Source organism: Rossellomorea aquimaris (genome assembly GCF_008180865.1).
GTDB classification, from domain to species: Bacteria; Bacillota; Bacilli; order Bacillales; family Bacillaceae_B; genus Rossellomorea; species Rossellomorea yichunensis.
Map to the genome: position 1 here is coordinate 57,672 of NZ_VTEX01000001.1, position 57,671 is coordinate 115,342.

The window sequence follows — 57,671 nt, forward strand, 5'->3', positions numbered from 1 at the left end:
AATGTAAAATGAGAAATCTTTATGAAGAAATATGATATTTTTTTAACGATTTATGCAAACGTTTGCAGAAAACGTTTTATTCTTTGAATTGACCTAACAGGAGGAATCACATATGACAAAACAATGGTGGAAAGAATCGGTCGTCTATCAAATTTACCCTCGCAGCTTCATGGATTCAAATGGTGATGGCGTTGGTGATATTAGAGGAATTATTTCAAAATTGGATTATCTGAAAGAACTGGGGATTGATGTGGTTTGGTTATCTCCTGTGTATGAATCTCCGAATGATGATAATGGTTATGATATAAGCAATTATAAAAAGATTATGGATGAGTTCGGCACGATGACTGATTGGGAAGAAATGCTAAACGAAATGCATAAACGTGGTATGAAGCTTGTGATGGACTTAGTGGTGAATCACTCTTCCGATGAGCACGGCTGGTTTGTGGAATCCAGGAAATCAAAGGACAATCCATATCGTGATTATTACATTTGGCGTGAAGGAAAAGGTGGTAAAGAACCGAACAACTGGGAGTCTGTTTTTAGCGGTTCTGCTTGGGAATATGATGAATCGTCAAAGGAATATTTCTTGCATCTCTTTTCTAAAAAGCAGCCGGATCTAAACTGGGAGAACCCGAAGCTACGTCAGGAAATCTACGACATGATGAAATTCTGGCTGGATAAAGGGACCGATGGTTTCCGTATGGATGTCATCAACTTCATTTCGAAAGTGCCAACACTGCCTGATGCGCCTAATCCTGAAGGGAAGATGTATGCTTCCGGTCATGAGTACTTTATGAATGGTCCGCGCATTCATGAATTCCTTAAGGAAATGAATCAAGAGGTCTTATCCCATTATGACGCGATGACAGTTGGTGAAATGCCGGGTGTGACACCGGATGAAGCCGTACTTTACACAGGTGAAGACCGCAATGAGGTGAATATGGTATTTCAGTTCGAACACATGGATGTGGACTCGGGACCAGGAGGGAAATGGGACGTCATTCCTTTCGACCTTGTAAAATTGAAAACCATTTTAACGAAGTGGCAGACAGAACTTCACGGGAAGGGCTGGAACAGTTTGTACTGGAACAACCACGATCAGCCAAGGATTGTGTCACGACTTGGTGACGATGGAGAGTACCGCGTGAAATCTGCCAAAATGCTGGCAACACTTCTTCATCTGATGCAGGGGACGCCTTACATTTATCAAGGCGAAGAATTCGGAATGACGAATGTCCGATTCTCTTCCATTGAAGAGTATAAGGATATCGAAACCCTGAATATGTATCGTGAAAAAGTAGCGGAAGGCATGAATCCGGAAGATATCATGAAGTCCATTTATGTAAAGGGAAGAGACAACGCAAGAACCCCTATGCAGTGGAACAGTGAGGACCAGGGAGGGTTCACTGAAGGAGAACCTTGGATTGCCCTTAATCCGAACTACAAAGAAATCAATGCCGAACAAGCGTTAAAAGATCCGGAATCCATTTTTTACTACTATCAAAAATTGATTGCTCTTCGTAAAGAGCATGAAATTATCCCATACGGATCATTCGAACTTCACTATGCAGATCATCCTTCAATATATGCCTATACGAGAGCATATGAAAACGAGAAGATTCTTGTTCTTTGCAATGTATCCGGAGAAAAACAGGTCATTGATAACGTCGCTTCTTTTGATATCAATCAGGCTGAAATCCTCATAACAAACGAAGAAAAGCATGAAAAAGATGAATTTACTTTAAACCCCTGGGAAGCAACGGCTTACTATTTTAAAGGGTAATGGAAGGAAGCACCCATGAATGAGGGTGCTTCTTTTAGTTGAACATTTAACGCCAAATCAAATTTCTTCAAATCATCCACACCCCTTTGCTAAAATAAAAGGGATGGATTGTCATGAACTTTGTTTCAACAGTGCACTATAAGGGTATATAATTCAGGTATTTTATGAAGGAGTAGATCATAGATGGCAGAAAAACTAGACTTATCACAGTTTGAAAAGAAAATGATCATTCGTCCAATGGAACATAAGGACATTCAAGATATTATCAATATGCAGTCTGTTTGTTTCCCAGGGATGGATCCCTGGAAGGTGGAGCATCTGGAAAGTCATTTGGACGTGTTTCCGGAAGGTCAGCTTGTCGCCGAATTAGAAGGGGAAATTATTGCATCATGCTCGAGTCTGATCATTAACTTTGACGAGTATGACGACCGCCATACATGGGATGATGTAACGGATAATGGTTACATAACGAATCACAATCCCGATGGCTATAACCTGTACGGAATCGAAGTCATGGTGCACCCTGAATACCGACGCATGAAGGTAGGACACCGTTTATATGAAGCAAGGAAGGATCTTGCACGACAATGGAATTTAAAGAGTATCATCATCGGGGGACGCATCCCGAACTACCATAAACACTCAGAGGAGATGTCTCCAAGGGAGTACGTGGATTCAGTCGGGCGTCATAAGATCTATGACCCTGTACTATCCTTCCAGTTATTAAACGGCTTCACCTTGATGCGGATCAATCCGAACTATTTACCTGATGACAAACGATCACATAAATACGCCACGCTGATGGAATGGAATAACGTTGATTACCGTCCGTCAAGCAAGCGTCATTTTAAAACAAGTTATCCTGTCAGAATCTGTGTTGTTCAATACATGATGCGTAAAATCAATTCCTTCGAGGAGTTCGCGAACCAGGTTGAATACTTCACAGATGTAGCATCAGATGCAAAATCTGATTTCGTCGTGTTCCCTGAAATCTTCACGACTCAGCTTATGTCATTCTTGAATATCCAGTCACCGAGCTTAGCTGTGAGAAAGCTGACGGATTTTACTGAGGAATATATCGAATTATTCACGGATTTAGCTGTTCGTTACAACGTGAATATCATTGGGGGTTCTCACTTCGTTAAGGAAGAAGACGATGAAATCTACAATATCGCATACTTGTTCCGTCGTGATGGGACGATCGAGAAACAGTACAAGGTTCATATCACACCAAATGAACGAAAATGGTGGGGAATCAGCCCTGGAGATTCAGTAAGGGTATTCGACACGGATTGCGGGAAGATCGCGATTCAAATCTGCTATGATATCGAATTCCCCGAGCTTGCCCGTATCGCAACTGACAAAGGGGCGAAGATCATCTTTACTCCATTCTGTACAGAAGATCGCCAAGGGTATCTCCGTGTCAGATACTGTGCCCAAGCCCGTGCTGTCGAGAACCAGATTTATACGGTCATTTCCGGTACCGTGGGGAATCTTCCACAAACAGAAAACATGGACATTCAATACGCTCAATCAGGTATCTTTGCTCCATCTGACTTTGAATTTGCCCGTGATGGAATTGTCGGAGAGACGAATCCGAACATCGAAATGGTCATGATCGGAGACGTCGACCTCGAAGTCCTGCGCCGCCAGCGTCAATCGGGTACGGTGCGCCAGTTGAAAGATCGCCGCCATGATGTGTATGGGGTGACTTATAAAAAGTAATTCAGTATAAGCCTCGCTGATTTGTTCAGTGAGGCTTTTTTTGAGAAAAAAAGACAAATTCTTTTTAGAAAAATTATGCTAAAATAAGGTCGGAACGAATCTTGTCGACATGTGACGGATTGTTTTAGCAGGATTTCTACAATATGTGATAGAATTTATTATTATACAGCATTAGGAGGGGATCGTTTTGAGTTGGAAAACATCATGGGAAAAATGGAGCAACTACTTACATCTTGATGGAGAAGTGAATGAGCTGTTAGAAACAATGAAAGACGACGAGAAAAGCTTAGAAGATGCATTCTACAAAAACCTGGAATTCGGTACTGGTGGAATGAGGGGAGAAATCGGTCCTGGAACCAACCGAATGAACATTTATACAGTTAGAAAGGCCTCTGAAGGATTAGCACGATACATAGAAGAACTAGGGGAAGAGGCTAAAAAGCGCGGAGTTGTAATCGCTTACGATTCCCGTTATAAATCTCCTGAATTTGCCATGGAATCAGCTAAGACGTTTGCTACACATGGTATTCAAACATATGTGTTCGACGAACTGAAGCCAACTCCGGAGCTTTCATTTGCCCTTAGACAATTAAAGGCTTTCTCTGGAATCGTGGTCACGGCAAGCCATAATCCACCTGAATATAATGGTTACAAAGTATACGGTGAGGATGGAGCCCAGCTGCCTCCACACGTAGCCGATGCCGTTATCGATAAAGTGAATGAAGTGGAAAATGAGCTGGAAATTGAAGTTAAATCCGAAGAAGAATTGAAATCATCCGGCCTGATTAAAATGATTGGTGAAGAGATTGATCAATCTTACCTGGAGCATCTGATCTCGATTTCTGAAAAACCGCAAATCGCAAAGGAAGTCGATCTGAAAATCGTATTTTCCCCATTACATGGAACAGCTTTAAAGATGGCTGAAAAGGGTCTGAAAGCTTTAGGATATGAGTCTGTTCACATTGTAAAGGAGCAGGCGATTCCAGATCCTGAGTTTACGACTGTGAAATCCCCGAACCCGGAAGATAAAGCAGCGTTTGAATATGCCATCCGTGACGGGAAGGAAATCGACGCCGATATCCTGATTGCGACAGATCCCGATGCAGACCGATTGGGTGTAGCCGTTAAAGATGAATCAGGAGAGTATATCCTTCTCACTGGAAACCAAACAGGTGCTATTCTATTGAATTATATTCTGGCACGTAAACAAGAAAAAAATATGATTCCTGAAAATGGACGAGTATTCAAAACCATCGTTACATCCGAATTAGGCCGTAAAGTGGCAGAACATTACGGAGCTTCAGTGGAGGATGTACTGACAGGCTTCAAATTTATCGGTGAAAAAATCAAAAAGTATGAAGAATCAGGCGAATACTCCTTCTTATTTGGTTATGAAGAAAGCTATGGGTACTTAATCGGCGACTTCGCACGCGATAAAGATGCCATTCAAGCCGTGCTGATGGCAGCAGAAGCGGCAGCTTACTATAAGAAGCAAGGCAAAACCCTATATGATGTACTGAATGATTTATTTGATCAGCATGGTTTCTATCAAGAGGGATTAAAAAGTTTGACTCTTAAAGGAAAAGAAGGCGCTGAACAAATCCAGGGGATTCTGAAGGACTTCAGAAACGAGCCTTTGAACGAAGTCGCAGGTATGCAGGTCATTTCATCGGAAGATTATAAAGTAAGTAAGAAAGTCGATTTACAATCAGGTGAGGAATCAATCATTCATCTTCCATCTTCCAATGTTTTAAAATACTATCTTGAAGACGGATCATGGATTTGCTTACGCCCATCTGGAACCGAGCCGAAGATCAAGTTCTACTTCAGCGTGATTGGTGAGACACAAAGCGATAGCGATGATAAATTACATGCTCTGCAAGAAGCCATCATGGCGAAGGTGGAAACGATGGTAAGTTCATCTGTAGGAGAGGCGTAAAGCCTTTACAGCAGTATTGCATTGCGTAATACAAAACAAGAGATGTGCAGGTGCATCTCTTGTTTTTTTGGATAAAAAAAAGAACAGATGTTTTCAGTCAAAGGTCGTAGAACGTTTCATTCTTTTTGAGAATACCGGTTTTGTGTAAAATCTATATAATGGTAGTGAAGGATTGGAGAGGAAGATGAAGATGAATCAAGAATCCCTTTCAAATATCGGGCTTTTGAAAGAGATAGCCGAATTGCTGAACAATGAAACAGAGCTTTCTTCCATGCTTTCAGGTGCTGTCAAGAAGTTGATCAGAGGAACAAGCTTCACGACGGGATGGATTTTCTTTATTGATAAGGAAGGAAGTCACGAGCTTGTCTCCCATGAAAATCTCCCAAAGTCACTATCCGACCGGAATTGTGAGCTGATGAAAAAAGGCGGCTGCTGGTGTGTCAATCGCTTTCGAAATGGAAAGCTGACGAAAGCATCCAATATCATCGAATGTCAGCGGATTGAGCAGGCCATCGAAGAAAACAGAGGGGATACGGATGAAATAACGTATCATGCAACCGTCCCCCTTCAGTCCGGAAATGAATCCTTTGGGTTATTGAATGTCGCAGCTCCCAATAAGACCCACTTTTCTACTGATGAACTGGCTCTTCTGGAATCGGTTGCCTTTCAAATCGGTTCTGCCATTAAGCGTATTATGCTGACTAAGAAGGAGCAGGAAGTCGCTCTTATTGGTGAAAGGAACCGATTGGCAAGAGATCTTCATGACTCTGTGAACCAACTGTTGTTTTCCCTTACGTTAACGGCAAGAGGAGGAGCGGAGATGACCGGGGAAGCAGAAGTAAAGGACACCTTCAAGACCATTCAGAGCCTTGCCCAGGAAGCGCTATCGGAAATGCGTGCCCTCATCTGGCAATTAAGGCCCCATGGTTTGGAAAACGGAGTGGTCGAGGCTGCTAAAGGATACGCAGACATGCTCGGTTTAACCCTTGAATTGAAAGTAGAGGGAGTCCTAAGCCTAAGCTCTAAAATAGAGGAAGTATTGTGGCGTGTCAGTCAGGAAGCCCTGAATAATTGTAAAAAACATTCGGGTGAAAAGAACATATTCTATACATTAAAAAGTGAAGCACAATCAATTCGATTAACGATTGAAGATAGAGGATACGGATTTCAATATGACAGGAAACAGTCTTTGCCCTCAGTGGGAATTCAAGGTATGAGAGAACGTGTGAAAAGTATTGGCGGGGATTTAACGATAGATAGTGGACTTGGGAAAGGAACGACAATTATAGTTCAAATACCGTATTAGGAGGTGCCAAGCATGATCAGAGTGTTAATAGCCGATGACCATCACGTCGTACGAAGAGGTCTTGTCTTCTTTTTGAAAACACAAAAGGATCTGGATATCGTAGGGGAAGCAAAAAATGGGGCAGAAGCCGTCCGTTTAGCTGAAACACTTGAACCCGATATCATCTTGATGGATTTAATGATGCCGGTCATGGACGGAATTCAAGCAACAAAGGAAATAAAAAAGAATCACCCTGCCATTCAAATTTTGATGCTCACCAGCTTTTCTGATCAAAATCACGTGATTCCTGCCATTGAAGCAGGAGCAGCCGGGTACCAATTAAAGGATATTGAACCCGATGAATTAGTGAATAGCATCCGGAAGCTACTATCCGGGGAAAACTCTCTCCATCCTAAGGCAACCAACCATTTACTTACCCGTATCTCCAGAAAAGAACCACCCCACAAAATCCATGAGCTTACCAAACGGGAGAAGGATGTTTTGATTGAGCTTACGAGAGGGAAGAGTAATAAAGAGATTGCTTCCAGCCTTTTTATAACGGAAAAAACCGTCAAGACTCATATTTCAAACATTTTTTCCAAGCTGGAAGTAACTGATCGAACCCAAGCGGCATTGTATGCCGTTAAACATCAATTGACATCAAACTAAACAGGAAAGGATTTTTCTATATGAGTATTGTAATTATTAACGGAAGTCCAAGAAAACGCGGGCGTACTGGAATTGCATCTCGATTCATTGCCCGGACGTATGACTGTGACCTTATCGACTTAAGTGATGGGTCACTCCCCTTGTACAACGGAGAGCAGGATCAACCAGAGATTGAATCCGTTCGAGCACTTAAACAAAAAGTGAAGGGAGCAGAAGCCGTCATTCTAGCTTCCCCTGAATATCACAGCGGTATGAGCGGGACATTGAAAAATGCACTCGATTTCCTGAGCAGCGAGCAATTTGCCCACAAACCAGTGGCACTACTTGCATGTGCCGGTGGAGGAAAGGGCGGGATCAACTGCTTGAACAACCTTCGCATCGTCGGCCGTGGAGTGTATGCAAACGTCATTCCAAAGCAGCTCATCCTTGATCCACACTGTTTTGATTATGAAGGGGACGGACTCTTAGAAGAACCTGCTAAATTAGTCGATGACTTGATGAGGGAACTGAAGGTGTATGTGAAAGCGGCTGAACTGGTGAAAAGTGAAATATCGTCTTAATCGGGAAAATCGGCATTGTGCCGGTTTTTTTATTTGGTTCAATTTATACAATCCAAAATAATAAAAGCTGATCCATTAGCGCATACTAATTGGATCAGCCGTAGGTGGAATTCTCTTTTTGTTACATCTCTGCAAAGGTTTCCTCAAGTGGTTGCTCGACACTATAGGTGAAGTTTGCATGTTCAATATATCGTAAAAGCGTATATAGGTTACGCTCTACAACCGTGTAATCATTAGAAAAATGATACGCATGTAAGAAGTGTTCAATTCTTTTCGAAAGAAGGTCATCCTTCGTTCTCACCATGAGGATCAACAGGTTATCCCATTCTGATCGGTGAGTGTAATACAAGGCCCGATCGTAATCGACTTTGTTCACTTGGTTTCCCTCCTTTTGAAGGGGTAATCATATTGTATGGAGAAAACCGCTTTTATTTCTCTGTAAAAGTTGGTTATGTTGCAAATGCTGGCTTTCCTACTATTGGGTGAATAAATCAGTGAAATTAATTCATCCTATTAATGAAAAGTAAACAGAGGTGATGATAATGAAGAAAGTCATAGCGATTGCATCAACCGTGTTTTTTCTGTTATTTTCAAGTCATGCAAATGCTCAACCAACGGATTATCAAAAATTTGGCCGGATTGCCACAGCCGTCATTAAAGAAGATTATCCTGGTCAGGCTGTGAAGGATTATCAATACCAGGGTAGAAAGAAAATGACCGAAAACAAAGTGGCCGATTCATTTGAATTTACCGTTCAAGAGAACAATGCAGAGAAAAAGGTACTTGTAGTCGTCGTACACGATCTTGATAATGAAAAAATACTGAACATTACGGTGCAGGAATAGGTGCAACAGATAAAGTCTTCTAAATAGAAGGCTTTTTTTGTTCGGAGAGCATAAAATAAAGTATTCTCTGCAAAGATTGAAACCATTTGCTAAAATAAACCTATACATAATCTATTTTTGATTTTGAAAGGGGTTCTTTGGTCCAATGTGATGCCATCTTTTTCTCACCTAAATAAAAACTGAATAGAGGGAGGAAAAGATATGCATTCCACTGCATTTAGAAATCTTTGGTTCGGTCAAGCATTAGCAAATATGGGAGATGTTTTGTACATTGTAGGGTTAATCTCCCTTGTATACAATATAACGGGTTCTGCTGTTTATATGACGGCCGTTCCTTTGGTGATTACGTTTTCGAGATTCATAAGCAGCATGGCGGCACCTCTTCTGTTGAATCGCACGCAAATGAAGAATTTAATTGCCTACTCTCAAATGGGAAAAACATTCTTCTTATGTTTCTTCCTCTTATTAATAGTACTCAATATTGAAAATGTGTGGTTCTTTTTAGGGTGTGCGAGTATCATTTCTTTTTTAGATGGATGGGCATTGCCTGCCAGGAATTCGTATGTGCCTTTTCTTGTAAAACGGGAAGAGTTGATGGGAGCGAACGGGTTTTTATCCACCGTCGATCAGACGATACAATTTTCAAGCTGGGCATTAGGTGGAATCCTATTATCGCTCATAAATGAAACGAATCTTTTTATCGTGATCATAGTTTTGTTTCTTGCAAGTACCCTGTTTATGATGAAGCTGCCTGTTATCCCAAGTACCAGCTTAGAAGTGAGGAAAGTTTGGTGGCAACAGCTTGGAGAAGGGTGGTCAGAAGTTAGAAAGAGAAAGGGATTAGTTCCCGTGTTTTGGATCTACGGGTTAGAGTCGATTTCAGGCACCGTTTGGATTGCGGCTGTTTTGTATTTGTATGTTGATCTGCAATTGCAGCGAGGAGAAGAATGGTGGGGGTTCATCAACTCCAGCTTCTTTGTAGGCTTGGTTCTTGCTTCGTATTTGATTTTTAAGCTTCACGGCTTGTTTTCAAAGTACAGGCATAGATGGCTCCCGCTTTGCATGGTCTTTACCTCAAGTGTGACACTCGTCTTTGCCTGGAATAAGGTTGCTCTCCTTGCACTTGTTTTATCCTTTGTGTTCGGATTGTTTGATCAAATTAAAAATGTCGTTCTTCAGACGTATTTGCAGGAAAGTGCACCACCTGAAGAGCTCGGGAAAATCTATGCTGCTCAAGGAGCGTTAACCACATTGCTGTTTGGGTTATCCTCTGTTGGAGTAGGGCTGCTTCTTGAAGTACTAAGTATTTCAATGATTTTTTCACTATCAGCACTCTTACTGGTGGGTACTCTCATTCCAGTTATGCTGCTTCAAAAGAATTTCCGGACATAACATCGATAAAAAAAGCTGTTCCCAACTCGTGATAGGGAGCAGCTTTTTTTGTCGACTTCATCTTATGCTTCGCCCCAGTGCGAGCCTTTCGCTTTTCGAGATGTCCAGCTCCGGCGGCTAGAGGCTCGAGGTCATAAGTCAAATCCACAAAAAAGGCAAAGAGCGCCTTTTGTGCGGATTCGCCTTATGCTTGTCGCCTCTGACCAAGCCGCCTCCGCTTTTCTTCATGTCCAGCTCCGCCGGGTAGTCCCTCGAGGTCATAAGGCAAGGTCGCCAAAAAGGCAAAAAGCCGCCTTTTCAGCGACCTCGCCTTATGCTTGTCGGGCCTGACCAACCCGGCTCCGCTTTTCTTGTCCAGCTCCAGGGGCTTGGGGCTCGAGGTCATAAGTCAAATCCACAAAAAAGGCAAAGAGCGCCTTTTTTGCGGATTCGCCTTATGCTTGTCGCCCCAGTGCGAGCCCCTTCCGCTTTTCTTTTCATCAAATCCCTTTTCTCTTCATACATTTAGATAAGAGTATAAAGAGGGGGATGGCGATGAATTTAGAGGAACAAAGGCAGTTACAAAATGCGATAGGGGAAATTACTGAGATTGCAGCCGGGTTTGGTCTTGATTTTTATCCGATGCGTTATGAGATTTGTCCTGCTGAAATTATTTATACATTCGGTGCTTATGGAATGCCGACCCGATTTTCTCACTGGAGTTTTGGGAAACAGTTTCATAAGATGAAGCTTCAATATGATTTGGGTTTAAGTAAAATATACGAGCTCGTGATTAACTCGGATCCTTGCTATGCTTTTTTATTGGATTCGAATTCGCTTATTCAGAATAAGTTGATTGTTGCCCATGTGTTGGCCCATTGTGATTTCTTTAAGAATAATGTGCGATTCCAGAATACGAAGCGGGATATGGTGGAAAGTATGGCGGCTACTGCGGAACGGGTGCGAAGATATGAGATCGAGCATGGGAAGCAGGAGGTTGAAAACTTCCTCGATGCCGTGCTTGCCGTGGATGAGCATATTGATCCGTCATTGATGCGCCCGAAGTTGTCGTGGACGATGGATGACGTGGAGTGGGTTGAGGAAGAAGTGACTCATGCGACTCCTTATGACGATCTGTGGTCGTTGGATGAAAAACCGAAGAGCAGGGAAAAGAAGAAAGTGAAGAAGAAGTTCCCGCCACAGCCGGAAAAGGATATTCTCCTTTTTATTGAGCAGTATAGCAGGGAGTTGTCTGACTGGCAGCGGGACATACTGACGATGATGAGGGAAGAAATGCTATATTTCTGGCCGCAGCTTGAAACGAAAATCATGAATGAAGGCTGGGCTTCGTATTGGCATCAGCGCATCATCCGTGAAATGGATTTGACGAGTGGTGAGTCCATCGAGTTTGCAAAGCTGAATGCAGGTGTAGTACAGCCTTCCCGTACGCAGATCAATCCATATTATTTAGGATTGAAGATTTTTGAAGATATTGAAGATCGTTTCGACAACCCTACGGATGAAATGAAAAAGCGTGGGGTGAAACCAAATTCAGGGCGAGAAAAGATGTTTGAGGTTCGTGAGATTGAATCTGACATTTCCTTCTTACGGAACTATTTAACGAAGGATCTTGTTACGAGAGAAGATATGTATTTATTCCAGAAGCAAGGAAAGGACTACAAAATCGTCGATAAAGAATGGACTCATGTACGGGACCAGCTGGTAGGCATGAGGGTCAATGGCGGTTTCCCTTACATTACCGTAAATGATGGGGATTATATGAAGAGCGGGGAGCTATATCTTAAGCACTGGTTTGAAGACGTGGAGCTCGATATTAAGTATTTAGAAAAAGTTTTACCGTATCTGCATCAGCTGTGGGGAAGACCGGTCCATATCGAAACCCATGTGGAGAACCGTGATATGTTATTTACCTATGACGGAAGAAGCGTACAACGAAAATATTTGTAAATTGGCAGAGCAGTTCCAGGTGAAATCCTGGAACTGCTGTTTTCCTTTTTAGGTAAAGGTGTTCTAAATAGATGGACTGGCTTATACGATAAATAGAGAGCTTATATTAAACTTTAGGAGGAGACGGGAATGGCAGATGTTGAAGTCTTTATCGGTGATTTAACGGACCAGACATTTCATTATGAAGGAGGGGACTGGAATCATAATTACCCGAAAAGGATCAGTCCGTTTTTTCCGAAAGGGTATGAACTCTTTTTCTCCCTATTGGATGGCATTTACTATAAAAAAATAGAAGGCAGGCAAACAGACTGGGGAAGTCATACTTGTTTGATGTACCCGGATGAAATGCAGTCGGTATTGGAAGATTACTATAAGCGGGATATGGATAATGAACAGGTGCAGCAACTATTTCAATTTATAAAGCAATTAAATCCCCATCAACAATACGGCTTAGTGGCATGCGAGATGTCATAACGTAGAAAAGGACAAACTGCCTCAGGCATTTGTCCTTTTTACATACTTACATTATTTCGACTGGTGAATCGGGTATTGAGTCTATCGGTGAAAAATAAAAAGGATTTCTGAAAGATGGGACTTTGAATAAACGTATAAATAAAAGTAAAAACGAAGACTGGGCCGGAAAGAAGCAGTCCGATCAGTAATACAGCACACTCACACATGATCCGGACTCTGCTGATTGAAAGATTCGTTAAATCTGAAATGGTAAGCATAAACCCGTCCCGCGGACCCGTACCGAGGTGTGCCGCTGAATACAATCCCCCGCCAACCCCCATTAAAATAATCGCTGATAATAGAATCAGGATATCTGAGACTATGTTCGTTTGAGGAGGAAGCAGGTCGTAAAATAGAAAGAAGTCGACCAACATGCCAACCATCACACCGTTAAGGATCGTCCCGATACGAACATACTGCCCTTTCAAAACAAGGGTCCCTGCAATGAGGGTGGCACCGACAATGATATTCCACGTACCAATCGTTAAGCCGAACTTCTCAAATAAGGCAATGTTTAACACATCCCATGGATGGATTCCTAAGTACTGCACTTTGATGGACATACTGATCCCATAACTGAAAATAAGTAACCCTATTACAAAATAACTTATTTGCCAATAGATTTTCATAGTGTCTCCTTTGAAATGACAGTCATCACTCTATAACAATATTTTACAACGAAAAGGTTTATGAAGATATGGTTTGTTTTCAGTTTGGCAGAGAGAGGACGAAGGTCCTTCAAGAGATATACATCCTTTGAAGGAAAAAACAGTAGGAGACTAGGAGTAAAGGAGTGAATATTCAGATATTTCCTTTGTTTGAAGGGGTTGTATTTGACAGCGCTTTCGATGGTCGATAGAGTTTTAGTAAGACGAGTAATGGGGGAATGAGTAGATGCATACTGTGAAAAACGCATGGGAGACACTTTGGAAATGGCACGGAGATGTTATGGATACTTTGCAATTTTTCACTTCCGGAAGTACACCTGCTGCTTCTCGCGAGGTGGATACCAATCTTGTTCCGGAGCCTAATGCAAATCCAACACAGAAAATCGGGTTTTTTTTGGGACCACTCCTATTTATTCTTATCATGTTATTTTTCTCTCCTGAAGGTTTGGCGAAGGAGGCTGTTGCTGTCCTTGCAGGTACAACATGGATAGCGGTATGGTGGATAACAGAAGCAATACCTATTCCGGCAACTGCTTTGTTGCCGATCATTTTGTTTCCACTTACGGGAGCTCTCCAATCCGGAGATGTAACGTCTGCATATGGTGATAGTACGATTTTTCTTTTTATGGGTGGGTTTATCATTGCGATTGCCATGGAAAAGTGGAACTTACATAAGCGGATTGCCATGAACATCATTCTGTTGATTGGTACAGGCACCGAGAGAATCGTCCTTGGATTTATGCTCGCTACCGGTTTTTTATCTATGTGGATCTCGAATACGGCAACGGCTATGATGATGCTTCCGATTGGAACAGCCGTGATTTATCAAGTTAATGAAAGTCTAAAAAAGGAGGGGGCTAATAGAACGGGGCACTTCAGTAAAGTGATCATGCTGGGGATTGCCTATAGTGCATCGATTGGAGGCTTGGGAACGTTGATCGGAACGCCTCCAAACACGATATTTGCTGCAGTGGTGAAACAGTTGTATGGGATTGATTTCTCATTTGCGAAGTGGATGCTTTTTGGTGTTCCACTTGCTGCTATTCTTCTATTTGTTACTTGGTGGTATTTAATCAAGGTGGCTTTTCCATTAAAGATTAAAGAATTGCCGGGGGGAAGGGAGATTGTAGAGAAAGAGAACCGGTCTCTTGGTCGCATTTCATTTGAAGAAAAGCTTGTTCTTACGGTCTTTGTCGCTACAGCCCTATGCTGGATCACTCGATCGTTTCTATTGAACCAATGGATTCCGTCATTAGACGACACCATCATAGCAATTACAGGGGCACTCGTTTTATTTCTTCTTCCAGGAAGAAAGGAATCCCGATTGATCAATTGGGACGATGCGAAGAAGCTTCCATGGGGGATCCTGCTCTTATTCGGTGGAGGTCTTGCCATTGCCAAGGGTTTCAAAGAAACGGGGTTGGCAGAGTGGATCGGACAGCAACTAACGATTCTTGAAGGGATTTCCTTCATTATTATCCTGCTATCAGTGACGGCCTTTGTTATTTTCTTAACGGAAATTACGTCCAATACGGCGACAGCCACGATGATGTTTCCAATAATGGCTGCCCTTGCAGCTGCCTTGAATATTCACCCTTATAGTTTGATGGTGGCGGCGGGCTTAGCCGCGTCATGTGCTTTCATGCTGCCGGTGGCTACACCTCCGAATGCTGTCGTATTCGGATCAGGTTATATCAAAATGGGGGATATGGTCAAGGCGGGAGTATGGTTAAATCTAATTAGTATCGTATTTATTACACTTTTGATTTAATTTTTCATGCCACTCGTATGGGGAATCGATTTAAGTGTATTTCCTGCAAATATGAACTAAAGAAAAATCGGATCATTTCCTTGATCCGATTTTTTGGGTGCGTATTATTGCGCAGTATAGCCGCCATCTAAAACAACGGCCTGTCCAGTTACACCTTTTGCTTTGTCACTGGACAGGAAAATGGTGTAGTCTGCAATTTCTTCTACTGATAATAATCTCTTTTGTGGAACAAGAGGGTAAATGACATCCTCCAATACTTTTTCAAGCTTCACACCACGAGTCGTTGAAATATCCTTTAATTGGTTACGGACAAGGGGGGTATCCACGTATCCGGGGCATAGGGCATTGACGGTAATCCCGTGTTCGGCACCTTCTAAAGCCGATACCTTTGTAAGTCCGATAACACCATGCTTGGCGCTGTTGTATGCCGCTTTACCGGCAAAACCGATCAGTCCATTAATGGATGCCATATTGATGATACGACCGAATTTTTGCTTCTTCATATGAGGGAAAGCAAATTTTGTTGCGATAAAGGGAGCGGTCAGCATGATTTTGATCAGGAGCTCAAATTTTTCAATAGGGAATTCTTCAATTTGAGCTACGTGTTGAATACCTGCGTTATTGATTAATACGTCTATGCGGCCATAGTGTTCAACTGTTTTATCAATTCCCGCTTTCACTTCTTTTTCATTAGTAACATCGCATTTAATGCCGAGGCAATCGAATCCTCTGTCTTTCAGTTCTTCAACCGCTTCATCCAATCCTTCTTGATTGATGTCTGAGAGAACAACTTTCGCACCATTTTGAGCAAAGTGTTCCCCGATTTCAAAACCAATCCCCCTTGCAGCACCTGTAATGAATACAACTTTATCATTGACCATCTTCTTTTCCTCCTCTGATTAATAAATTCCCATATTGGCCAGGATGATTGAAACGATTTCTGCAATCGTAGGAATAAGCAACCCGACAACAGCTACATCCAAATACGAATCTTTATGGGTCAGCCCTGTTACGGCAAATAACGTCAGGAGTGCACCGTTATGAGGCAGAATCGATGCCCCTGATGAAATGGAAGCAATTCTATGGAATGCTTCTGCACTGATACCACTTGTTTGAGACAACTCATAATATTTATCTCCCAAAGCCTCCAGGGCAATCCCCATTCCTCCAGAAGCAGATCCAGTGATAGCTGCAAGAGTTTGAACAGCTATGGCTTCAGATATGACAGGGTTACCTTTAATGCCAAGAATAAGCTTCGTTAACGTCTTGAAACCTGGTGCCGCTGTGACAACCGCTCCGAAACCAACGGCAGCGCTTGTGTTAATGACTGCCATGACTGAGCCCTTTGCACCGGCATTGACAGCAGGGATGAATTTTTTATAATGCATGAAGTTAATTAATAATATCGAAAGTATTCCTACAAGCAGAGCGGTGAGGATGTTCCACTTAAAGACATTCAATGTAACGACAACAATGACAAGAGGAAGAAATGATAAGTAGAAATTAGGAAGCTCTGATTCTTTAATTTCCTTTACATCGTTCCCACCTTTAGGCTCGGTAAACGTATCTCCTTTACTTGTAAATTGCTTTTGACGCCATCTTAAATAAAAATACCCTCCAACCGCCATTATTAATCCGCCGACGATACCGATGATCGGGGCGGCAGTGGGGGATGTTTTAAAATAATCGATTGGAATCAAGTTTTGAATCTGTGGTGTACCCGGGATCGCTGTCATTGTAAAGGTGAAAGCCCCTAATACGAAAGTCGGCGGCAATAGTTTCCGTGTGATATCCGCTTCTCTGAACATGGCTATAGCCAGGGGATATATCGCAAATACAACAACGAATAAGCTCACACCGCCATATGTTAAAACGGCAGCTGCAATCAGCACTCCCAGTATGGCCCTGTCTTTACCGATGATGTTCGTAATTTTGTATGCGACGGATTGGGCTGCTCCCACGTCTTCCATCAATTTTCCGAAAATGGCTCCGAACAGGAATACAGGAAACCATTCTTTAGCAAAATCCACAAACCCGGTCATATATGTTTCCGTATAAGCAGGAAGCAGGTCGAGACCACTCATTAATGCTACTAAACCTGCAACCAGGGGAGCGATCCAAATGATAGACCAGCCTAAATACGCCAAGACCATAAGCAGGATTAAACCAACAATGATGCTAGTCATAACTCACCTCTCATAAAAGTTTGTAGTTATCTTTCCATTAATGAAAGGTTTTATTCTATGGAGGAATCTGTTCTAAACGATATATACGATATGAAAATAGAAAAAGACAGTCACCGTGAACAGGCGACTGCCACTTCTGAAATTCCACATCAAACGAACTTTTCCAACTTCCTCATTTCTTTGAATACCAAACCTCCCTTTGAAAGGGAAATGACAGTGTCCGATACTTGGGCAAGTCCTTGATCATGGGTAACAACAATGACACATTTGTTTTCTTTATGAGCAAGTTCCCTGAATAAATCAACTATTCCACTTGCGGTATCTTCGTCTAAGTTTCCTGTAGGTTCATCTGCCAGAATGAGTTCCGACTGACAAGAGAGCGCCCTGGCAATGGAAACCCTTTGTTGTTGTCCCCCACTGAGGGTCAATACTCTTTGACGGGATTGTTCCTCTGAAATGCCGACCTTCTGAAGCATCTCAAGCGCGAATGCTTTGTTATTTTTATTAGTTGATTTCGTGATCTCCATTGCAGTGATGACATTTTGCAGTGCTGTCATATATGGCAGGAGGTTATAGGATTGAAAGACAATGGAAACATGCCGATTTCGAAATGTTGATAATCCGATTTTCTTGATATCATTTCCTTCAAATAAGATTTGTCCGGAAGTGGGTGAATCAAGTGCACTTGCCAGGGAGAGGAAAGTGGTTTTACCCGAGCCGGATGGGCCGACACAAGTATAGAAAGTTCCCCTCTTAAATTCGGCCGTAACATTACTCAAAATAGGCTGTAACTTGGATTCCTGCTTATAGCTGTAACTCACATTTTCAAAGTGTAATAATGTACTCATTCTTTAGCCTCCTTTAATCCTGTTTTGTTAATATCGCTTTAGGATTTAATCTCAACACGGTTAATGATGGAATCAATGTGGATAGTAGAACCACCATCAGTCCGATGCCAAACAATTTCAACAAGTCTTCTCCTGTCGTATGGATGGATAACTCATTCACCGTTTCTACATCCTGTACGTTTGATGATTGAAATGGCATACGGCGTGAATTAAAGGAGGCTGGTGTATTTGCTGTTTCTTCTGATTGAGTGATTTCCTGCTGGAGAAGTTGTTCCCCCATTTTGTTTGCAACCAGATTGCCGGATAATGTTGATATACCCATTGCCAGAACAGCCACAATCAAAATCTCAACTAAAAATTGACTGACGAGCTTACCTTTTTTCTCTCCTATGGCAAGGAGTACGCCCATTTCATATTTTCTTTCCCGAATCGTCATCATAACAATCAGGGCCAAAATGATGGCTCCCGCTATTGCCACAAGAAATACTACATTATTAGAAAAAGAGGCCACATTCTCAATTGGTCCCATCATTTGCTGATACAATTGATCATTTGCATCCAGTTTAAATTGATCAAAATCAATGGATGAGCTACTTTCTGCATTTGAAATAAAGGTTTGGATATCTGCCGGGTCCTTCATATAATAGACAGCTCGATCAATCGTTTCAGAAGTTCCTTTTAATTCATTTGCAACAGTATATGGAACGAACAGCTGATTATAGGGATTCAGAAAAGCAAAATTTTGAGCTCTTTCATCCATATCTGCAGTCGATTCATAAATACCTACGATTTCAAGAGTCGATTCTGTATTCTCAGTATTTGCTATGGTTATCGAGTCTCCAACCTTTAAATCATTTTCTGCAGCAAGGTTTTTTTCAATAAGAGTAACTTCTTTGTTTATGTCTTCTTCCGTCAAATGACGTCCTTCCACTATGGACGCATCCCCATTCAAAAATGAGCTGGTTGAATCTGAGAATAAGATCCCTTCGACGGAAACATCACCGGCCATCATTCTACCACCGCCACCAAAGCCTTCCTGCTCTGTACCTTCTGCTGTTTCTTCACTTCCGACAGCAGTAAAGTTCTTGGCAAGGGCAGAGGTGGATGAATAGTAGTTGTAGCCCTTTACGTAAGAGGAATCGGTAAGTTCCTCAGCAGAATCAAAAGGGATGGGGACAGGCTGAAAACGGGCTCTTCCGCCACTTTCCTCGTTCTGCTGGCCAGAAATCAATTTTTCCCGGTCAACCGTTAAAGAAACTTCACCGCCTAATTTCTCACGAGCCAAAATACTGGATTGATCAGCGGCGGTTTGAATCGTCAATCCCGACAGAACGAGAACGGATATGACGGTCAAGACAAACAGTAATAGTATGCTTTTCCCCTTGCGAGCTTTTACACTCCAAAAAGCACGTTTCATAAAATTCATTTTCATTTCCTCTCCTCTTGATCAAAATAGTGGGAATTTAGTTTTTTAAATCCCTGACTTGCCCTCGGTAAAAGCTTATCCATCAGATATGTCCAAACTATGAACGAATAATGTCTGATTGATTAAAAGTAGTGAAAAAGAAATCGAGTCACACCGGCCTTGAACTAATCCGGTTAAACATCATAAAAGAAAAAGAACGAGCCATTAATCGGACTCGTTCTTTTCATCATGGCTGCTATGCCATTTTTGTAACCTCTAAATATTGAATATGATGGCCATCGATTTCTTTCACTCTAAAGCAATACCCTTGTTCTTCGATCTTATCATCAAGTTTCACTTCGTACTTCTGTGTCAGGAACCAGCCTCCGATCGTGTCGACCTCATCCTCTTCAATGGAGATGCCAAGAAGGTCATTCACATCTTCAATGAGCATGACGGCGTCAAAGATATAATGATCTTCTTTCACCTTCTGCACTTCAGGTATTTCATCGATATCAAACTCGTCCCTTATCTCTCCGACAATTTCTTCAATGATATCTTCAACCGTTACAAGACCGGCAGTTCCACCGTATTCATCAAGGAGTACGGCCATTGGCGACCGCTCTTTCTGAAGTTTGACGAGTAAGGCTTGAATAGGGATGGTTTCGATGACACGGATTACAGGCTTGATAAAGGAAGTTAAGTCTTCATGTTCCTTCTTGTGGTTCACGAGTGTTGTCAACAGTTCCTTCACGTTCACTATGCCGAGGATATTATCTTTATCACCTTCTACTACAGGATATCTCGTATAGCGTTCCTCTTTAATGATGGTGAGTACTTCATCAATGGTGGAATCTGAGGAGAGAGTCACGATATTCGTTCTTGGAACCATGATTTCTTTTGCGATTCGCTCGTCGAATTCGAAAATTTTGTTTACGTACTTGAATTCGGATGAATTGATTTCCCCACTTTTGTAGCTGTCGGAAAGAATAATCCTAAGCTCTTCCTCGGAATGGGCAATTTCATGTTCAGAAGCGGGTTTTAAACCGAAAAACCCGGTAAACACCCGGGCAGAGCCGTTTAATGCCCATATGAATGGATAAGCGAGTCGATAAAACCATATCAATGGTCGTGCAAATAAAAGAGTGACTTTCTCTGCTTTTTGAATGGCAAAGGTTTTCGGTGCCAATTCTCCAATCACCACATGTAAAAAGGTAATGACGGAAAATGCGAGTCCAAATGAAATGATACTTGTAATGGAAGCATTTAAATCAAGTTTCTCAAACACTGGATGAAGCAACGTTTCGATGGTCGGTTCACCTAACCAACCGAGTCCAAGGGCTGTGATGGTAATGCCTAATTGACAGGCAGAAAGGTATTCGTCTAAATGTGAGATGACCCTTTTAGCAGCAATGGCCGTTTGATTTCCTTCAGATACCAGCTGATCGATACGAGAGCTTCTTACCTTGACAATGGCAAACTCTGATGCAACGAAGAAAGCGGTCAGCGCAATTAATACAGCAACTAGAAATAAATTAAGTAAAATGTCCAATGAGCAGAAGCTGTAAAAGGGAGTGAATCGAAGGACCCTTCTAAAGCTTCAAACACCTCCTGAATTAAAAAGTCATGGTTCTTTAAAAAAATGAAGCAAGATAGCACTTGAAATCCGGTTGCAATGAGTATATCCTTTTAAAAGTATCACATTCTTAACCGTATCCAAAGTTCGTTGCAATGTGCAGGTCATTCGGTTATTGTTGAAATAACAATTTTCATCTAAAGAATAGAAATGGACAAAATCAGGATACGAATCAATGGATAGTTGGAAAGGAGAACGATTATGGCAGACGTGTTTAACCAAGGATTTGTTGTAGCCCTTATCATTGCCTTTTCGGTTTATGTCATCTTAAGAGGAATAGCTATTTTCTTTGGCAAAGCAGGGAAAGGCTATCTGGAAAATATTCAAACTCAAACAGGACGTTTATATCTGCAATTAATAGGTGGCTACTATATATTATCAGGCGTTCTTGGCCTGCTTATTCCACGATTAGACTGGAAAACAGAAGAGATTTACTTTGCAATTGCGATCTTTGCGATTTCATCAGTTGTTTTCTGGATTACATTGGATCTCTTTATGAAACGTGATCGAAAAAAACTACAACAGAATTAATATGTTTTTTCATTAGCTCTGGTTATATGCCAGGGCTTTTTTTGTACCCGGAATTCGTCTAATCGGTCGATAAACACCTAAAAATTTTTCTCATTCAAAAGAATGTTTGAACATTATCAGCCTTTCTTTTATACTATATTCAAAAGAGTATTTGAATGTTAGGGGAGTGACGAGATGAAAGAGGCGGACGTATGTGAAGTAGCGTGTGTGGAAGATGAGAAGGTCAATCGCTTAAAATCAATGATTTTATCACAAAATACCTCTAAGGTAGCTGAAATCTTTAAAGCACTTTCTGATCAAACAAGAGCGAAAATTGCGTATGCACTTACCATCGAAGAAGAACTATGTGTATGCGATGTGGCAAATATCGTGGATGCGTCAACAGCGACGGCATCCCATCATTTGCGTTTATTAAAAAAGCAGGGGTTAGCCAAATTCAGAAAAAAAGGCAAGCTCGTTTATTATTCCTTAGACGATCATCATGTGAAAGAGTTAATTGAAAATGCGTTGACTCATCAAATGGAGTTGGAGGAACGTGACCGGTAACCCAGTCGCGAAGTTATCGAAAATGTTCATTATTTGCTTATTAATGAACGATGGTCTCAGGTTATCAGAGAAGAAAGTGAGGGATGTCAAGTGGGGCACGACCACAGTCATGGACACAATCAGAATAAAAAAGCATTATTAATCAGTTTCCTATTTATTTTTACCTTTATGATCGTAGAAGTCATTGGTGGAATCGTCACAAATAGTCTTGCTCTTCTTTCCGATGCGGGACATATGCTTAGTGATGCAGCTGCTTTAGGTCTTAGTTTGGCAGCTTTTTATATAGGTGAGAAGGCGTCGGATAAAGGGAAGACGTATGGGTACAAGAGGTTCGAAATACTGGCGGCGTTTATTAATGGCATCACGTTGATTCTTGTTTCACTCTATATTTTCTGGGAAGCGTATCATCGTTTCATAGATACTCCTGTGGTTTCACCAGGTATGATGGTGATCGCCATCATAGGTCTGGTTGTAAACATTATCGTGGCATGGATTTTAATGAGAGGGGATACGGAACATAACTTGAATGTTCGAAGTGCCTTTCTTCATGTACTTGGTGATATGTTGGGTTCAGTAGGCGCCATCGCAGCCGGACTCTTGATTTATTTCTTTAATTGGAACTTGGCTGATCCTATTGCATCAGTCATGGTTGCCATCTTAATCGTTATTTCCGGATGGAGAGTAACGAAGGATTCTATTCATATCTTAATGGAAGGATCTCCAAAAGGTATTGATATGGAAGATGTGAAAAATAGCCTGGCAGCTGCCCCGGGAGTCATTGAAGTACATGATCTTCATGTATGGTGCATCACGTCGGGATTCACTGCCCTGAGCTGCCATGTGGTGGTGGGAAACGAAGTGAATCGAGATACGATTTTATTACGACTCTCAGCCTATCTTGAAGAGGAATTTGGCATTCATCACTCTACGATTCAAGTTGAGGGAAAAAATGTCACAGAGGGCCATCATCATATTTGTACGTAACAGCTCTCGTTTTCTCCTAATATTACCAATGTGTAAGAGGATGTTTAGTTCACTCCGGATTTGGGGTATATCCTCAACTGGAGGGATGAACATGTTACATCAAGAAAATAAATCAGAGAAGCAAAAGACACCTGAATTTAAAAAGGATTTCTATATTCAACAATTATTAAGGATAGGCGTATATAAATATTTCGGTAGGCAGCTTTATGAGCTCTCAATGAATGAACTACAAGATGTCTATCTGGAATATTACGTTGGTGGCGATATAGCGAATTAAAAAAGACGAACCTTTTAGAAAAAGGATCGTCTTTTTTGCTGTAGTAAGGCTAATTACGGCACATCATGTCCCATAGAAGTTTGCAGGATTTCAAACCATTGATCGTGGTTTAAAGAAATGGAAAGAGAGTCGATCGCATGTTGAATGCGTTCTTTTTTACCTGAACCGACGATAGGCATAATGTTTGCCGGGTGATTAAGAAGCCATGCATATAGAACTTCATCAATTCCCTTTGCACCTGTTTCTTCTTGTACCTTTTTCAATGTATGTTGAAGACGAATGGCTTTTTCATCCTCTCCTTTGAAAATCGCCCCGCCTGCGAGTGGAGACCAGGCCATTGGTGCGACACGCTTCTCCTGACAAAGATTTAATGTACCGTCTTCAAAGTTTTCTAAGTTATAGGCAGACAATTCAATTTGGTTTGTGATCAATGGGAATGGCAAATAAGATTGAAGCATATTCCATTGATGATCTTTAAAGTTTGATACTCCGAAATGACGCACCTTACCTTCTTCTTTTAATTGAGTGAAGGCTTCAGCCACTTCTTCTCCATTCATAAATGGATCTGGCCTGTGAATCAATAAAAGATCGATGTAGTCCGTTTTCAGATTCTGCAGGGAGTTTTCAACAGAAGTCAAAATGTGCTTTTTACTCGTGTTGTAATGATGTGTTTTATGTTCCGGACGGTTGTCAGAAGGCAGGACAATACCGCATTTCGTTACAATTTCCATTTTTTCTCGTATGGATGGCTGAAGGTTGAGAGCCTCTCCAAATAAGGCTTCACATGTATACGAGCCATAAATATCTGCGTGATCAAAAGTCGTGATTCCGTTTCCAATATTGTGCTGGATCAAAGAAAGAGTGTCTTCCTTTGATTGTTTCCAATCTGCAAGTCTCCACAACCCATGAATGATTCTTGAGAATGATAGGTCTTCCGTCATTTGTATCCTTTGCATCGATGCAACCTCTTTTCATATGGTATGTAGACATTCTTTCATAGTCATACTAAATGTATATTACTATGTTTGGAAAGGATTTAAAAATGATTGAACCTCTTCATGATATATTATTGAACTGGAAGGTTCATCCTTCCTCCATAGAGACTGTGGAAAGTCACCCGAATGTTTATAAGGTGAAGAGTCGGAAGAAGACATATTATTTAAAAAAGAGATTGAACTCTTCAGTGGAGAAGCGAATAGAAGAGCTGCTCTTAACTTCTTTTTTACTGGAAAAGGGACTTCCTGTTGAAAGGCCGCTGTTAACTGTCTCACAACAGCCATATGTACAACAACATCCAGTTTTCTACTCCCTGTACCAAGCTCTGGAAGGACTGACAGTACAAGTCTATTCCTTATCTTCTATGGAAGGGGTGGGAACGTATCTCTCTCAACTCCATAGCAGGCTAAAACAATACGTCTGTAAATACAAGGTAGAAGAATGGAAAGTTGAAACTCATTTGAGAGAGTGGATAGGCGGAAAGGAGACTAAAATGATAGAAAGGTGGGGTGAGGGGTTTCTTGGCAGGCTAAATGAATGGTCTTACTCCTATAGAAAATTACCCCATCAACTCGTCCATAGCGACTGTCATCCCCGTAATATCCTTATGAAAGAAAAAAGGGCGACTGGAATCATAGATTTTGAGAGGATACGAAAAGCACCCCGTATAGCAGATGTCTGTTACTTTCTTGCAGGGATGCTCAAAGACCAGGTCAAGCAAAGGGAGGATGAGCAATTAGAATGTATCCATGCCTTTATGGGGGGCTATCAGTCCGATGGTACTTTAACTCAGGAAGAAAAGGAACTGATTCCATTCTTAGTCATTATCTTTCTTCTTCAATACACCTTTTTTTATAATCAAAAAGGGTATTCACACGTTGTATCTGCATATATCCCATTCATTAACAGGCTGGTAAATTCCGGAGATTATCAACGGGCCTTTCAAATGTAAATCTATTTAAGAGGAAATGCTTGAATATACACCTTTTCTGTGGCAAAGTAGGGTAGAAGATAACGTTTAATTTCATAGTACAAGTGTAGGGGGACCGGTGTGGCCGGTTGAGATTGTATCCTGACAGATACTGACCCTTTGAACCTGAACTGGCTGATACCAGCGTAGGAAACATTCTCTTAAACATTACATAATCATGTTTAACAATGCGTCCCTCGCTGAAGCTTGGGGCGCTTTTTTTGTTGTTGTGTCCTAATGTTTTAAGGTGTTTTACATTCATTCTCTCTACTATGTGAAGAATAGAGAATAAACGTTACAACTACATACAAGGATTTTTAGGAGGAATCATGATGAAAAAGTGGATGTATATTATCTGTTCTGTCTTTCTTTTAACTGCTTGCGGTGGTGGAGGAAATACATCAGAACAGAATGAAGGTCTTAAAAAGGTTACGGTTGTGCTGGACTGGACACCGAATACCAATCACACTGGATTATATGTTGCGAAAGAAAAAGGATACTTTAAAGAGCGGGGACTTGATGTGGATATCATCTTACCTGGTGAGGCAGGGGCAGATCAACTAGTTGCCTCGGGTAAAGCCGAGTTCGGAGTTGGATATCAGGAAAGTGTCACACAAGCAAGGGTACAGGACGTACCACTCGTATCTATCGCTGCGGTCATACAGCATAATACATCCGGGTTTGCTTCACCTAAGGATAAGGGTATAACGACTCCTAAGGATTTTGAAGGGAAAAGTTATGGAGGATGGGGATCACCTGTAGAAAAAGCCGTCATGACTTCTATTATGAAACAAGAAAATGCTGATGTAGAGAAAGTGGATTTTGTAAACATGGGGGATACAGATTTCTTTACTGCCGTGAAACGGGATGTTGACTTTGCGTGGATCTACTATGGATGGACAGGGATTGAAGCAGAGCTTCGCGGTGAGGAATTGAATATGATGTACGTAAAGGATTACTCTGAAAAACTGGATTATTACACCCCTGTTTTGACGACGAATGAAAAGATGATGAAAAAAGACCCTGAAACGGTCAAAGCATTTTTATCAGCTTCTTCAAAAGGCTATGGATTTGCAATCGACAATCCGGAAGAGGCCGGTGAGATCCTTTTAGATGCAGCTCCGGACCTTGATAAAGAATTAGTCATGAAGAGTCAGGAGTGGCTGTCTCCTAAATACAAGGATGACGCTGACAAATGGGGAGAGCAAAAGCTGGAGGTTTGGGAAAACTATGCTTCATGGATGTATGATAACGATTTATTAGATAAGGAACTGGACAGTAAAAAAGCATTCACAAACGAATTTTTACCAAAATAAGAGGTGAACAAAATGGGGAACGCACTCGTAAGCGTACAAATTATTCCAAAGACGAAAAATGGTGAAGACGTTATACCATACGTGGATGAAGCCATCGCGGTCATTGATAAATCTGGTGTCCGTTATGAAGTCAATCCATTAGAAACAACAATGGAAGGGAATCTATCTGACTTATTTAAGGTGATTGAACAAATGAATGAACGAATGATTGAAATGGGCAGCTCAAACGTCATTTCTCAAATCAAGGTATTATATCAGCCAGCCGGGATTGAAATGGATCAATTAACGGAGAAGTATAAAGGATGAAAGCATGGATATCGAAAGGATGGAGACCCTTCTTGGTCATCATCCTTTTATTCATCATTTGGGAATCCACCATTAGAGTATTTGAGGTGCCGGCATGGCTAATGCCTTCACCTTCAGAAATATTGGCGGAAGGAGTCGCCTCATGGTCCACGTTTACAGGCCATCTTGCATCGACAACACTCCTTACGATCGGAGGGTTTGTGATTGGATGTACGATAGGAATAGGGACTGCAGTGGGTCTGCACCTTTTGCCTAAGGTAAGAGAAGCGATATATCCTCTTATGATTTTGTCTCAAAATATTCCAATCATTGTCCTGGCACCATTACTTGTAATCTGGTTTGGATTTGGACTATTACCGAAAATCATTGTCATTACCCTGATTTGCTTCTTTCCGGTAGCAGTCTCGGCATTGGATGGGTTCCGGCAGACAAATGCAGAGTACATCCTCTATATGAAAATGTCGGGAGCCACAAAAAGTCAAATCTTTCGAAAAGTTGAATGGCCGCATGCACTTCCTTCCATCTTCTCAGGATTGAAAATTTCAGCTACCTATAGTGTGATGGGGGCGGTGATTTCAGAATGGTTAGGTGCCCAGAAAGGAATCGGTGTCTATATGACTCTTGCCTCTTCCTCCTTCAGGACAGACAGGGTATTTGTAGCCATCTTCATGATTATGATGCTCAGCCTCGTTTTCTTTGGGATCATTTTGTTATTAGAGAAAATCATGATTAAGTGGAACCGAAAGGAGGAAAGGTAACATGACGACTTTATCCATACAAAATATGTCAAAATACTTTGATGGGGAGCTGATCCTCGATGAGCTTTCCATTCATGTTGAAGAAGGGGAGTTTGTGTCGATCCTTGGTCCTTCCGGAAGCGGGAAGAGCACCCTGTTTCATGTGATCGGTGGATTGTTCACACCAGATTCCGGAGACATTCAATTAGATGGAAAATCGATAAATGGTCAAAGAGGGACCATCAGTTATATGCCGCAAAGTCCATCCCTCCTGCCATGGAGAACCGTTATTGAGAATGTGATGCTTGGCCAGGAGTTACACGGGAAGAGAGATAGGGACAAAGCGCTCTGCATGATTGAAAGGGCAGGCTTGAAGGGGTATGAGAATGCGTATCCTGATGATTTATCCGGAGGGATGAAGCAGCGCGTGGCGTTTATTCGTGCCCTTGTCAGTCCTCAATCATTTTTATGCCTGGATGAACCCTTTTCTGCCCTGGATGAATTCACACGATTGGACATGCAGAAATGGCTCCTATCCATTTGGGAAGAAGATTTGAGTTCCGTTCTATTTGTGACTCATAATATCGACGAAGCCCTGTTCCTGTCAGACCGGATCATTGTATTATCGACTCGGCCAGCCAGGGTCCAGAAGGAGTTCAAAGTACCATTTCCCCGCCCCCGCGATAAAGAAATTCTCTTGACGGAGGAGTTTTTGAAATGGAAAACGAGCATTTTTGAGGAGCTTTCTCAATATGTGTAAACCTTCCTTGATTGATGCCCATATTCACTTGGATTTATACGAAGGATACGAGCGTGATAAGATTCTGCAGGAACTTGATCTGTATTCTGTAGAAGCGCTCATATCTGTATCGTTCCACCTTCAATCGACCAGGACCAATTTAGATCTCTCAAGAAGAGATGCAAGGGTCAAACCGGCTGCAGGTTTCCATCCGGAGCAGGATCTGCCATCTGATGGAGAAGTCGAGGAGCTTCTATCATTGATTGAACTCCATCAACACGAAATAGTGGCGATTGGAGAGGTAGGATTGCCTTATTATAAAATGAAAGAATATCCTGAAGTTGAAGTGGAACCGTATATCGATCTTTTGGAACGGTTTATGATCCAATCAAAAAGGATCAATAAACCGATCATCCTTCATGCCGTGTATGAGCATGCGCCTATCGTATGTGATCTGTTAGAAAAGCACTCCATAGAGAAAGCTCATTTTCATTGGTTTAAGGGAGATGAAAAGACGATTGAAAGAATGAAGGAAAATGACTTTTTCATCTCCATTACTCCTGATGTCCTTTATGAGAAGGACATACAAGATCTTGTTAAGAAGTACCCAATCGAGAGACTTATGGTTGAAACGGATGGTCCTTGGCGTTTTGAAGGGATCTTCCAGGGAAGGATGACCCACCCCGGAATCATGCATCGGTCCATTGAAAAAATCGCCGAAATAAAACATATCAAAGAAGCAGAAGTATATAAACAACTGTTTAAGAATACAACCGAATTTTATGGGATTTCCTAAATCAGGCTTCTCTTGCATCATTGGTGCAGGAGAAGTTTTTTTATAAACATCTTTTACCATCATATTTATCAGGAAGATAACAAAAAATGATAGTAATGACGTTTAGGGAAAAGGTGAAAAGAATGGAACTGAATGATCAATATATGCCTTATCAAGCAGGCGATGTAGTATATGTGATTTATCGGAATCCGCATACACAAAGTGTAGCTAACGTGCAGGAAGCAGCCGTCGTGCATGATCCGGAAAATCCGAACGAACTGGCATTATTTTTATATGAAACCTATTATCCTTTAACACATGAAATTGCGGTGTATTCTTCGGAAGCTGAAGCGGAGCAAGCTTATACTCAATCATTTGGAGACCTGTAGGAGGGATGAATCATGGTTAAACCGTTCGTGCCACAGTTGGTCTACTTTGAACCGAATGCCTTGGAATATCCCCTTGGTAAAGAGCTCAAAGAAAAGTTTGAAAAAATGGATGTGGAAATCAGGTACACAACATCGCATAACCAGGTTCGTAATTTGCCAGGGGACAACCATTTTCAGAAATACCGGATTGCAAAATCCACATTAGTAGTCGGAGTGAGAAAAACGTTGAAGTTTGATACATCCAAACCGTCTGCTGAATATGCCATCCCATTTGCAACAGGGTGCATGGGTCACTGTCACTATTGCTATCTGCAAACAACGATGGGGAGTAAACCATATATACGAACGTATGTGAATGTGGATGAAATATTTGAATCGGCTGACAAGTATATTGCAGAAAGAGCTCCTGAATTCACACGCTTTGAAGCTGCTTGTACGTCCGATATTGTAGGGATCGATCATCTCACTCATACCCTAAAACGAGCGATCGAGCATTTTGGCGAATCCGAGCATGGCAAGCTTCGTTTTGTGACGAAATTCCATCACGTCGACCATCTGCTTGATGCGAAACATAATGGGAAAACCAGATTCCGGTTCAGTATCAATGCCGATTATGTGATTAAGAATTTTGAGCCTGGTACATCTCCTTTGGATAAGCGACTTGAGGCCGCGGGTAAGGTTGCGAGAGCGGGGTATCCATTAGGATTCATTGTGGCACCTATCTATATCCATGAAGGATGGAAGGAAGGGTATAAGCAAATGTTTGAGCACTTGGAGGCTCACCTGCCGGAAGAAGCGAAAAGGGATTTAACCTTTGAATTCATTCAACATCGTTTCACAAAGCCGGCTAAAAGAGTCATTGAGAAAAATTATCCGATGACAAAACTTGAACTTAATGAGGAAGAACGGCGATATAAATGGGGTAAATACGGGATTGGCAAGTATATTTATCAGAAGGATGAAGAGCAGGAAATGAAAGATCATCTGTATGCTTATATGGAGAAGCATTTTCCAAATGCGAAGCTGGAGTATTTCACCTGAAAAAAAGGGACTGATTACAATACAATTTTGGTTGTAATCAGTCCTCTTAATGTAGTTGTGGAAGAAGATTTTCTAAATCTTTCACCCTCATGGCAATTTCATCACAAATTTCTTGATAGTGTACCCATTCTTCAATAAGTGTCTTGGAACGCTTCCTTGGATTAGGCAAATTCCAATAGATGACTTTATCTTCTAATTCAGATGGAATCTCTATCTTATCATCAAATTCTGTATCCTGAATCGCAACAATAACCGAAGCGTCACCAAGTTCATTCATCTCGATGCGAGTAAGTGGGAAGGTACTAATGTCGATACATAACTCTTTCATTGCTAAAACGCTGAATTCAGCACGACTCTCGGCAACCCATCCGGCACTTTTGAACGACCAATCCGACACATCGAGCTTCTCGGCCCAACCTTCAGCTATCAAGCTGCGCTGTTGACTACTTGAAAGAAAATAGACTGTTTTATTCATTTTTGGTATGTTCCTTTCTATTTTCATGCTGTTATTACTATTTACCCAATCACGTAGCATTTAATCATTAAATGTAAAAAAGAAAAGATTGGAAAGTAATCTGTAGTCATAAAGATTCAGTCAACTCCCACATATTGTGTGAGGTTTCAGGTGAAACGTAGTAAAAATGTTTTAATTCACCCTTAATCTTCTTCAATTATTAAAAAAATCAGTATAATAGGAAAAGGAGAATGAAGATGCAGCAAAAAAATGGATGGGAAGGCAGTTCAGGAAAAGATAATAGAAAAATTCAAAAATAATAGTTTTGCTAAAAGTAATTAAGGGTAAACATCTTTTAATTATTTTGTATTCAATAGGGGAGGTACATCTATGAAATTTAATTTAACAACTAAGATTATTATTGCCTTAATACTAGGGGCAATTGTGGGATTACTGCTTAATATTTTTGCTAAAGATATATTTGATATATTAGATCCTTATCTCTTTACTCCGTTAGGGAAGATATTCCTTAACCTCATCAGCATGCTTGTCGTGCCGATTGTCTTCCTATCCATCGTTCTCGGATCTGCAGGTCTGGGTGACCCTAAGAAGCTGGGGAGGATAGGGTTGAAGACCATTGTATTCTTCTTAGTGACTACCTGCATTGCCATCGTGATTGGTTTATCTCTGGCTTATGTCATTGATCCCGGTTTGGTAGAGGGAATCGACAAAACACAATCAGAAGGTTTTGAAACGGAAGAGGCTCCTCCTGTAGGAGAGACCCTCATGAACATTATTCCCAAAAATCCACTTACGGCGATGACAGAAGGAAATATGCTGCAGATCATTGCGTTTGCCATCTTTATTGGATTTGGATTAACAGCTTTAGGGGATAAGACAAAAGGAATATTAAAGCTTGTTGAACAAGGTAATGATCTAATGATGTACCTTGTGACACTCGTTATGAAATTTGCTCCATACGGAACATTCGGATTAATCGCTTCAGCAATAGGAAGCCAGGGTTTCAGTGCGTTGAAGGCTATGTGGCTATATTTTGTCGTCGTTCTTGCAGCATTGATCATTCACGCCATCGTTACCTATGGTGGAACGATCCTCCTTCTGGCAAAAAAGAATCCGCTTTGGTTCTTCAAGAATTTCAGTCCTGCGATGAGCGTAGGATTCAGTACATCAAGCAGTAACGCGACGCTTCCCATCTCAATGGATGTCGCCCAACAGCGTTTAGGCGTGTCGAAATCAGTAAGTTCATTCGTTCAACCATTGGGAGCTACCATCAACATGGATGGTACTGCGATCATGCAGGGGGTTGCAACCGTCTTTATCGCCCAGGTATATGGTGTTGATTTATCATTGGAACAACTGATTACGGTTGTACTGACGGCTGTATTAGCCAGTATCGGTACAGCAGGGGTTCCTGGAGTGGGATTGATCCTTCTTGCGATGGTTTTAAGCAGTGTAAACCTGCCTGTAGAAGGAATTGGATTAATTCTGGGGATTGACCGCCTGCTTGATATGGCAAGGACTTCCATCAATATTTCAGGAGATGCAGCCTGTGCGTTGTTTGTATCAGAATCTGAAAAGAAACGTACAATTAAGGAACAAAGAGGAGAGGCGTAATCTTCTCATGTATTAAATCGAGTCTATCACCTGTAAAGGCGATAGACTCGATTTTTTTATATCTATTTTATCTCGTGGTAGCGCTCTAATGCCCGGTCCCTCGCGGCTTTATGGTCCACGATTGGATAGGGGTAATCTTCCCCCAGGATGACCCCCGCATCTTCCAGAATATCCATGGAAGCTTCTGAAGGGTTGTGGATATGTTTATTGGGAACATCTTTTAATTCGGGAACCCACATCCGGATATAAGTGCCTTCTTTATCGAATTTTTCACTTTGAAGGGTTGGATTGAAAATACGGAAGTAGGGGGCTGAATCAAAGCCGGAGCCTGCAACCCACTGCCAGCCCATTGAATTATTGGCGAGGTCTGCATCAATCAGTGTATCCAAAAACCATTTTGTACCTTCTTGCCAAGGAATCAGTAAATGCTTGGTCAGGAACGATGCAACGATCATTCTGACACGGTTGTGCATGAACCCAGTTGCCCATAATTCTCTCATTCCTGCATCAACGAGTGGATAGCCTGTCTCTCCTTTTTTCCATTTTTCCAAATGATCCCTTTCCTTATGCCATCGGAACTCCTTGAATTTCTCATTTACAGGTTGTGTGGTGGACTCAGGAAAATGAAGCAGGACGGAGTAAGAGAAGTCTCTCCAAATTAATTGTTTAATGAAGGGTTCAACCTGAGCACTTTCTTTTTCAAGGAGTGAATGATACAAACTTCTCACCGATATGACACCAAGAGTTAAGTAAGGGGATAGGGTGGAGTGATGGCCATTTGCAGGGAAGTCTCTTCCCTCCGAATAATCATTGATGCTTTTTTTAACAAATGCATTATACCTTTTAATAGCTGCTTTTTCGCCCGGATCCCACATGCTTTCCATGATGTGAAACCAGGGGATAGTTGGTATGAGTTTTAAATCATTTAGTGATAGACCCTCCACATCAAGGTCCGGGACCTTTACTTTCTTCACAGATGGGAGAGGTTTCGGGATGTCCTCCTTCCTTAAAGATTTATAAAATGCTGAGTACACTTTATAAGGAGTGTCGTCATCTTTTTTGATTTTCCAAGGGGGAAGAAGAAGTGTACCTTCGAATGTTTGAACATCTATTCCTTGTGAGGATAAAGAACGGGCTAATGCGAGATCCCGCTCATAAACTCTTGGATCATAGACTCTATTCCAGTAAACCCCTTGTGCATTGGCTTTCTGAACCCATTGGGGGAGAAGGTCTTCTAGTTTTCCTTTATCTATCCAAAGTTGTCCGTTAATCGATTGAAGGGCCGTCTGGAAGGCCTCTAAATTCTGATGCAGCCACCACTTCTTAGCTTCTCCATGGGAGGAGTAAGAAGTTTCCTCATCCAGGATATATAGAGGAATCACCATTCCTTCTTGAGAAGCTCTATATAGAGCAGGGTGATCGTGAATACGAAGGTCCTCCCTAATAAGGACAATGATGCGTTTTGTCATGATTTTCCCTCCTAATAGCCGAATTCGTCAATTCTTTACCTAAAGTATAGTAAAATAAAGATGGTGATACAAAAATCGATGGGTTTGATAAAAACATTTAAATATTCTTGAAAATGGAAAAGAAAATAGTGTAATATCACACTATAAAAGAAGTAAGGTGTGAATCGATGACAAAAGAAGAGATCGTTCTAATCATTTCAGATAAATTAAGGCTAATACGAACAGAGGCAGGTTATACACAGGATAAGATGGCGAACATTATCGGATTATCCAAAAAAACCCTTGTTCAAATTGAAAAAGGAAGAGTCATGGCAGGCTGGACAGTGGTAATTGCCATCTGCGCATTGTTCAAAGATAGTGAAACCTTAACCACTAGTCTTGGTGGGGAGCCCCTTGAAATCATAGAGACCATTGCGCGGGAAGGCATTGATTATCGAAAGGAAAAAACGCTAGGCGGGAAGGTATGGTGGAAAGATGTAAAGAAGAATGATGAATATATACTTCAGCAAAACCTTTTCAGTCAGCACTTCCGAATTTTGGACTTTGAAGACTATCGGATATACAGCAGCTTTGACGAGAATAATGCCCATAAACGTTTTGATGAATTGACGGGGAAATAATACATATTTAAATAGAGGGACGGACCTATCAAAGGTCCGTCCCTCTATTCGTTTCTCTTATTTTACAACGAGGACGCTGGTTTCACAGTTTTGAGTGACTTTTTCACTGACGCTGCCGAGCACCCATTTTTTCATGCCGGATTTCCGGCTGCTTCCGACTACTACCAGGTCTGCCTGAATTTCTTTGGCATATTCACATATGCGTTTTGCTTCTGAACCGGATAGGTGAATATAGTTTGCCTCAATCCCGTAAGGAGAAAGTTTTTCTTTTGCATTTTTCAAAAAGTGATGTGTAGAGGAGGGTGTCTTAATTTCATGACGTTCTTCCTCCGGAGTATGAACTTTGTTGTCTGGTGAAACTGACAAATTCCCCATATAATTGTTATCAAACCCTGGTGAGGTATCTGCCAACGCGTGGGTAGGGGTATAGTTGTCATGACTTTCATTAGCTACCTTTTCATCTGATATATGGAGTACGGTTAATTGTGTATCTATAGAACCTTTTATTAATTTTTGCACTTCATCCAATGCTTTCTTGCTTCCATCGGTTTCATCGTAAGCTAACAAGATATGTTTATACATCAAAATCACCTCATCAATAGGATATCTATTATTTACCCAATATTAAATTTTTTAATCTTTTTCAGTAAATCGATGAATGGGATAATGTCCATTTTTAAACGGATTCAACCAACGATTAATAACAAAAAGAAAGAGCAGAACGGGGGAAGATCCGTTCTGCTCTTTCTTTTTGATTAAAACTCATATAATAGCAGGAATAATGTTTAATTTGAATGTTCTTTATTAAAGCATGCTGATAATCCAACCAATGACAACAATTGCTCCAATGACCATTAAGATTGTACGTACCATTAAAATCACCTCGACTTATCGTATCAATGAAATATGTTTTGTATTTCTAACCGGTTAATATAAAGTTACCCTGTCAACGAATAGTTAAAACCTTCTCTTCATTATTATTTAACCAGGTTACTCCTTCAGGCGTGATTTCTGTTCCAACTCTCCCTCTCTGGATCATTACATATCCAAGATCCTTGAGCTCGTTTAATCTTGTCCTGATTTGTTGAACGGATAGAGGAGTGGAGGTCCGTTGCAGGGAAGAATAAATCTTTTGTCTGCTGGCTCGCTTTCCTTCTTCAAAAAATTCAACTAAAGCGGTAAGGATATTTACATATTCTCCGGTTTTAGACATTGTGATAGAAGGAAGGGAAAAGGTACCTTTAGTATGATCCTTTTCGATGAAATTATAATCATTTTTCGGTAATTGATGAATCGTTAACCGATTTTGTTCTGCAACAGTGATCATGTACAGTAGTGTATTCTTAAGTTCACGGATATTCCCGCTCCAAGGTGCTTTCTTCAATGCGTCTAATACAGCCACGTCGATTGTTGTGATTTTGCTATGTTCCATACGAAGGAAATTCTCGATGAGAAGGGGGATATCTTCGCTTCGATCCCGGAGGCTCGGCAGCTGCAATGATAGAACTTTCAGACGGTGATAGAGATCCTCACGAAACGTTCCTTCTATTATTAAGGATTGGAGGTCCCTGTTCGTAGCAGCAATGATCCTGACATCAACGGGAATATTCTTATTTCCTCCAATACGTCTGATCTCCATCTCCTGAAGGACCCTTAGGAGCCTCGCTTGAAGTTTTAGGCTAATATCACCGATCTCATCAAGAAACAGGGTACCCCCGTCTGCTTGTTCAAATAATCCCTTTTTTCCTCCTTTTTTTGCACCGGTGAAGGCTCCATCCTCATAGCCGAATAATTCACTTTCTAATAAATCTTCAGGCAATGCGCTGCAGTTTACAGCAAGATACGGACTGTTTTTTCGGGACGAATCATTGTGCATTGCGCTTGAAAAAAGCTCTTTTCCTGTGCCTGTTTCCCCATAGATTAGAACCGGAAGCTCACTTTGAGCGAGCTTTTTGGCTATCAATTTTGTTTCATTAATGATTGCGCTTTTACCCAGTATGCTATCAAATGTATATTTCGCAATATATCCTATTCGCTGAAGCTCCCGTTTACGGACCTTTTCCATCTCAATGGTCTCTTCCATGTCTTTAAACGTTGCAACGATGACTCCTTCTGCCTTCAAACGGAAACGATAGACCATCACATTCTGCTGACGGAGTGTGAAATATTGTTGATCTTCATCGTGTTGAGACGTCAAAAAGTGATTGAGCTCGATATTCTTGAACACCCTGTTTAATTTTTTTCCTTTCGCATGGTTAGATGTAATCCCGACCATTCGTTCAAGGACTTCATTGAAAACGGTAATTTCTCCGTCTTCCTGAAAGGCAAGGATCCCATCATTTACACCATCCACTACTTTATTTAAAAATTTATTTAACGTTTTCGCACGTCGATTGATAGCTCCCAGTTTTTGACTGAGCTCGATGATCTTTCTCGTATAGCGATCGGTGATATCGAAGGTTAACTGCTCTGACAATTGAAAGTGGTAGATGATTTTCATAATGGTATTCAAATCGATCAGACGTACACCGATATCAATCTTGTTGGGAACGGAAGGTGGGATACTTGCTGTTTCTCCTGGTGAAATGGCAATGTCAATTTGCCTAGGGTAGTCTCCAGTTGGGGAGTATGGAATGTAATCGACATGATCTATCCCTAATCGTTTCAAGTTAGAGACTGCTTCTTTGGCTGTTTCAATGAAATCATTCACATAAAGTATCTTTTTTCCAGGAGGTAATTCAAAAATACGATCTATGTGTTCGTAATTGACGGTACGACGTGCTTTAATGATAGTGCATGAACCGAAATCGATATATTCCTTCACTTCTGGTGCAATCAGCGCAGAAGAATAAACAATCAATTTATTGGTGAAATACATAGGAATTCCTTCATCACAAGCATAACTCTTAATATCGATCAGTTCTCCGAAAACGGATTGTAATTGTTCCTTAAGAGCTCTTTCTGTTTCCTTTGTTCCAGCTAATAGAATTAATTCACGTTTCATACGTCTCCCCCTTATGGTTTAATGGTTGATAAATGGTTTAATGGTTAAGTATATTTTAACCGATAATAACCATCAGTGCTCGTGAAGTTTGTATTTTCAGATAATTATAGAGTGGCACGGAACTTGCATGTACATATGTGAAGAAAATCATAATTGTCAAACGGGGGGAAAGAAATGGAGAAAGAACAAAAGGCCTGGAAGGTGCCGCATACATTCATTATTGTGTTTTTCGTTGTACTGGCAGCCGCAATTTTAACGTATGTCGTACCAAAGGGGCAATTCACAACAGAAGAAATCACGTTCATGCAGGATGGAGAAGAACAAACCAAAACGGTATTAAATCCTGATTCCTTTAGTTATTTAAAGGATGATGATGGAAACCTAATTAGAGAAGGAACCGGTCTTTTCGAGCCGGGAGGCGGAATTGGATTCCTTAATTATGTATTTGAAGGTCTCGTATCAGGGGATAAATGGGGGTCCGCTGTAGGTGTAGTAGCCTTTATCTTAATTATTGGTGGAGCGTTTGGTATCATCATGAAGACCAGGGCCATTGAAGAAGGGATCCTGAAGGTTATTGAGAGGACGAAAGGAAAGGAATCTCTCATCATCCCGATTATGTTCTTCTTGTTCTCATTAGGGGGAGCCGTGTTCGGAATGGGGGAAGAGGCCATTGCCTTTGCCATGATTCTCGTTCCAATCATGATTGCGATTGGGTATGATGCCATCACTGGAATCATGATCACATACGTGGCGACTCAAATCGGTTTCGCCACTTCATGGATGAATCCATTCGGAGTGGCTATCGCACAAGGTGTTTCAGGTGTACCGGTTCTTTCGGGAGCAGGTTTCCGTATTATTATGTGGATTGTCTTTACACTTGTGGGGATCATTTACACATGGAGATATGCTCAAGCGATTCGGAAGGAACCTAAACGAAGTCTTTCTTACGCTTCTGATGAATACTTCCGCAAAGAAGGCAGAGTACGAGACCTAAATACCAAATTTACTTTGGGTCATTCACTTGTCATATTAACGGTTGCAGTTGGTATTGCCTGGATCATTTGGGGAGTAGTGGAACACGCTTACTATATTCCGGAAATTGCGAGCCAATTCTTTACGATTGGATTAGTAGCAGGAATCATTGGCGTTCTGTTTAAATTGAATGGAATGTCATGGGATGATATAGCAGATGGTTTCATCGACGGAGCGAAAGATTTATTGCCGGCTGCCTTAGTTGTAGGTATGGCAAAAGGAATCGTCATTATACTTGGGGGAGATTCACCTGACGCCCCATCTGTATTAAATACGATGTTATATGGAGCAGGGCAAGTGGTCGGGGATTTCCCTGAAGCCATTTCTGCCTGGTGTATGTATGTATTCCAGTCTGTATTCAATTTCTTTGTCGTATCTGGTTCCGGTCAAGCCGCTTTAACAATGCCTTTGATGGCTCCACTTGCAGATATTGCCGGTGTCTCTCGTCAAGTAGCGGTCCTGGCCTTCCAATTAGGAGATGGATTAACCAATATTCTTGTTCCGACCTCTGCTGCCTTACTTGGTACGCTTGGAGCAGCCCGTGTCGATTGGGGAATATGGGCTAAATTCATTATTAAATTCATGCTCATTCTATTCGTTCTGTCATCGATCTTTGTGATAACGGCAACACTCATCGGATTCTGATTGGAATAATAGTGCCGAACCTTGTTGTAAGGTTCGGCACGGTTATATGAAAAAGAAGAGAAGGGAGCAAACAGCATGCTGACATTAATTCAAAACGGAGAAATTTATGCTCCAGAATATATAGGGAAAAAGGATATATTAATAGTAGATAATAAATTAGGTTTTATTGAAGAAAAGATTGAACCTCCTCATCAATTTGTTGATATAAAGATTGTGGATGCAACGGGTAAATTTGTAGTACCTGGCTTTATAGACTCTCACGTACATATAATGGGCGGAGGCGGCGAAGGAAGCTTTCGTACGAGAACGCCGGAAATTCAACTGACTCAGGCTACGCTTGCCGGTATCACGACTCTTGTTGGTGTGATTGGAACAGATGGAACGACGAGAACGATGGCGAGCCTTGTAGCGAAAGCAAGGGGTCTTGAAGAAGAGGGGATCACCTGCTACGCGCAAACCGGTTCTTATCAAGTACCATTGAAGACGCTAACCGGAAAAATTGAAGACGATATTATTTTAGTAGACCGCATCATCGGAGTAGGTGAAGTGGCGATTGCTGACCATCGCTCATCTCAACCCACAGTAAACGAATTGACGAAAATTGCTTCTGCTGCCCGAATTGGCGGCATGCTTTCAGGTAAATCGGGAATTGTCAATGTTCATGTAGGAGATAGTCATGACCATTTAAAGCTTCTAGAGGAAATAGTCGACACAACGGATATTCCGATTAAACAATTCTATCCAACCCATATCAATCGAAATGCCCATCTGTTTGAAGCCGGGATTCAATACGCTCAAAGGGGTGGTTATGTAGACTTTACGACCAGTACCATTCCTCAATTTCTCGAAGATGGCGAAGTGAAATGCAGTAAAGCGCTAAAACGCATGCTCGATGCAGGTGTACCGGTAGAACAAATCACATACACATCGGATGGACAAGCAAGCCTGCCTAATTTTGATAGGGACGGCGAGCTGATTGGATTACAGATTGGTCAGGTGTCGAGTCTTTACAAGGAGGTAAAGGACGCAGTTCTGGAAGAAGGCATCCCGTTAGAAACAGCCATTAAAGTTATAACATCAAATCCTGCCAAAATCCTTAAATTAAAGCAAAAAGGTCGTGTTGAAGTCGAAATGGACGCAGATCTGGTGTTGTTGGAAAAGGATACGCTTGAAGTGAACACGGTGTTTGCCAAAGGTAAGTTGATGGTAGAGAACGGGGAAGCGATAGTGAAGGGAACGTTTGAATGATTGTTTGGTTTTGAAATAGCTTGGAGCCTTGTGGCTTTGGGCTATTTTTATTGCAACGGTAAGGGATAAAGATGTTTTGAGCGGATAACGGCGAAATTTTCGTATTAACCGAAATTCTAATTATATCGGCGATACCGAATTTCCTGATTTTTTGCTAACGAGGAGAGATTGACTCTCGATACCTATCCGACCACAGACGGAGGAAAAAACCACCAATAGACCCTCATGTTCTTCGGTTGTTCCCTATATTATAAAGATAGTTAATCATTGATGGGGGACGGTTATTCATGAAAAAAATGATTGAAATCTTTAAGAATCCAATTTTTCTAAAGTTATTCTTTGCTAATTTCACTTCGCATATGGGTAGTGTGATTGGTTTGACAGCTTTTATGTTTTATCTTCTTGACCGGTTTTCAGAACAGCCCATGTTTGCGTCGCTAACGGAAATGATGTACTCACTTCCTACACTTCTCGTATTCTTCCTGGTGGGGGTATTCGCGGACAGAATGGACCGGCAAAAAATTGCCTACCACTGTGATACGATCAGTGCGCTCCTTACACTTTTATTATTTGGGGCCATCTTTATTGGCTGGCTTCCCCTCATATTTACGATTTTGTTTCTGCGAAGCGGTGTACAGAAGTTCTTCTTTCCTGCTGAACAGGGGATACTCCAAGGAGTGCTTTCAAAAGATGATTATTCAACGGCCGCCGGCTTGAATCAAATGGTGATGAGCTTGTTTATGTTACTTGGAAATGCTGTGGCCATCTTTGTATATTGGACTGCCGGGATCTTTGGTGCAATTGCAGTCGATTTTGTTACATTCGTTATTTCTGCCATCTTAATCAGGAAATGTATCATTCCTGAAGAAGTTCGTCTTCCAAACGGCAACCATACGTTGAAAGACTTGAACATTCAGTCTGTGACAAAAGATTTTACAGCCGGAATGAACTATATACTGAATCACAAGCTGCTATTATCCTTAATTGGAGGTTTTGTCGTATTTGGAATTGTGAACGGCGGATTCTCGGTCATTCCCATTTTTATATTGAAATATAAATTGGCTCCAGAGTCTTATGAAGAATATTCGATTTTATTAGGTGTCGCCTTCGGTGCCGGTGTATTGATTGGCAGTATCTGCTCTTCAATGCTTGCTCAGAAGTTCAAGTTTCATGTGTTGATCGTTGCGGGGCTGGTTATTTCCGGAACGTTTATCATCGCAGCATCTTTTGCTCCTGCGACTTGGATCTTCCTCACGATCATCTTCTTCGCTGCACTGGGGTTACCACTTGTGAATATTGCAATCGGGGGATGGATGCCAAGCATCATTGATCCGAAAATGATGGGAAGAGTGCAAGGGTGGATCAATCCTCTTATGATGCTGTCACAATCCATTACCCTGGGAGTGATTGCTTTGACATTCCCGACTGTAGTAACCGTTGAAATGCTCTACTGGCTCGTTGGAGGATGTCTAATCATAGTAGGTATCTTCTACACCATCATTCTTCCTAAATATGTAAAGGAGGAAAGTGAAGCTCAGCCTGCTGCTCTGAATGGCTAAGTGAAATCTCTCTATGAATTGGAAAGAGCAATTCATAGAGGGATATTTTCATTTCAAAAAAACTATAATGATTTTATGAACGATTTTTCTTCTTGTGCGTCTTATGAATGAACTCGCCGGCTGGGGCGAAAAGAAAGGACAGTAAAGGATGAAAGAGAGAGATCTGATCAAAGGGGCGAAAAAAGGGAATCACGAAGCCTTTGCTATCCTTTTTAAAGAACATTATCCTTTTCTAGTAAAGTACTTAATGAAAGTGACAATGAATCGGGATCAGGCAGAGGAGCTTGCACAGGACACAATGGCAAAATGTGTAGAGAAGATTCATCAGTACAATGGGAAATCAAAATTCTCATCTTGGCTGATTTCCATCGCAACCAATCGTTATATTGATCTTCAACGAAAAAAGAAAAGGGAACAGAATTGGCAGGAAGAGAACTTTAGAAAATTAAAATGGGAGATGGAGTCAAGGAATGAAGAATGGAATGATGTGCTGGCGGCCTTGTCCACTCTATCAGAGGATATCAGGCTCCCTATCATTCTGAAACATTATTACGGATATTCCTATGAAGAGATTGGACACATGACAGAAGTGCCACCTGGGACAGTGAAATCACGGGTTCATCATGGGATCATTCGGCTGAGGAAGGAGTTGAAACTAGATGAACAACCATCAGGAACATAATGACGAATTAAAGGAATTACTGGAGAACGGATTCCAGTCAATTGATGAGGACATTGACGAAAGTACACCGTCCCTGCAGTGGTTTGAGCAATTAGTAGAGGATCAGCAAGAGGAGATTAAATCCAGGTTTAAACGGGATCTCACCATCTTTTTTCTTTTGGCCTGTTGTATCTTGACTGTGTTTTCCCTTACATTATTTCAAATGCCAATTCTATTTCTTCTCCTTCAAGTTATTATCTTTGTGGGAGCCTCGATTTTTACTGGCATAACATATACGAAAAAGGTGAAAAGGATATGACAAAAGAAGAGCTCTATATCTTACCCCTTGTCATTCCGATCCTTCTGACTCAAAGCATTTACCTGTTTCTCGATGCACGTAAGAACGGACATAACTATTGGTTCTGGGGGATATGGGGATTGATTCAGTGTCCATTTCCACTCATCTTTTATTTCATATTTACAAAGAAGATCTGGAGAAAATTCAATGCAGGGGAGAGGAAATCATGATTATAGTGACAACCGATTATGTACCGGGTAAGGATGTAAAAGAATTAAAAGGATTTGTAAGGGGAAGCACCGTCCAAGCAAAGCATATTGGCAAAGATATCATTGCCGGTCTTAAAACCATTATTGGCGGAGAAATAAGTGAATACAGTGAGTTGATGGAGGAAGCAAGAAAACAAGCGATTGATCGTATGATGGAAGAAGCTTCTCAAAAAGGTGCAAATGCGGTTATTGCCGTTCGTTTAGAAACCTCGGCCGTCATGCAAAACGCTTCTGAAATTATTGCTTACGGAACGGCTGTCGTTGTGGAATAATTCTGCTATGGTGGTTCACTTATATTGTGAAAAAACATATAGTATATAGAAAATTATCAATAAAAATAATATTGACACAATTCACGGCGTGTAGTATGGTTATTAATGGAATAAATAATAAAAATGAATGGAGGGTTTGTGATGATGAAAGTGTATACAATTCAAGGAGTACCGGCAGCCAATTTCATATCATCACATAACCAGTAACTCCTTAATCATTCTGTCATACGAATATTAAAGGCACAGGTTATGCATATAATCTGTGCCTTTCTATGTCCAAAAATAAAGACGGACGTCTTTAAGGCGCAACAGATCTATAGGGATTCTGAACGAATACCTATCGGATCTTGTGATAAAAGCCTTAGGCGTCTGTCTTTTTTATCGTTTAAGTGTACCAAGGATCATCCTTGATCACATATAAAAACCTAATTTCATAAGGAGGAAAAGATTATGTTACTCATTCAAATGAAGAAAATGATGTCTGCTGTGGAGACAGAAGGCGGATAGTGAAGAAAGTCAACAAGAGGAGGTAATGTGGAATGTTTAGTATTTTTAAGAAATTATCGTGGTTTTTTATTGAAAATTGGAAGAGATATACGGTGGCAATCGTTCTATTGACGATTGTCGGAATCCTTGATGTGATTCCTCCAAAGCTTGTAGGGAATGCCATTGATGACATGCACCTAGGTGCGATGACATGGGAAGTCGTAGGGAAATATCTGTGGCTGATCGCCGGAATCGCACTCATTTCGTACGCAATGACGTATGTGTGGATGTATCAATTATTTGGCGGAGCGTTTCTCGTTGAACGTAAGCTTCGCGGTAAATTTATGGGACATTTATTAAAGATGACTCCGACTTTTTTTGAAAAGAATCGTACGGGAGATTTAATGGCAAGGGCAACGAATGATTTGAAGGCAATCTCGGTTACAGCCGGTTTCGGAGTATTGACACTAATCGATTCCAGTGTCTTTATGTTAACGATCCTTTTTACAATGGGATTTCTAATCAGCTGGAAACTGACGATCGCAGCAATATTGCCGCTTCCGATCATGGCTATGTTGATGAAGGTGTACGGTGCGAGAATTCATAAGCGATTCACGGAAGCCCAGGATTCATTCGGTGACTTGAATGATAAAGTGCTTGAATCGATTGCGGGGGTCCGTGTCATTCGTGCATATGTACAGGAGAGAGCGGATGAGAAGCGTTTCGCTGATATGACTGAAGACGTCTATAACAAGAATATTGGTGTGGCAAAAATTGATTCTCTCTTTGAACCAACAATCAAAGTACTTGTCGGGTTGAGCTATTTAATCGGACTTGGTTATGGAGCATATCTTGTGTTTCATCAATCGATCACATTGGGAGAGCTTGTTTCCTTTAACGTGTACCTCGGGATGCTGATTTGGCCGATGTTTGCCATCGGGGAGTTGATCAATATCATGCAGCGCGGGAATGCATCACTTGACCGGGTTCAAGAGACCCTTGATTATGTGCAGGACGTCCAGGATTCTGAGAATCCTCAACGGATAGATTCTCCTGATCAAATCGGATTTAAGGATGTGGACTTTCAATATCCGACTTCACAAGTGTTGAATCTGTCCAATATCAATCTTCATATCCACCGGGGAGGCACTCTTGGGATCGTAGGGAAGACAGGAAGCGGGAAAACGACCTTTATCAAGCAGCTCCTTCGTGAATACCCTGCCGGAAAAGGGGATTTATCCATAGGAGGGGTCCCGATCAGTGAATTGACCATCCAGCAGGTTAGGGATTGGATCGGTTACGTGCCCCAGGATCATGTCCTTTTCTCAAGGACCGTTAGAGAAAACATTCTGTTCGGCAGACATGATGCGACTGAGCAAGACCTGGAACAAGCCATTGAACTGGCTGATTTCAAAAAAGATCTTGAAATGCTTCCGGACGGATTGACCACTCTTGTAGGAGAAAAGGGTGTGGCTCTTTCAGGTGGCCAGAAGCAGCGGATTTCGATTGCCCGGGCACTGATCAAAAATCCGGAAATCTTGATTCTGGATGACTCGCTATCGGCTGTTGATGCGAAAACTGAAGCGAAGATCATTGACAATATACGAAAAGAACGTGAAGGAAAAACAACGATTATTACGACTCATCGTCTCTCCGCAGTTCAGCATGCAGACTGGATTATCGTATTTGAAGATGGGAAAGTGGTAGAAGAAGGGGTACATGAACGACTCCTTGAAAACGGTGGTTGGTATAAAGAACAATTCGACCGCCAACAAGTTGAGGATTCCTCACGCGAGGAGGTGAGCGCATGAACGTCGGAAGAAGACTAACCGAATATGCCCTTATTTACAAAAAAATCATCATTGCTGCTCTCTTGATGCTTAGTGTGTCAGTAGCAGCAGAACTTGCAGGCCCATTTATTGCGAAGAAACTGATCGATGATCATATTCTTGGAATTGAATCCACCTGGTATGAAACGATAGAAGGGAAAGAAGCTGTATCCTATAAGGGAAAATGGTATAAACGTGATCAATATTTTTCAGAAGGTGAGACGAGAAAAGATGATATCCGTATCTTACAGGTCGGGAGAGAGTTTTATTTCGTTCCTTCCACCGTCACCTTCGACGGAGAAAGGTCTGTCAAGTCAGGTGAAATGACGATTACGAAAGGGGATGAGTCGGCAACTTATCCCGCCGAGAAGTTGACCGGAGATGAGCTGCTGCGTTTTTATAATCCTGAAATCCCGAAAATCATTAAATTGATCGCCTTTTATTTTGGGCTGCTTGTAGTCGCTGCCTTTTTCCAATACGGTCAGCGCTACTATCTACAGAAAGCAGCAAACCGGGTCATTCAGAAGATGCGTAATGATGTGTTCCAGCATATCCAGAAACTGCCGATCCGCTATTTTGATAATCTGCCGGCAGGGAAGGTCGTAGCAAGGATCACAAACGATACCGAAGCGATCCGGGATTTATATGTAACAGTCTTATCAACTTTCTTCTCCAGTACGATTTACATTATTGGAATATACATCGCACTCTTTATACTTGATGCAAAATTAGCAGCCATTTGCTTGATCCTGATTCCGATCCTGGTTGTATGGACGTACCTGTATCGTATCTATGCGTCTAAATACAACCATATCATCAGGTCGAAAGTGAGTGATATCAATGCCATGATTAATGAGTCGATCCAGGGCATGAACATCATTCAGGCTTTCAGCAGAGAAAAGAAAACGAACGAAGAATTCGAAGAGTTGAACGAAACACATTTCAAGTATCAAAATAAGCTCTTGAGCTTGAATTCGATGACATCACACAACCTGGTCGGGGTACTGAGAAACATCACCTTTGTGGCATTCATATGGTACTTTGGAGGCGCTTCAATGGGAGTTGGATCTGTTGTCACTTTGGGCGTGCTATATGCCTTCGTTGATTACATCAACCGGTTGTTCCAGCCTGTGACAGGAATCGTCAATCAGCTGGCAAACCTTGAGCAGGCACTAGTGGCAGGGGAACGGGTTTTCCGCCTGTTAGAAGAAACCGGAACATCGGTTGAAGATGAGAAAATGAGCAGGTATGACGGAAATGTCAGCTTTGAACATGTATTCTTTGGATACAAGGAAAATGAATATATTCTGAAGGACATCTCGTTTACCGCAAGTAAAGGAGAGACCGTTGCCCTGGTGGGGCACACGGGTTCAGGGAAAAGCTCGATCATGAATCTATTGTTCCGTTTTTACGATAGTGATGAAGGGAAGATCCTGATTGACGGCAAAGACATTGTAGATATTCCCTATCAAACGATTCGTGAGCATATGGGGATCGTCTTACAGGACCCTTACTTGTTTACCGGAACCATCGCATCCAATGTAAGCTTGGATGACCCCAGAATTTCAAGAGAACAGGTGGAAGCGGCACTGAAAGCAGTCGGTGCTGAAAAAGTGTTCAAAAACCTTGAGAACGGCTATGATGAACCGGTGATCGAGAAAGGGAGCACCCTTTCTTCAGGGCAGCGTCAACTGATTTCCTTTGCAAGGGCACTGGCCTTTAATCCAGCAATCCTGATTTTGGATGAAGCGACTTCGAGTATTGACACAGAGACTGAGGCCGTCATTCAGGAAGCGATGGAAGTCTTGAAAAAGGGAAGAACGACCTTCATCATCGCTCATCGACTCTCTACGATTAAGAATGCCGATCAAATAATTGTATTAGATCGGGGAGAAATCGTAGAGAGGGGCAATCATGATGATCTGATGAAGCGGAAGGGTCGCTATTATCAAATGTATCAGCTTCAACAAGGATCGAAAGGTGAAATGGCAGGATAGGAAGGAGGAGCATCTGACTAATTTAGTCGGGTGCTCTTTCATTTTCTGGAGAGTATCTTGAAAACGCATCTAAAGGAAGCTTGGATGGGCGAGACAAGAGGTTAGAACTCCCGAGGTGAAATAAAAAATACAATATTCTGCTAAGAAAACAGGACTTTTGTGGGATTTTGTCGTTTTAAATCGAAATTCTCTCATTATCAATGTATAATTTAATTGATAAAAAAGTTTCATAAAGGGAGGATCCTATGATGGGGTGGGCAATCGCCATTTTATTTGGGACAGCAGTCGTGCTGCTCATTTTATCGTTTATTAAAACGACACAAACCAACTCACAGCTTGAGCAACAAATAGAGCATGTTTCAATTTCAGTATTGAATGAAGTACATGAACTGGAGAAGCAGTTAAGAAATATTCAATTAGATGCTGAAATTACAGCACAACAGTCCGGGGCAGCGCCAGCGGAATCGGAAGAACGGTTTATACTGCGTGAAATGCTTGACTTACATAAAAGAGGGTATTCCATTGAAAGCATTGCATCCAAAAAACAGCTCACACCGAATGAAGTAGAGCGCATGCTTGCTCCTTACAAGACAAGGAAGACTGAAAGGAGCTTAGTAGCACAATGAGAGTGACGCCTAATTCATTGCGCAGTTTTGCTGCGGGTCTCTTAATCGCAACGACGTCAATCGGTGCCGTTTATATGTTTGGTCCATCTGAAGCCAAGAGTACAGAGAAAGTGGAAACCGTTAAAACGGAGAAGCTCTCAGAGGAGGAAATGGTGAAACAGCTGACTTCAAACGGCTTTGTCATACATACAGAAGCAGAGTGGAATAAGCAGCTTTCAGCCATGACCGAGAAACAGGAAGAGAAAGTGGAAGATAAGAAAGAGGAAAAAACGGACGATAAGGTCGTTTACAAGGCCATATTGACTGTTTCTACCGGTATGACAAGTATTGATGTTGGAAATGCCTTGGAAAACGCAAACATCATCAAAGACGGCCTCGACTTCTACAAAGAAGTTGAAAAGCGAGGTCTTGAAAATGATTTGCGTCCGGGTACTTTCGAGGTCGAGAGCGGAATGACAACAGACGAAATCATTTCGACGATCTTTCAATAACCTGGAACTGAAAAACTGAGTTACAACTAGAAATACTTCCGGTTGTATAGAAAACAAAAAACCACCTTATTATTTGGTATGACCAGAGCTGCAAAGAACTGGTTACCATAATAGGAGGTTTTTTGTTTTATACATATTCATGGTATCAATTTTTCCCTGTAAATTATTCTGTATTAGCCTTTAAAAGACGGAGGATTTTTGTGTTCTGTTTTTTTAGCTCATCTAATTTCTGTTGAGTATTTACAAGTTCATTTTCCAGGGAACCGATTGATTTTAATAGGCTTGATGTTCCAATGCTGGATTGATGTACATCGGAAAGCTTGCCTATGTTTGAAAGGAAAGATAGGGAAGTGGGGTTGACCAGATTTTTTAATGATTTGTTCAGGGAAGAAAGAGTTTCCTCCTGTATCAGCTTATTCCCTTCAATTTCATTTGTATTTCCCTTCGTTTGTTTCAGCTCTTTTTCATTCACCATCGTCTCAGCAAGGTTCATGATGCCGCTTATATCCAAATTTTCCAATTGTTTTTTTAAATCATCATTCACTGACATCTTATACTCAAAACCTTTCTATTAATATTTGTACTCCCCGTCAGACCGGTCTGACGGGGAGTGAGTAAGGATTCAATGTTGAATTACAGGAGACCATTAAGCCCTTCCTGCACTAATAACTTCACCGATGCAGCTATACAGGACATCAGCAAGAGCTTCCTGCCCTAATAGAATAGCCACAACAAGAGCGAGTGCGAGTAATAGCACAACCAGTGCTGTTACAATCATTCCCTCACCCCCTTTCTAAATGGAAGTCAGGTAAAATTCGAACCTTACAAAAACATCTTATGTGGATTGGTGGGACAAGCTTCAGCTATTCCCCTATATTAAGTGAATATGGGCAGCCCTTTTGTATTGGTATAGTGAAAATGTGTGGATGAAAAAATGTATTACATAGAATGAATGGATAGATGAAATGACATGAGTAGGTCATCCGGAGGGAAACGGGGCTAAAGATAAAGTTTCAGTAGAAAATAGGAAGAGGATAGCGGGCATGCTATCCTCTAATTACAAACGGATTTATGGATGGAAATATTCTTGAATTTTTCATATGAGGCGTAAAGTAGGATCCACCCTAATTTTAGTAACAAATCCCCACGCGAGTTTTGATGTAACGATCATCCTCCAGCTGTTGGTAGATAAAATCCCCCGTGTCAAACATGGAGATGCTTATTCCTTCTTCAGGAAGGACATCAACTTCTGTCCGGTATTCCCCAAGGCGCTCTCCATCAGGTAAATAGGTAGGACAAACAATCGTCCAATCCATTTCTGAAGCTTTTAAGATTAAATAGGCTCTTAAATGGTCCTCTGCAGCAGTCGTGCTTCTACGTTTTGATTCATTTGCCTGGAATCGATACAGACTGGACTTCTTGCGTGCTTGTAGGATCCCTGCTGTACCACAGGTAATGATTCGTTTTACACCATGATATCTCATTGCTTTTAAGAGAATGGGCATGCTTCTTGAGAGTACTTCATTCTTATCCGTATTCAAGCAGCTGATCACCGCATCGCAACCCTCGATGGTTTTCATTACATCCTCTTCATTCAATACATTACCAGCAATATCCATGCCAGAGGCTTGTCTATCCATTTTTTTTCGAACCAAACGATTCACTTCATGTGTAGAGTTTGCTTGTTGAAAAACAACAGAACCGACACGCCCCGTACTTCCAAATAAAGCGATTTTCATCATTATGACCTCCCGTTTCCCATTAATAAATAGTTTATCGCAAAATCGTTATTCTTTACATGATTGAGCATATCAGAATACATACTAATAAGTGTGAAGAATGTTAAAGTCTCGAATTGAAAACTTATGTATTGACTTATTCCTAATATCGTTTTATGATGACATTCGTAATAGTTTTAAATCCGATAAGAATAGTGGGGGTTTTACAATGAAAAAATGGAAATTATCCATCATCATGCTAATTGCTTTATCCATGGTATTAGCTGCGTGTGGTCAATCTAATGATAAAGAAGAATCCAGTGGTGATTCTAAAGAAGGTTCTGAAACATCACTTTACGATCAAGTGATGGAAGAAGGAGAATTACTGGTTGGAACAGAAGGTACATATCCTCCTTTTACATTCCATGACGAATCAGGGGAACTGACTGGGTTTGACGTAGAGATTGCCCGTGAAGTAGCAAAGCGCCTTGGCGTTGAAGCTAAATTCCAAGAGACTCAATGGGATGCCATGTTTGAAGGTTTGAATTCTAAGCGTTTTGACGTAATCGCGAACCAAGTGGGAATTCGTGAAGATCGCCAGGAGAAATATGATTTCTCAACACCGTATATTGAATCAAGTGCAGTAGTGGTTGTATCGAAAGACAATAAGGATGTAACATCATTTGAAGACATCAAGGGATTGACTTCTGCTCAATCTCTGACAAGTAACTACCGCGACATCGCTGAAAAAAATGGTGCAGAAATCCAGGGTGTAGAGGGACTATCACAATCCATACAACTCCTTGAGCAAGGCAGAGTGGACGTAACAGTGAACGATAAAATCTCTATTCTGGATTATTTAAAGAAACAGCCGAATGCCAATGTCAAAATTGCAGCTGAAGCTGGAGATGCCGGTCAAAGTGGTCTCATGTTCCGTAAAGGTAATGACAAGTTAGTGGAAGAAGTAAACAAAGCGTTAGAGGAAATGAAGGAAGACGGTACGTACAAAGAGATTTCTGAGAAATGGTTCGGAGAAGATGTATCTCCTAAGTAGTATCTACCAGGATCCTGAAGCGATGATTGATATTTTACAAAGCTCCCTGCTTCCAATGCTAGAGGGAGCTTTGTACTATTCTATCCCTCTGACGCTGATTTCTTTTGCTTTAGGAATGATCCTGGCCGTCCTTACAGCCCTTGCCCGATTGTCCAATGTATCGATTCTAAGAGGAATTGCACGATTCTATGTATCTGCCATCAGGGGAACACCTTTACTCGTTCAATTGTTCATTATTTTCTACGGCTTACCGACACTTGGAATAAAGTTTGATCCGTTCCCGTCTGCCATCATTGCTTTCTCATTAAATAAAGGTGCCTACTCCTCTGAAATCGTCCGTGCAGCGATTCAATCGATTCCTATAGGCCAATGGGAAGCGGGCTATTCAATTGGTATGACGTATTCGCAGGCACTAAAGAGAATCATCCTGCCCCAGGCAACCAGGGTATCCATCCCACCATTATCGAACTCTTTCATTAGTTTGGTGAAGGATACCTCTCTAGCTTCATTAATTCTCGTAACGGAAATGTTCAGAAAAGCACAGGAAATCGCTGCAACAAACTATGAGTTCCTGCTCATGTACATGGAAGCTGCCTTGCTCTACTGGATTATTTGCTTTATTCTATCCATCATTCAAGGGCGGATCGAGACAAGACTGGACCGATATATTGCCAAGTAATATTAAAGGAGATTGAATATGATTTCCATCAAGGGATTAACTAAACGTTTTGATCAATTAGAAGTATTAAAAGGAATGAATGTAGAAGTCAATAAAGGAGAGGTGATCGTCCTGATTGGCCCATCGGGTTCAGGAAAGACAACCTTCCTCCGCTGTTTAAATGCACTGGAATTGCCGAATGACGGAACGGTTTCAATTGGCGGTACTTCCGTTGATTTTAATAAAAAGGTTTCCAAGCAAGAGCTTATTAAACTTAGACGGAAAACAGGCATGGTGTTCCAAAACTATAATCTGTTTCCCCACATGACCGCACTGGAGAACGTAATGGAAGGACCAACTATCGTCCAAAAACGAAGCAAGTCCGAAACAAAGAAAAAAGCGATCAGACTCCTTGAAAAAGTAGGACTCGGTGAAAAAGTGGACTACTATCCGTTCCAGCTCTCAGGAGGGCAGCAGCAACGGGTAGGAATCGCAAGAGCATTAGCGATCGAGCCGGAAGTGATGCTCTTCGATGAACCAACCTCAGCACTCGATCCTGAATTGGTCGGGGAGGTTCTAAAGGTAATGAAGGACCTTGCTGAAGAAGGGATGACCATGGTTGTGGTGACTCATGAAATGAGATTTGCCAAAGAAGCAGCCGATAAAGTCATCTTCATGGATGGTGGATATATCGTTGAAGAAGGCTCTCCTCAAGAAGTGTTTGAACAGCCTAAGAACGAACGTACGAAACAATTCCTGAACTTAATACAATAAATTGTAAAAGATGAATGAGACTCATGCTCATTCATCTTTTTTTAGGTTTAGAGTCATAATGTTATGTCAGTCTAATAAACTTTTCAGAAAAAGGTTAGATTAACTGGATTAGTGGAAATATGGTAATAGAAGAATCATTTAAGGGAGGAACTAGAATGGAATATCGTATAGAACGTGACACAATCGGAGAAATGAAGGTGCCCAAGGAAAAATATTGGGGAGCACAGACTCAGCGAAGTAAAGAAAATTTCCAAATCGGTACAGAGAAAATGCCCATTGAGGTTACATATGCCTTCGCACAGTTAAAGAAAGCCGCCGCAGTCGTCAATCATTCACTTGGTAAGCTATCAGATGCCAAGAAGACGGCGATTGGACAGGCATGTGATGAAATCCTGGAAGGAAAGTGGGACGCCCATTTTCCCCTTGTTGTATGGCAAACAGGAAGCGGTACACAATCCAATATGAACATAAATGAAGTCGTTTCCTTTCGTGCCAATGAAATTTTCAAAGATAAAGGATCGGATGAGAAAGTCCATCCGAATGATGATGTGAACATGTCCCAAAGCTCAAATGATACATTCCCTACAGCCATGCACATCGCTGCGTATCAAGAAATCGAATCAAAGCTGTTTCCTGTCATTCAGGAATTTACTGCGACATTAAGAGAAAAAGAAGACCAATTCAGTGATATTATTAAAATTGGCCGTACACATCTTCAAGATGCAACACCATTGACGCTCGGTCAGGAAATCAGCGGATGGCGTGCCATGATGGAAAGGTCCTATAGTATGCTGAGAGAAAGCGTTCATCAATTAGTCAATCTGGCTATCGGTGGGACAGCTGTCGGTACGGGGATTAACGCCGATCCGGAATTTGGTGACAAAGTGGCAAGACAATTAGAAGCTCAGACTGGCATCAAGTTTTCCTCATCTGATAATAAATTTCACGCCCTAACGTCCCACGATGAAATCGTGTACGTACACGGAGCTGTAAAAGCACTGGCAGCAGATCTGATGAAAATAGCCAACGATGTAAGATGGTTAGCGAGCGGTCCCCGTAGTGGGATTGGTGAGATAACGATCCCTGCCAATGAACCAGGAAGTTCGATCATGCCGGGCAAAGTGAATCCCACCCAGAGTGAAGCAGTGACGATGGTAGTGACACAAGTATTCGGGAACGACGCGGCCATCGGATTTGCCGCCAGCCAAGGAAACTTCGAACTTAATGTATTTAAACCAGTCATCATCTATAACATGCTGCAATCCATACGACTGCTTACAGATGGAATAAAGTCCTTTAACGATAGATGTGTAAAAGGACTTGAAGCGAACGTAGAGGTAATAGAGGACTTTGTTCAAAGGTCCCTTATGCTCGTAACGGCATTAAATCCTCATATCGGGTATGAAAAAGCGGCTGAAATAGCCAAGAAAGCTCACAACAATGGCTCTACATTAAAAGAAGCAGCCATCGAATCAGGATATCTGACCGCAGAGGAGTATGATCAGTGGATCGATCCGGCAAGTATGGTTCATAATAAATAATATGAAGAGCTGGCTCCTAATGGGGTCAGTTTTTATAGTGAAAAGACATCCAAAATGAAAACCCCCGGCCAAGGACCGGGGGCTTTATCCATTCATATGAAATTGCTGATTATTTTTGGTACCCGCCACCGATTTGTTGTTCAGCCATTTGTACAAGGCGTTTAGTGATTTCTCCACCTACAGAACCGTTAGCACGAGCTGTTGCATCTGGTCCTAATTGTACGCCAAATTCAGAAGCGATTTCGTACTTCATTTGGTCGATAGCTTGTTGAGCTCCTGGAGCTACTAGTTGGTTAGATGAATTGCTGCGAGATTGTTGCTGTTGCATAATCTGTCATCTCCTTAAAATGTATAAGTTTTTTTGGTTGGGTTAGCTGGATTTGCACCAGCCCGCTATTCCATGAGCGACCATTCTAATAATGGCGTAACCCATCGAGTGGTGGGAGAGAAGGCTTGTTCCTGCCTTGTTAATAGGTATTATGGTTCGTTTCTGAATTTATATTCAAAGTGATGACAGGGAATTTATTCCTGATAAATCCCTAAAAGTTTTCTACATAAATCACTGTGATTGTAAAAAGGATAACACTATACAATGAATTAGATTGAAAGTATGGTGACACAGCATGAAAGCTTGCGCATTATGTAACGGGATCGTTGAATACAGGGGACTTTGCCCAAAGTGCGGAGACTCTACAACCGATCAGGGAAGATATTATGATTTTTACGATGAGTACAGTGCGTATATGGATATACAGCATGTACAATTAGCCGATGGCATACCGAATAGCAGCTGCTCTGATACTTGCCTCCATCTTTTTACATGTATTCGATGTGGGGAAGAAGAGGGGAAAAGCATAGATTTGACAGAGTTTTAAACGATGTAAAAAAGCCGCACTCGTGAATGAGTGCGGCTTTAAGTATTTATTTTATCGAATTCTTGACTCGGATTCTGAATCAAAGAAATGAGCTTTGTTCATATCAAAAGCAAGTTCAATTGTTTGGCCGGCAGCGATATCGGTACGAGAGTCAACGCGGGCAACAAACTCTTGTCCTTCTAATTGAGAGTAAAGCATCGTTTCAGCACCTGTTAATTCAGATACTTCGATTTTCGCAGTGATTTTCGCACCTTGTGCAGTATCTAAGAATAGTGGTTCATCATGAATATCCTCAGGACGCACTCCCAGAACGATGCTCTTGCCTACATGACCTTGTTCGCGAAGCACTTTCATTTTCCCTTCCGGTACAGAAACTTTGGTATTTCCAATCACGAATTTACCATCTTCAAGGGAGCCGTGGAAGAAGTTCATAGCAGGTGATCCAATGAATCCGCCTACGAAAACATTTTCAGGCTTATCGTATACTTCTTTAGGAGAACCAACTTGTTGGATGACTCCATCCTTCATGACAACAATACGAGTTGCCATAGTCATTGCTTCTGTCTGGTCATGTGTTACGTAAATCGTTGTCGTTTGTAAACGTTGGTGAAGCTTGGCGATTTCTGCACGCATTTGCACACGAAGCTTAGCATCAAGGTTGGACAGAGGCTCATCCATTAAGAACACTTTCGCATCACGAACGATGGCACGTCCAAGTGCTACACGCTGGCGCTGACCACCTGATAATGCTTTCGGTTTACGATCAAGCAGTGCTTCAAGACCAAGGATTTTAGCCGCTTCTTGAACTCGACGGTCTATTTCTTGTTTATCGAATTTACGTAATTTAAGTCCAAAGGCCATATTATCATATACGCTCATGTGTGGGTATAGGGCATAGTTCTGGAAAACCATGGCGATGTCCCGGTCTTTTGGTGCCACATCGTTTACGCGCTTTCCATCGATAGAGAAATCTCCTTTAGAAATTTCTTCAAGTCCGGCAATCATACGCAAAGTCGTTGACTTTCCACAACCTGAAGGTCCTACAAATACGATAAACTCTTTATCTTGAATATGAAGATTAAAGTCATTTACTGCCGTAACCTTGCCATCATAAATTTTGTGGATATTTTCTAATTTTAATTCAGCCATTTACTTTCTCCTCCTTGAAATGCAATCGTTTTCATCTATAGCCCTATTGTAGAGAAAGCGGATTCAAAACGATATGGTCAACTTGCACAAAGTTCCTTATTCCTTTTTATGCAGGTTGTCAGATTGAAAGTTCAAGCATGCGAAATAGGCTAAAATTCCACCTTGAAACGTTTTAATATCAATATTGGTTTTTTCAATGAACTTATCAATTCGATACTGTACACTATTCCGATGCATAAATAGTTTCTTGGCAGTCTGACTGATATTTGATTGATGTTCGAGAAAAGCCTTAACAGTGTGAATCAATTCAGGATCTTCCAGAAAGGTGTCAGTCACCTTTGTGAAAATTTGTTTTTTCCATTCCTGCGGTAAATGATGGAGGGCAAATTCAGGCAGAACCGTCACCACGGATTGAATAAATGCCTGCTTATGTACAGTTCTGGAGAATGAAAACAATTCCCGCTCATATTTAAAGGTGAGAGGGATTTGTGGAACATCGTGAAATTGTCCTATGAAATAAGAAAG

At 41.4% G+C, this 57,671-nt stretch carries 58 protein-coding genes and 1 riboswitch (1 of these 59 only partly in view); of the genes, 40 read left to right on the forward strand and 18 right to left on the reverse strand.

Features of this window, described 5'->3' with window-relative positions; all coding sequences use genetic code 11:
• Positions 1 to 112: 112 nt before the first annotated feature.
• The 6 genes from FZC88_RS00355 (at position 113) to FZC88_RS00380 (ending at position 7,964) form a co-directional block, all read left to right on the forward strand.
• Positions 113 to 1,786: a glycoside hydrolase family 13 protein gene (locus tag FZC88_RS00355; RefSeq protein WP_148993262.1), complete on the forward strand. Its 1,674-nt coding sequence runs from the start codon at positions 113 to 115 to the stop codon at positions 1,784 to 1,786.
• Positions 1,787 to 1,969: 183 nt separating this feature from the next.
• Positions 1,970 to 3,511: a bifunctional GNAT family N-acetyltransferase/carbon-nitrogen hydrolase family protein gene (locus FZC88_RS00360; RefSeq protein ID WP_148968275.1), complete on the forward strand. Its 1,542-nt coding sequence runs from the start codon at positions 1,970 to 1,972 to the stop codon at positions 3,509 to 3,511.
• Between the two features lie 187 nt (positions 3,512 to 3,698).
• Complete coding sequence (locus FZC88_RS00365) at positions 3,699 to 5,450, forward strand: phospho-sugar mutase (protein WP_148993263.1); 1,752 nt, start codon at positions 3,699 to 3,701, stop codon at positions 5,448 to 5,450.
• A gap of 190 nt (positions 5,451 to 5,640) precedes the next feature.
• Entirely contained in the window at positions 5,641 to 6,756 is a 1,116-nt protein-coding gene (locus tag FZC88_RS00370) for a GAF domain-containing sensor histidine kinase (RefSeq protein WP_262371782.1), read from the forward strand.
• A gap of 12 nt (positions 6,757 to 6,768) precedes the next feature.
• Entirely contained in the window at positions 6,769 to 7,404 is a 636-nt protein-coding gene (locus FZC88_RS00375; RefSeq protein WP_148993265.1) for a response regulator, read from the forward strand.
• Between the two features lie 20 nt (positions 7,405 to 7,424).
• The gene (locus tag FZC88_RS00380; protein ID WP_148993266.1) at positions 7,425 to 7,964 is read left to right on the forward strand and encodes an NADPH-dependent FMN reductase; all 540 of its coding nucleotides are present in this window, start codon (positions 7,425 to 7,427) and stop codon (positions 7,962 to 7,964) included.
• A 121-nt stretch (positions 7,965 to 8,085) separates the two neighbouring features.
• Here FZC88_RS00380 and FZC88_RS00385 read toward each other — a convergent pair whose 3' ends face one another.
• Positions 8,086 to 8,340 carry a YhdB family protein gene (locus FZC88_RS00385; RefSeq protein WP_044337863.1) on the reverse strand — a complete coding sequence of 85 codons (255 nt, stop codon included), beginning with the start codon at positions 8,338 to 8,340 and terminating at the stop codon, positions 8,086 to 8,088.
• Between the two features lie 166 nt (positions 8,341 to 8,506).
• On the opposite strand from FZC88_RS00385, the gene FZC88_RS00390 reads away from it, so the two are divergent.
• The 4 genes from FZC88_RS00390 (at position 8,507) to FZC88_RS00405 (ending at position 12,622) form a co-directional block, all read left to right on the forward strand.
• Positions 8,507 to 8,809: a DUF3889 domain-containing protein gene (locus tag FZC88_RS00390; RefSeq protein ID WP_148993267.1), complete on the forward strand. Its 303-nt coding sequence runs from the start codon at positions 8,507 to 8,509 to the stop codon at positions 8,807 to 8,809.
• Positions 8,810 to 9,010: 201 nt separating this feature from the next.
• Positions 9,011 to 10,201, forward strand: a complete 1,191-nt coding sequence (locus FZC88_RS00395) for an MFS transporter (RefSeq protein WP_148993268.1) — start codon at positions 9,011 to 9,013, stop codon at positions 10,199 to 10,201.
• A 534-nt stretch (positions 10,202 to 10,735) separates the two neighbouring features.
• Positions 10,736 to 12,148, forward strand: coding sequence for a SpoVR family protein (locus FZC88_RS00400; RefSeq protein WP_148968282.1), 1,413 nt, complete (start codon positions 10,736 to 10,738; stop codon positions 12,146 to 12,148).
• Positions 12,149 to 12,277: 129 nt separating this feature from the next.
• Complete coding sequence (locus FZC88_RS00405) at positions 12,278 to 12,622, forward strand: hypothetical protein (protein ID WP_148968283.1); 345 nt, start codon at positions 12,278 to 12,280, stop codon at positions 12,620 to 12,622.
• A 38-nt stretch (positions 12,623 to 12,660) separates the two neighbouring features.
• Here FZC88_RS00405 and FZC88_RS00410 read toward each other — a convergent pair whose 3' ends face one another.
• Positions 12,661 to 13,290, reverse strand: coding sequence for a YczE/YyaS/YitT family protein (locus FZC88_RS00410; RefSeq protein WP_148993269.1), 630 nt, complete (start codon positions 13,288 to 13,290; stop codon positions 12,661 to 12,663).
• A 265-nt stretch (positions 13,291 to 13,555) separates the two neighbouring features.
• Here FZC88_RS00410 and FZC88_RS00415 point away from each other — a divergent pair, with 265 nt between their 5' ends.
• A complete protein-coding gene (locus FZC88_RS00415) occupies positions 13,556 to 15,100 on the forward strand; it encodes an SLC13 family permease (RefSeq protein WP_148993270.1) in 1,545 nt (514 codons plus the stop codon).
• Positions 15,101 to 15,204: 104 nt separating this feature from the next.
• Here the strand turns inward: FZC88_RS00415 and FZC88_RS00420 are convergent, their stop codons facing one another.
• From FZC88_RS00420 to FZC88_RS00440, 5 genes are all read right to left on the reverse strand, one after another.
• Positions 15,205 to 15,981 (reverse strand): 3-hydroxybutyrate dehydrogenase, encoded by a 777-nt coding sequence (locus tag FZC88_RS00420; protein WP_148993271.1) that lies wholly within the window; start codon positions 15,979 to 15,981, stop codon positions 15,205 to 15,207.
• An 18-nt stretch (positions 15,982 to 15,999) separates the two neighbouring features.
• The gene (locus FZC88_RS00425; RefSeq protein WP_148968287.1) at positions 16,000 to 17,286 is read right to left on the reverse strand and encodes a GntP family permease; all 1,287 of its coding nucleotides are present in this window, start codon (positions 17,284 to 17,286) and stop codon (positions 16,000 to 16,002) included.
• 149 nt (positions 17,287 to 17,435) lie between these two features.
• Entirely contained in the window at positions 17,436 to 18,134 is a 699-nt protein-coding gene (locus tag FZC88_RS00430; protein ID WP_148968288.1) for an ABC transporter ATP-binding protein, read from the reverse strand.
• A 13-nt stretch (positions 18,135 to 18,147) separates the two neighbouring features.
• Positions 18,148 to 19,560, reverse strand: coding sequence for an ABC transporter permease (locus FZC88_RS00435; RefSeq protein WP_148968795.1), 1,413 nt, complete (start codon positions 19,558 to 19,560; stop codon positions 18,148 to 18,150).
• Positions 19,561 to 19,795: 235 nt separating this feature from the next.
• A complete protein-coding gene (locus FZC88_RS00440) occupies positions 19,796 to 21,091 on the reverse strand; it encodes a hemolysin family protein (RefSeq protein ID WP_148968289.1) in 1,296 nt (431 codons plus the stop codon).
• 285 nt (positions 21,092 to 21,376) lie between these two features.
• On the opposite strand from FZC88_RS00440, the gene FZC88_RS00445 reads away from it, so the two are divergent.
• From FZC88_RS00445 to FZC88_RS23795, 4 genes are all read left to right on the forward strand, one after another.
• The gene (locus FZC88_RS00445; RefSeq protein ID WP_148968290.1) at positions 21,377 to 21,706 is read left to right on the forward strand and encodes a hypothetical protein; all 330 of its coding nucleotides are present in this window, start codon (positions 21,377 to 21,379) and stop codon (positions 21,704 to 21,706) included.
• Between the two features lie 174 nt (positions 21,707 to 21,880).
• Positions 21,881 to 22,252 (forward strand): ArsR/SmtB family transcription factor, encoded by a 372-nt coding sequence (locus FZC88_RS00450; RefSeq protein ID WP_148993272.1) that lies wholly within the window; start codon positions 21,881 to 21,883, stop codon positions 22,250 to 22,252.
• A gap of 90 nt (positions 22,253 to 22,342) precedes the next feature.
• Positions 22,343 to 23,236, forward strand: a complete 894-nt coding sequence (locus FZC88_RS00455; RefSeq protein WP_148993273.1) for a cation diffusion facilitator family transporter — start codon at positions 22,343 to 22,345, stop codon at positions 23,234 to 23,236.
• 91 nt (positions 23,237 to 23,327) lie between these two features.
• Positions 23,328 to 23,513, forward strand: a complete 186-nt coding sequence (locus tag FZC88_RS23795) for a Fur-regulated basic protein FbpA (protein ID WP_187443469.1) — start codon at positions 23,328 to 23,330, stop codon at positions 23,511 to 23,513.
• 53 nt (positions 23,514 to 23,566) lie between these two features.
• On the opposite strand, the gene FZC88_RS00465 is transcribed toward FZC88_RS23795, so the two are convergent.
• Positions 23,567 to 24,469, reverse strand: a complete 903-nt coding sequence (locus tag FZC88_RS00465; protein ID WP_148968294.1) for an aldo/keto reductase — start codon at positions 24,467 to 24,469, stop codon at positions 23,567 to 23,569.
• 86 nt (positions 24,470 to 24,555) lie between these two features.
• Here FZC88_RS00465 and FZC88_RS00470 point away from each other — a divergent pair, with 86 nt between their 5' ends.
• From FZC88_RS00470 to splB, 8 genes are all read left to right on the forward strand, one after another.
• Positions 24,556 to 25,461: a phosphotransferase enzyme family protein gene (locus tag FZC88_RS00470; protein WP_187443470.1), complete on the forward strand. Its 906-nt coding sequence runs from the start codon at positions 24,556 to 24,558 to the stop codon at positions 25,459 to 25,461.
• A 77-nt stretch (positions 25,462 to 25,538) separates the two neighbouring features.
• Positions 25,539 to 25,649: riboswitch (TPP riboswitch) on the forward strand.
• A gap of 162 nt (positions 25,650 to 25,811) precedes the next feature.
• Entirely contained in the window at positions 25,812 to 26,795 is a 984-nt protein-coding gene (locus tag FZC88_RS00475; RefSeq protein ID WP_148993276.1) for an ABC transporter substrate-binding protein, read from the forward strand.
• Between the two features lie 12 nt (positions 26,796 to 26,807).
• Positions 26,808 to 27,101 (forward strand): thiamine-binding protein, encoded by a 294-nt coding sequence (locus tag FZC88_RS00480; RefSeq protein ID WP_148968297.1) that lies wholly within the window; start codon positions 26,808 to 26,810, stop codon positions 27,099 to 27,101.
• On the forward strand, positions 27,098 to 27,859 hold the full coding sequence (locus tag FZC88_RS00485; RefSeq protein ID WP_148993277.1) for an ABC transporter permease: 762 nt from the start codon (positions 27,098 to 27,100) through the stop codon (positions 27,857 to 27,859). Before FZC88_RS00480 ends, FZC88_RS00485 begins: the two co-directional genes overlap by 4 nt.
• Position 27,860: 1 nt before the next feature.
• Positions 27,861 to 28,598 (forward strand): ABC transporter ATP-binding protein, encoded by a 738-nt coding sequence (locus FZC88_RS00490; RefSeq protein WP_148968299.1) that lies wholly within the window; start codon positions 27,861 to 27,863, stop codon positions 28,596 to 28,598.
• Positions 28,591 to 29,373 (forward strand): TatD family hydrolase, encoded by a 783-nt coding sequence (locus FZC88_RS00495; RefSeq protein WP_148968300.1) that lies wholly within the window; start codon positions 28,591 to 28,593, stop codon positions 29,371 to 29,373. Before FZC88_RS00490 ends, FZC88_RS00495 begins: the two co-directional genes overlap by 8 nt.
• 122 nt (positions 29,374 to 29,495) lie before the next feature.
• Positions 29,496 to 29,741 carry a transcriptional regulator SplA domain-containing protein gene (locus FZC88_RS00500; RefSeq protein ID WP_044337840.1) on the forward strand — a complete coding sequence of 82 codons (246 nt, stop codon included), beginning with the start codon at positions 29,496 to 29,498 and terminating at the stop codon, positions 29,739 to 29,741.
• A 12-nt stretch (positions 29,742 to 29,753) separates the two neighbouring features.
• A complete protein-coding gene (gene splB / locus FZC88_RS00505; RefSeq protein ID WP_148993278.1) occupies positions 29,754 to 30,782 on the forward strand; it encodes a spore photoproduct lyase in 1,029 nt (342 codons plus the stop codon).
• Positions 30,783 to 30,828: 46 nt separating this feature from the next.
• On the opposite strand, the gene FZC88_RS00510 is transcribed toward splB, so the two are convergent.
• Positions 30,829 to 31,257, reverse strand: coding sequence for a low molecular weight phosphatase family protein (locus FZC88_RS00510; protein ID WP_148968302.1), 429 nt, complete (start codon positions 31,255 to 31,257; stop codon positions 30,829 to 30,831).
• Between the two features lie 369 nt (positions 31,258 to 31,626).
• Here FZC88_RS00510 and FZC88_RS00515 point away from each other — a divergent pair, with 369 nt between their 5' ends.
• Positions 31,627 to 32,871: a dicarboxylate/amino acid:cation symporter gene (locus FZC88_RS00515; protein WP_148968303.1), complete on the forward strand. Its 1,245-nt coding sequence runs from the start codon at positions 31,627 to 31,629 to the stop codon at positions 32,869 to 32,871.
• Between the two features lie 62 nt (positions 32,872 to 32,933).
• Here the strand turns inward: FZC88_RS00515 and FZC88_RS00520 are convergent, their stop codons facing one another.
• Positions 32,934 to 34,340, reverse strand: coding sequence for a cryptochrome/photolyase family protein (locus FZC88_RS00520; protein WP_148993279.1), 1,407 nt, complete (start codon positions 34,338 to 34,340; stop codon positions 32,934 to 32,936).
• 167 nt (positions 34,341 to 34,507) lie between these two features.
• On the opposite strand from FZC88_RS00520, the gene FZC88_RS00525 reads away from it, so the two are divergent.
• Positions 34,508 to 34,960 carry a helix-turn-helix transcriptional regulator gene (locus FZC88_RS00525; protein WP_148993280.1) on the forward strand — a complete coding sequence of 151 codons (453 nt, stop codon included), beginning with the start codon at positions 34,508 to 34,510 and terminating at the stop codon, positions 34,958 to 34,960.
• A 57-nt stretch (positions 34,961 to 35,017) separates the two neighbouring features.
• Here the strand turns inward: FZC88_RS00525 and FZC88_RS00530 are convergent, their stop codons facing one another.
• A complete protein-coding gene (locus tag FZC88_RS00530; protein ID WP_148968306.1) occupies positions 35,018 to 35,542 on the reverse strand; it encodes a universal stress protein in 525 nt (174 codons plus the stop codon).
• Between the two features lie 364 nt (positions 35,543 to 35,906).
• Positions 35,907 to 37,964 carry a sigma-54 interaction domain-containing protein gene (locus FZC88_RS00535; protein ID WP_148993281.1) on the reverse strand — a complete coding sequence of 686 codons (2,058 nt, stop codon included), beginning with the start codon at positions 37,962 to 37,964 and terminating at the stop codon, positions 35,907 to 35,909.
• Between the two features lie 174 nt (positions 37,965 to 38,138).
• On the opposite strand from FZC88_RS00535, the gene yfcC reads away from it, so the two are divergent.
• From yfcC to FZC88_RS00590, 11 genes are all read left to right on the forward strand, one after another.
• Positions 38,139 to 39,641, forward strand: a complete 1,503-nt coding sequence (gene yfcC / locus FZC88_RS00540; RefSeq protein ID WP_148993282.1) for a putative basic amino acid antiporter YfcC — start codon at positions 38,139 to 38,141, stop codon at positions 39,639 to 39,641.
• A gap of 75 nt (positions 39,642 to 39,716) precedes the next feature.
• A complete protein-coding gene (gene iadA, locus FZC88_RS00545) occupies positions 39,717 to 40,889 on the forward strand; it encodes a beta-aspartyl-peptidase (protein WP_148993283.1) in 1,173 nt (390 codons plus the stop codon).
• A gap of 287 nt (positions 40,890 to 41,176) precedes the next feature.
• Complete coding sequence (locus FZC88_RS00550; RefSeq protein WP_148993284.1) at positions 41,177 to 42,448, forward strand: MFS transporter; 1,272 nt, start codon at positions 41,177 to 41,179, stop codon at positions 42,446 to 42,448.
• A 148-nt stretch (positions 42,449 to 42,596) separates the two neighbouring features.
• Positions 42,597 to 43,130 (forward strand): RNA polymerase sigma factor SigY, encoded by a 534-nt coding sequence (sigY, locus tag FZC88_RS00555; protein WP_148993285.1) that lies wholly within the window; start codon positions 42,597 to 42,599, stop codon positions 43,128 to 43,130.
• Positions 43,108 to 43,428, forward strand: coding sequence for a YxlC family protein (locus tag FZC88_RS00560; RefSeq protein ID WP_148993286.1), 321 nt, complete (start codon positions 43,108 to 43,110; stop codon positions 43,426 to 43,428). Before sigY ends, FZC88_RS00560 begins: the two co-directional genes overlap by 23 nt.
• Entirely contained in the window at positions 43,425 to 43,637 is a 213-nt protein-coding gene (locus FZC88_RS00565; RefSeq protein WP_148993287.1) for a sigmaY antisigma factor component, read from the forward strand. The genes FZC88_RS00560 and FZC88_RS00565 overlap by 4 nt, the downstream gene beginning before the upstream one ends.
• Positions 43,634 to 43,948 (forward strand): YbjQ family protein, encoded by a 315-nt coding sequence (locus FZC88_RS00570; RefSeq protein ID WP_148968314.1) that lies wholly within the window; start codon positions 43,634 to 43,636, stop codon positions 43,946 to 43,948. Before FZC88_RS00565 ends, FZC88_RS00570 begins: the two co-directional genes overlap by 4 nt.
• Before the next feature lie 539 nt (positions 43,949 to 44,487).
• The gene (locus tag FZC88_RS00575) at positions 44,488 to 46,245 is read left to right on the forward strand and encodes an ABC transporter ATP-binding protein (protein ID WP_148993288.1); all 1,758 of its coding nucleotides are present in this window, start codon (positions 44,488 to 44,490) and stop codon (positions 46,243 to 46,245) included.
• Positions 46,242 to 48,260, forward strand: a complete 2,019-nt coding sequence (locus tag FZC88_RS00580) for an ABC transporter ATP-binding protein (RefSeq protein WP_148993289.1) — start codon at positions 46,242 to 46,244, stop codon at positions 48,258 to 48,260. Before FZC88_RS00575 ends, FZC88_RS00580 begins: the two co-directional genes overlap by 4 nt.
• Positions 48,261 to 48,508: 248 nt before the next feature.
• Positions 48,509 to 48,886 (forward strand): hypothetical protein, encoded by a 378-nt coding sequence (locus FZC88_RS00585; RefSeq protein WP_148968796.1) that lies wholly within the window; start codon positions 48,509 to 48,511, stop codon positions 48,884 to 48,886.
• Positions 48,883 to 49,377 carry an endolytic transglycosylase MltG gene (locus FZC88_RS00590; RefSeq protein ID WP_262371577.1) on the forward strand — a complete coding sequence of 165 codons (495 nt, stop codon included), beginning with the start codon at positions 48,883 to 48,885 and terminating at the stop codon, positions 49,375 to 49,377. The genes FZC88_RS00585 and FZC88_RS00590 overlap by 4 nt, the downstream gene beginning before the upstream one ends.
• Before the next feature lie 163 nt (positions 49,378 to 49,540).
• Here the strand turns inward: FZC88_RS00590 and FZC88_RS00595 are convergent, their stop codons facing one another.
• The 3 genes from FZC88_RS00595 to FZC88_RS00600 all read right to left on the reverse strand — a co-directional run bounded on the left by FZC88_RS00595 (position 49,541) and on the right by FZC88_RS00600 (position 51,116).
• Positions 49,541 to 49,927 carry a hypothetical protein gene (locus FZC88_RS00595; protein WP_148968317.1) on the reverse strand — a complete coding sequence of 129 codons (387 nt, stop codon included), beginning with the start codon at positions 49,925 to 49,927 and terminating at the stop codon, positions 49,541 to 49,543.
• A gap of 96 nt (positions 49,928 to 50,023) precedes the next feature.
• Entirely contained in the window at positions 50,024 to 50,155 is a 132-nt protein-coding gene (locus FZC88_RS24280) for a hypothetical protein (protein WP_262371578.1), read from the reverse strand.
• Positions 50,156 to 50,507: 352 nt separating this feature from the next.
• Positions 50,508 to 51,116: an NAD(P)-dependent oxidoreductase gene (locus FZC88_RS00600; protein WP_148994242.1), complete on the reverse strand. Its 609-nt coding sequence runs from the start codon at positions 51,114 to 51,116 to the stop codon at positions 50,508 to 50,510.
• 208 nt (positions 51,117 to 51,324) lie between these two features.
• Between FZC88_RS00600 and FZC88_RS00605 the strand changes: the two genes are divergently transcribed.
• The 4 genes from FZC88_RS00605 (at position 51,325) to fumC (ending at position 55,122) form a co-directional block, all read left to right on the forward strand.
• Complete coding sequence (locus tag FZC88_RS00605) at positions 51,325 to 52,149, forward strand: amino acid ABC transporter substrate-binding protein (protein WP_148993290.1); 825 nt, start codon at positions 51,325 to 51,327, stop codon at positions 52,147 to 52,149.
• On the forward strand, positions 52,133 to 52,828 hold the full coding sequence (locus tag FZC88_RS00610; protein ID WP_148993291.1) for an amino acid ABC transporter permease: 696 nt from the start codon (positions 52,133 to 52,135) through the stop codon (positions 52,826 to 52,828). Before FZC88_RS00605 ends, FZC88_RS00610 begins: the two co-directional genes overlap by 17 nt.
• Positions 52,829 to 52,846: 18 nt before the next feature.
• Positions 52,847 to 53,581, forward strand: a complete 735-nt coding sequence (locus FZC88_RS00615; RefSeq protein WP_148993292.1) for an amino acid ABC transporter ATP-binding protein — start codon at positions 52,847 to 52,849, stop codon at positions 53,579 to 53,581.
• A gap of 155 nt (positions 53,582 to 53,736) precedes the next feature.
• The gene (gene fumC / locus FZC88_RS00620; RefSeq protein ID WP_148993293.1) at positions 53,737 to 55,122 is read left to right on the forward strand and encodes a class II fumarate hydratase; all 1,386 of its coding nucleotides are present in this window, start codon (positions 53,737 to 53,739) and stop codon (positions 55,120 to 55,122) included.
• A gap of 109 nt (positions 55,123 to 55,231) precedes the next feature.
• Here the strand turns inward: fumC and FZC88_RS00625 are convergent, their stop codons facing one another.
• From FZC88_RS00625 to FZC88_RS00635, 3 genes are all read right to left on the reverse strand, one after another.
• Complete coding sequence (locus tag FZC88_RS00625; RefSeq protein WP_034763234.1) at positions 55,232 to 55,450, reverse strand: alpha/beta-type small acid-soluble spore protein; 219 nt, start codon at positions 55,448 to 55,450, stop codon at positions 55,232 to 55,234.
• A 598-nt stretch (positions 55,451 to 56,048) separates the two neighbouring features.
• Positions 56,049 to 57,146, reverse strand: a complete 1,098-nt coding sequence (locus tag FZC88_RS00630; RefSeq protein ID WP_148993294.1) for an ABC transporter ATP-binding protein — start codon at positions 57,144 to 57,146, stop codon at positions 56,049 to 56,051.
• A 96-nt stretch (positions 57,147 to 57,242) separates the two neighbouring features.
• Positions 57,243 to 57,671: the 3' end of a PucR family transcriptional regulator gene (locus tag FZC88_RS00635; RefSeq protein ID WP_148968324.1), read on the reverse strand. It continues 486 nt past the right edge of the window; the window shows 429 of its 915 coding nt (coding positions 487-915); its start codon lies off the right edge, out of view; its stop codon occupies positions 57,243 to 57,245.

Excerpts from the sequence above, each read along its gene's own strand:
- FZC88_RS00355 (WP_148993262.1), top strand. The coding sequence starts at position 113 with ATGACAAAACAATGGTGGAAAGAATCGGTCGTCTATCAAATTTACCCT.
- FZC88_RS00360 (WP_148968275.1), top strand. The coding sequence starts at position 1,970 with ATGGCAGAAAAACTAGACTTATCACAGTTTGAAAAGAAAATGATCATT.
- FZC88_RS00370 (WP_262371782.1), top strand. The coding sequence starts at position 5,641 with ATGAATCAAGAATCCCTTTCAAATATCGGGCTTTTGAAAGAGATAGCC.
- FZC88_RS00375 (WP_148993265.1), top strand. The coding sequence starts at position 6,769 with ATGATCAGAGTGTTAATAGCCGATGACCATCACGTCGTACGAAGAGGT.
- FZC88_RS00380 (WP_148993266.1), top strand. The coding sequence starts at position 7,425 with ATGAGTATTGTAATTATTAACGGAAGTCCAAGAAAACGCGGGCGTACT.
- FZC88_RS00390 (WP_148993267.1), top strand. The coding sequence starts at position 8,507 with ATGAAGAAAGTCATAGCGATTGCATCAACCGTGTTTTTTCTGTTATTT.
- FZC88_RS00395 (WP_148993268.1), top strand. The coding sequence starts at position 9,011 with ATGCATTCCACTGCATTTAGAAATCTTTGGTTCGGTCAAGCATTAGCA.
- FZC88_RS00400 (WP_148968282.1), top strand. The coding sequence starts at position 10,736 with ATGAATTTAGAGGAACAAAGGCAGTTACAAAATGCGATAGGGGAAATT.
- FZC88_RS00405 (WP_148968283.1), top strand. The coding sequence starts at position 12,278 with ATGGCAGATGTTGAAGTCTTTATCGGTGATTTAACGGACCAGACATTT.
- FZC88_RS00410 (WP_148993269.1), bottom strand. The coding sequence starts at position 13,290 with ATGAAAATCTATTGGCAAATAAGTTATTTTGTAATAGGGTTACTTATT.
- FZC88_RS00415 (WP_148993270.1), top strand. The coding sequence starts at position 13,556 with ATGCATACTGTGAAAAACGCATGGGAGACACTTTGGAAATGGCACGGA.
- FZC88_RS00420 (WP_148993271.1), bottom strand. The coding sequence starts at position 15,981 with ATGGTCAATGATAAAGTTGTATTCATTACAGGTGCTGCAAGGGGGATT.
- FZC88_RS00425 (WP_148968287.1), bottom strand. The coding sequence starts at position 17,286 with ATGACTAGCATCATTGTTGGTTTAATCCTGCTTATGGTCTTGGCGTAT.
- FZC88_RS00430 (WP_148968288.1), bottom strand. The coding sequence starts at position 18,134 with ATGAGTACATTATTACACTTTGAAAATGTGAGTTACAGCTATAAGCAG.
- FZC88_RS00435 (WP_148968795.1), bottom strand. The coding sequence starts at position 19,560 with ATGAATTTTATGAAACGTGCTTTTTGGAGTGTAAAAGCTCGCAAGGGG.
- FZC88_RS00445 (WP_148968290.1), top strand. The coding sequence starts at position 21,377 with ATGGCAGACGTGTTTAACCAAGGATTTGTTGTAGCCCTTATCATTGCC.
- FZC88_RS00450 (WP_148993272.1), top strand. The coding sequence starts at position 21,881 with ATGAAAGAGGCGGACGTATGTGAAGTAGCGTGTGTGGAAGATGAGAAG.
- FZC88_RS23795 (WP_187443469.1), top strand. The coding sequence starts at position 23,328 with ATGTTACATCAAGAAAATAAATCAGAGAAGCAAAAGACACCTGAATTT.
- FZC88_RS00465 (WP_148968294.1), bottom strand. The coding sequence starts at position 24,469 with ATGCAAAGGATACAAATGACGGAAGACCTATCATTCTCAAGAATCATT.
- FZC88_RS00470 (WP_187443470.1), top strand. The coding sequence starts at position 24,556 with ATGATTGAACCTCTTCATGATATATTATTGAACTGGAAGGTTCATCCT.
- FZC88_RS00475 (WP_148993276.1), top strand. The coding sequence starts at position 25,812 with ATGAAAAAGTGGATGTATATTATCTGTTCTGTCTTTCTTTTAACTGCT.
- FZC88_RS00480 (WP_148968297.1), top strand. The coding sequence starts at position 26,808 with ATGGGGAACGCACTCGTAAGCGTACAAATTATTCCAAAGACGAAAAAT.
- FZC88_RS00485 (WP_148993277.1), top strand. The coding sequence starts at position 27,098 with ATGAAAGCATGGATATCGAAAGGATGGAGACCCTTCTTGGTCATCATC.
- FZC88_RS00490 (WP_148968299.1), top strand. The coding sequence starts at position 27,861 with ATGACGACTTTATCCATACAAAATATGTCAAAATACTTTGATGGGGAG.
- FZC88_RS00495 (WP_148968300.1), top strand. The coding sequence starts at position 28,591 with ATGTGTAAACCTTCCTTGATTGATGCCCATATTCACTTGGATTTATAC.
- FZC88_RS00500 (WP_044337840.1), top strand. The coding sequence starts at position 29,496 with ATGGAACTGAATGATCAATATATGCCTTATCAAGCAGGCGATGTAGTA.
- splB (WP_148993278.1), top strand. The coding sequence starts at position 29,754 with ATGGTTAAACCGTTCGTGCCACAGTTGGTCTACTTTGAACCGAATGCC.
- FZC88_RS00510 (WP_148968302.1), bottom strand. The coding sequence starts at position 31,257 with ATGAATAAAACAGTCTATTTTCTTTCAAGTAGTCAACAGCGCAGCTTG.
- FZC88_RS00515 (WP_148968303.1), top strand. The coding sequence starts at position 31,627 with ATGAAATTTAATTTAACAACTAAGATTATTATTGCCTTAATACTAGGG.
- FZC88_RS00520 (WP_148993279.1), bottom strand. The coding sequence starts at position 34,340 with ATGACAAAACGCATCATTGTCCTTATTAGGGAGGACCTTCGTATTCAC.
- FZC88_RS00525 (WP_148993280.1), top strand. The coding sequence starts at position 34,508 with ATGACAAAAGAAGAGATCGTTCTAATCATTTCAGATAAATTAAGGCTA.
- FZC88_RS00530 (WP_148968306.1), bottom strand. The coding sequence starts at position 35,542 with ATGTATAAACATATCTTGTTAGCTTACGATGAAACCGATGGAAGCAAG.
- FZC88_RS00535 (WP_148993281.1), bottom strand. The coding sequence starts at position 37,964 with ATGAAACGTGAATTAATTCTATTAGCTGGAACAAAGGAAACAGAAAGA.
- yfcC (WP_148993282.1), top strand. The coding sequence starts at position 38,139 with ATGGAGAAAGAACAAAAGGCCTGGAAGGTGCCGCATACATTCATTATT.
- iadA (WP_148993283.1), top strand. The coding sequence starts at position 39,717 with ATGCTGACATTAATTCAAAACGGAGAAATTTATGCTCCAGAATATATA.
- FZC88_RS00550 (WP_148993284.1), top strand. The coding sequence starts at position 41,177 with ATGAAAAAAATGATTGAAATCTTTAAGAATCCAATTTTTCTAAAGTTA.
- sigY (WP_148993285.1), top strand. The coding sequence starts at position 42,597 with ATGAAAGAGAGAGATCTGATCAAAGGGGCGAAAAAAGGGAATCACGAA.
- FZC88_RS00560 (WP_148993286.1), top strand. The coding sequence starts at position 43,108 with ATGAACAACCATCAGGAACATAATGACGAATTAAAGGAATTACTGGAG.
- FZC88_RS00565 (WP_148993287.1), top strand. The coding sequence starts at position 43,425 with ATGACAAAAGAAGAGCTCTATATCTTACCCCTTGTCATTCCGATCCTT.
- FZC88_RS00570 (WP_148968314.1), top strand. The coding sequence starts at position 43,634 with ATGATTATAGTGACAACCGATTATGTACCGGGTAAGGATGTAAAAGAA.
- FZC88_RS00575 (WP_148993288.1), top strand. The coding sequence starts at position 44,488 with ATGTTTAGTATTTTTAAGAAATTATCGTGGTTTTTTATTGAAAATTGG.
- FZC88_RS00580 (WP_148993289.1), top strand. The coding sequence starts at position 46,242 with ATGAACGTCGGAAGAAGACTAACCGAATATGCCCTTATTTACAAAAAA.
- FZC88_RS00585 (WP_148968796.1), top strand. The coding sequence starts at position 48,509 with ATGGGGTGGGCAATCGCCATTTTATTTGGGACAGCAGTCGTGCTGCTC.
- FZC88_RS00590 (WP_262371577.1), top strand. The coding sequence starts at position 48,883 with ATGAGAGTGACGCCTAATTCATTGCGCAGTTTTGCTGCGGGTCTCTTA.
- FZC88_RS00595 (WP_148968317.1), bottom strand. The coding sequence starts at position 49,927 with ATGTCAGTGAATGATGATTTAAAAAAACAATTGGAAAATTTGGATATA.
- FZC88_RS24280 (WP_262371578.1), bottom strand. The coding sequence starts at position 50,155 with ATGATTGTAACAGCACTGGTTGTGCTATTACTCGCACTCGCTCTTGTT.
- FZC88_RS00600 (WP_148994242.1), bottom strand. The coding sequence starts at position 51,116 with ATGAAAATCGCTTTATTTGGAAGTACGGGGCGTGTCGGTTCTGTTGTT.
- FZC88_RS00605 (WP_148993290.1), top strand. The coding sequence starts at position 51,325 with ATGAAAAAATGGAAATTATCCATCATCATGCTAATTGCTTTATCCATG.
- FZC88_RS00610 (WP_148993291.1), top strand. The coding sequence starts at position 52,133 with ATGTATCTCCTAAGTAGTATCTACCAGGATCCTGAAGCGATGATTGAT.
- FZC88_RS00615 (WP_148993292.1), top strand. The coding sequence starts at position 52,847 with ATGATTTCCATCAAGGGATTAACTAAACGTTTTGATCAATTAGAAGTA.
- fumC (WP_148993293.1), top strand. The coding sequence starts at position 53,737 with ATGGAATATCGTATAGAACGTGACACAATCGGAGAAATGAAGGTGCCC.
- FZC88_RS00625 (WP_034763234.1), bottom strand. The coding sequence starts at position 55,450 with ATGCAACAGCAACAATCTCGCAGCAATTCATCTAACCAACTAGTAGCT.
- FZC88_RS00630 (WP_148993294.1), bottom strand. The coding sequence starts at position 57,146 with ATGGCTGAATTAAAATTAGAAAATATCCACAAAATTTATGATGGCAAG.